We start from the raw sequence: 57,671 nt of genomic DNA on the forward strand, positions 1-57,671 counted from the left end.
CATCCCGTTGATCCGCGCCCGGCCACTTGGTCTATGCTCATAGGATGAGCACCGAGTCTGCAATGCACGTCAGCGCCAAACCAGATGGACCGGGAGGACTCCATGACCAGCGACCACCGTATGGCCCCCATTGCCCTGCCTGACACGCGCGCCTGCCGAGTGCTCGACACCCTGCTGGACGGCTCGGGTGTCGCCCTCAACGGCAACCATCCCTGGGATCCGCAGATCTATCACCCCGACTTCTGCGCGCGCGTGTTGCGTCAAGGCACCCTCGGTCTCGGCGAGGCCTACATGGATGGCTGGTGGCAATGCGAGCGCATCGACGAAATGGCCTGTCGCCTGCTTAACCATGGGCTAGGCGAGCGCGCCAAAACACCCGCGGACCGGCTGATGTATCGACTTCAAGCCGGCTTTATCAACCTGCAGAGCAAGGCCCGCGCCTACATCGTCGGCGAGCGACACTACGATCTGGGCAACGACCTCTTCGAGCGCATGCTCGATCCCACCATGTGCTATTCCTGCGGCTACTGGAAAGCCGCCGACACCCTTCACCAGGCACAGCTCGCCAAGCTCGAATTGGCATGCCGCAAGCTCGAGCTGGCCCCCGGCATGCGCGTGCTCGACATCGGCTGTGGCTGGGGCAGCTTCGCCGAGCATGCAGCCCGCTATCACGGCGTCGAGGTGACCGGCATTACCATCTCGCGCGAACAGGCCCGTCTGGCCCGAGAGCGCTGCGAAGGGCTGCCCGTCGACATTCGTCTCCAGGACTATCGCGACCTGGCCGGCCATTTCGACCGTATCGTCTCCATCGGCATGTTCGAACACGTCGGCCACCGCAACTACCCCACCTACTTCGACACGGTGGCGCATCTCCTCGCCCACGACGGCCTTTTCCTGTTGCACTCCATCGGCTCGAACCGCTCCGACGTGGGAGCCGACCCGTGGGTCGACCGCTACATCTTTCCCAACGGCCAGCTTCCCTCGATACGCCAGATCGCCGAAGCCAGCGAAGGACATCTGATCATGGAGGATTGGCAGAACTTCGGCGCCGACTACGACACCACACTCATGGCCTGGCTGACCAACTTCGATGCGCACTGGCACGAGATTGCCGATCGCTACAGCGAACGCACCCAGCGCATGTTCCGCTACTACCTATCGGTATGCGCCGGCGCTTTTCGCGCCCGCGAGCTGCAGCTGTGGCAAGTGCTCTTTTCTCGGGGCCGCCCCGGCCGTTACGACGCACCCCGCTGACGATGCTTGATGCAGATCATGCTCGACACCCTTGTACTCCATGTCTTACAAGCCCCATGGGGTGCACGATGCTCCGCGCAGGAGTATATTAGCGTCTTCACCTAGCGCCCCTATGCGGCGCTGGAATGCGCCAATAACAACTCAGCACGCGGTCTGGCATGCCTGCCTGCCGCAAGGGATCCCGCATGGAACAGCACGACGTCATGCCGGATGGGGGGCTGGACGCACCGGAGCAGCTGCGCGACTTCGCGGCACGCTTGCCAGGCGTCATCTTTCAGTTCTATCGCGGCCGAGATGGCCACATGCGCTTCCCCTACCTGGCCGGCAGCGGCACGGAGTTACCCGGCATCGAGCCCGCCAAACTCGCCCAGGATGCGCGCCACATGCTCGATCGCCTCGACGAAGAGGACTACCCGCGCCTGATGACCGCCATCGAGCGCTCGTCGCGCTGGCAGATACCCATCGCCACCAAGTTCCGCCTGCGCCTGGTCAAGGGACGCTCGCGCTGGATCGCCCTGCGTGCGCAGCCCCAACCGGCCGAACACGGCATACTCTGGCATGGGATGATGATCGACATCACCGAACAGATGATCGAGGAGGCCCGCCTGCGCCGGCTCTCCGACACCGACGCTCTGACTGGACTGGCCAATCGACGCAAGCTGATTGCCCGCCTCGACGAAGAGACGTCGCTGTGCAGCCGGCATGGCACGCCACTGTCGCTGATGCTCATCGATCTCGACCATTTCAAGCGCGTCAACGATACCTGGGGACATCTCCAGGGCGACCAGGTGCTCATCGAACTGGCCAAGCTCTGTCGCCAGCTGCTGCGCCAGGAAGACACCATGGGGCGTCTCGGCGGTGAAGAATTCGCCGTGGTGTTGCCGCTCACGCCCATGGTGCGAGGCTACCCACTGGCCGAGCGGCTGCGCCAGCAGATCGCCGAACACGACTTCGGCATTCCCCTGGGCGCCGTCACCGTCAGCATCGGCCTGGCCGAATACCGCCTCGGCGAGCCCCGTGACAGTCTGATCGAGCGCGCCGACGCCAGCCTCTACGCCGCCAAGCGAGAGGGTCGCAACCGCGTCATCGCATGATTGGATTCATGCCACCCGCACCATGCCGCTGCCATCTACCCCAGCCGCTCCCACCGTTGCCACAGGCACATCAGACCATGCATCGGCAGGTAGACGGCCAGCGGCCAGACCAGCATCAAACCCGCCAGGTAGAGCAGCGGATCCAGCGACTCCTGGTGGGTGCCGAAGGGTCCGTGGACCCAATTGATGTTGCGCTCGGCGTCGGTGAACAGATAACTGAGGGGAATCACCAACCAAGTCAGCCCCGTCTGCCATCGCAGCGCCCGACGATCATAGCCGAGACGCAGCACCGCGAAGCCCGCCACCGGCGGCAATAGCAGGTGATACAGCGACAGTAGCCGGGTCGTCAGGGGGTGCTCGGGGTCGAACATGTACTCCGTGCCCCCGATCGGGTGCACCCCGGTCAGCCAGGCCGTGCCCACGTCCACGGCCCATAGGGTCCCGACGAGCGCCACCGCGAGCCATTGCATGGAGAGCAGGCGACGGCTTTCGGTCCACAGCCCAGCAAGGATGAGGAAGTTGGCGAAGTTGCATAGCCAGAAGTAGTTCTGCGGCCCGATCAGCAGCGCATAGGTCGGCGCCCAACCCAGGATCCAAGCCGTGAAGGCCAGCTTCAGCCACAGTGGCAGCCGCCCTCGCATCGTGTCCTCCATCGTTCCCTCCGCCGTCGGCCTGCCGTCACTGTAGCAAGTCTCCCGGTGGCAGTTCGCCCGCCGCGATGGCATCATGGTCGGGGACTGTCACACCTTTGCCGCGAGAATCGACGAGGTAGCGAATTACATGTTCGAGCACATTGAGCGGGTACCCGGGGATGCCATCCTCGGTCTGATCGAGGCCTTCAAGAAGGACACCAATCCCCAGAAGGTCGATCTCGGCGTCGGGGTCTACAAGGATGCCCAGGGCAACACCCCGGTGATGCGCGCCGTCAAGGAGGCCGAGGCCCTGCTGCTCAAGAACGAGACCACCAAGACCTACATCGGCTCCCACGGCGCGCCGGAGTACGGCAGCGTGATCCTGCCCATGGTACTGGGCGAAAGCTCTCCGGTGCTGGAAGCGGGTCGTGCCAGCGCCACCCAGTCTCCGGGCGGAACCGGCGCCCTGCGTCTGGCGGCCGACTTCATTGCCAAGAAGCTCCCCGGCAAGGGTATCTGGGTCAGCGACCCGACCTGGCCGAACCACCTGGGGATCTTCACCGCCGCTGGCATCGAGTTGCACAAGTACCCCTACGTGGACGCCGACAATCGCCTCGACTTCGACGGCATGCTGGGTGCCCTCGAGCAGATCCCCGAAGGCGATGTGGTGGTGCTCCATGCCTGCTGCCACAACCCCACCGGCTTTGACCTCTCGCGCGAGCAGTGGCAGACCGTACTCGAGGTGGTGCGCGAGCGCCACCTGCTGCCACTGATCGACTTCGCCTACCAAGGCTTCGGCGAGGGGCTGGACGAGGACGCCTACGGGGTACGCCTGCTGGCTGAGAACCTCGATGAAGCGATCATCACCAGCTCCTGTTCCAAGAATTTCGGTATCTACTGCGAGCGTACCGGGTGTTTGATCATGGTGGCGAAGAACCGCGAGCAGATGGAGAACGTGCGCTCGCAGATCGCCATCGTGGCCCGCGAGAACTACTCCAACCCGCCGGCACACGGCAGCGCCATCGTCAGCGAGATCCTCCACTCCGCCGAGCTCGCCGCCGTGTGGCGCGAAGAGCTCACCGAGATGCGCGACCGCATCAATACCCTGCGCCGCGAATTCGTCGAAGCCCTGGCGCCATACGGGTTGGACGGGAAGTACGCCTGCGTGGCCGAGCAGCGCGGCATGTTCTCCTATACCGGCCTGACGCCCGAGCAGGTCGACCGCCTGCGCGACGAGTTCGGCATCTACATGGTGCGTTCCGGCCGCGCCAACGTGGCCGGCTTCTCCCAGGAGAACCTGCCCTACCTGGCCAAGGCGATCGCCGCGGTCAACTGACCGGCGCTCCAAAAGCCGACGACGGCGCCCGGGCCCTGCCCGGGCGCCGTCGTTTTCGAGTAGAATGCCCGTTTTGCCGCCGGGGGCTCGGGGCGCCTTGCGGCGCCCATGGCAGAGCAGGACTTGACCGATCAGTCAGATGCTGGCCAGACTGCAAGCTGCCTTGAATACAACCCCGACAACCAAGAGGCTTCCCATGGCGGCAACTCCCGTGCACTACCCCTGGTACAAGAAGGAAGACACCGACGCCTTCTTCGCCCTGTTCCAGAACAACATCGCCAACTTCGTGGTCATCGCCATCACCATGCTGGGCATGGACTTCCCGGCGTCGATCGTCTTCGGGCAGGTGCTGCCCGGCGCCGCCGTGGCGGTGATGGTCGGCAACTTCTACTACGCCTGGAGCGCGGCACGCCTGGCTCGCCGCGAAAACCGCAGCGACGTCACCGCCCTCTCCTACGGCATTTCCACACCGGTGATGTTCGTCTTCCTGTTCGGCGTCCTATTACCGGCCAAGCAGCTCACCGGCGACCCGCAGCTGGCCTGGAAGGTAGCGGTGGCCGCCTGTTTCATCAGCGGCGCCATCGAAGCAGCGATCAGCGTGATCGGACGCTGGGTGCAATACCACCTGCCGCGCGCAGCCATGCTCGGTGCCGTGGCCGGCGTCGCCCTGACCTTCATCGCCGGCGAAATGCTGTTCAAGACCCTGGAGATCCCGATCATCGGGCTGTTGGTGCTGGCGATCATCATCGTCGGCCTGATCGGCCGGGTGACGATGCCGTTTCGCATTCCCACCTCGCTGTTCGCCATCGTCATCGGCACCGCGCTCGCCTACCTGATCGGTGCCACCGAGGACGGCCAGTTCAGCGGAGCCTTCACCCATCTCGGCTTCTACCCGCTGCTGCCCAACCTCGCCTGGTTCGAGGGGCTCGGCCTGCTGTTCACCGGCATGCTGGCGGTGCTCACCGTGGTGCTACCGATCACCCTCTACAACGCCATCGAGACCATGAACAACGTTGAGGCGATGGAAGCCGCCGGTGACAAATACGACGTACGCGAGTGTCAGGCCGTCGACGGCGCCGGCACCATGCTCGGCGCCCTGTTCGGCGGCGTCTTCCCCACCACCGTGTACATCGCCACCGTAGGCGCCAAGTGGATGGGCGCCGGTCGCGGCTACAGCCTGCTCAATGGTGCCGTCTATGGCCTGGCCACGATGTTCGGCCTCATCGCCGCCCTGTCCGCCATCATCCCCGTGTCGGTAGTGGCGCCGATCCTGGTGTTCGTGGGCATGTCGATGATCGCCACCGCCTTCCAGGGCAACGACAGCCGCTACTATCCGGCCGTGGCGCTGGCCATGCTGCCCTACTTCGCCAACTACGTGATGACGCGCTTCAACCGGGGCGCCGAGGAGGTCGTGGCGGACATCTCGGGCGGTATCGTGGCACTGGGCCAGGGCGCCATGTTCACGGCGATTCTCATTGGCGCCATGGCCGTCTCGGTCATCGACCATCAGTTCCGCCGCGCCGCCACCTTCGCCGGCGTGGCCGCCCTCTTCGCCTTCGTCGGCCTGATGCACGCCCCGGAACTGGCCTTCAACGCCTCACCCGACTTCGCCACCGGCTACCTGGTGATGGGTGGGCTCTTCCTCTACTTCGCCTGGCAGCAGGAGCGCCTGGGCGCTCCCCGCCCGGTACCCGTCGGGAAGCCAGCGAAAGATGCCCCACCGGCCAACGACTGACCCTGAGGCAACCCGCTCCGCCCGGCACCGAGTGCCGGGCTACCACTCACCAGCGCTCGATGCCGGCCGCCGCCGCGGGCTGGCGAGGATGCGTCGCAGCACCAGCCAGGCCGCCACGCCAGCCATGAGATTGCCCAGCGCAGCGCCGGCGGCCAGCCCGGTCAAGCCTCCCAGCCGGCTGCCCAGCCACAGGCACGGCAGGTAGAACGCGAACAGCCGCGCACCGGACATCAGCATGGCGCGCATGGGCCACCCGAGGGCATTGCCGGCCGACACCACCAGCATGCACACCCCCAGCGCCGCATAGCTCGGCAGCAGGAAGCGAATCAGTCGAGCCAGGTCGTCGTGCACTTCGGGGCTGCCGGCCAGCAGTTGGGCAGCCCAGGGAGAGGCCAACGCCATCAGCAGGCCCAGGGCCAGCTGCCATGCCACCACGACCCGCAGCGCCAGGCGCATCAGTCGATGTATCTGAGCCCAGTCGCCGGCCCCGTAGCAGCGCCCCAGCCAGGGTGGCAGCGACATGGTCATGGCCAGCACCACCATCAGCGACAGCGTCTCGAGCCGGCTGGCCAGCCCCCAGGCGGCCACTGCCGACTCCCCCAGGGATGCCACCACCGAGATCGCCAGCATGGCGGCCAGCGGCGGCATCAGTTGGCTGACCATGGCCGGCCCGGCAATGCCCGCAAAGCCGGGAGCGGAGCGACGCAACTCATCGCCCAACCCATGACGGGCCAGCCAGTCACACTGCCGCAGACGCTGTCCCAGCACCGCCAGCCCCACGGTGAAGGCCACTGCCGTGGCCCAGGCGGCTCCCGGCAACCCAAGTCCGGACCAGGGACCGAACCCAAAGATCAACAGAGGGTCGAGCACCAGGTTGACCAAGCTGGTCATCACCATCATTTTGCCCGGCAGCCAAGTGTCGCCATGGGCACGGAACAGGCTGTAGCCGAAATAGAGAAGTGCCCCGAGCCAGGCGGCCAGCAACTGCGGCGCCCAGTATCCCCGGATCAGCTCACGGGTTGCGACATCCGCGCCCAGACGAGAGAAGATCGGCGCCTGGAGCACCCATAGCATCAGAGCCAGGCACGCCATCACGGCCATGCCCACCAACAGCACCAGCGAGCCCAGGCGACGGGCCCGCGACGCCTCTTCGGCGCCCAGAGCACGGGATATCAGCGCCGCAATGGCGATCCCCATGCCGACCTGCACGCCAATGATCAAGAACGATAGCGGAAAGGTGAAAGATTGCGCCGCCAGGGGCGCGGTGCCGAGACGAGCGATGAAGGCACTGTCCACCAACTGAAAACCAAGCAGCGCCAACACACCGATGGCCATGGGCCAGGTCTGGCGCCATAGCGTGCGCCCTAGTGAGATAGGCGAGTCGTCGATAGCGGTCACGGGTACTCTACATTGCGAAGGGAGCAAGCATTCTACGCCATCGTCCGTCGACTCTCAGCCCGACAGGTGGCCATGGCCAGGTACCAGTCCACCCAGCAAGCGCTGGATGTCATCGCTTGCCATGGGGCGGTAGAAGTAGAACCCCTGAATCAGATCGCAGCGCATATCTCGCAGCAACTCCAGCTGTTCGGCATTCTCGACCCCCTCGGCCACCACCTCCAGACCCAGGCGATGTCCGATGAAGATCGCGGCCTCCATGATCGCGCGATCCTCGGGCTGACGTGGGGCATCATGCACGAAACTGCGGTCGATCTTGAGCGCGGTGACAGGAAAGTGCTTGAGATAACTCAGCGAGGAGTAGCCAGTGCCGAAATCGTCGATGGCGATGCGCACTCCGCGATGGTAAAGGCGCCTCAACCCCTCGAGCACCGAATCATCCGCCTCGATGAGCACGTTCTCGGTCAGCTCGATACCGATATCCCGCGGCCCCAGTCCGTGACGTAGCAGGCAATCCTCGAATCGCGCCAAGGCTCCCGTGTGCAGCAGCTGACGGCCGGAGACATTGATATCGATGCGTTGGGTGGAAAACCCCTGGTCGCGCCAGACTCGCTGCTGGCGGCACGCCTCCTCCATCACCCAGTCGCTCAACCGATGTATCAGTCCGGAGCGCTCGGCCAGCGGAATGAATTCCGCCGGAGAAATGGGCGGCCCCTCGGCGGGAATCCAGCGCAACAGGGCCTCGAGATTCTCGATGCGTCCGCTCACCGCCGATACCTGTGGTTGGTAATGCAGGCAGAGATCGTCCCTGTCCAGGGCCTGTTCCAGCTGCGCCACCAGATGATGCTGACGCACCAGCTCATCATGCAGGTGTTGCTCGAAGAAGCGCAACGCTCCCCGCCCCTCCAGTTTGGCGCGGTTCTTAGCCACGTCAGCGTTGCGGATCAGCTCCCTGGCGCTGAGGCCATTGTCGGGATACAGCGCAACGCCGAGACAAGCCGTGACTTGACGACTGCGGCCATCGAGCACGAAGGGATCGCGAAGCGACTTCCGGACGTTCTCTACCAGTCGCCATAGATCAGCCTGGCGATGCAGTTCCGGAAAGGCGAGCACGAACTCGTCACTCGACACCCGAGCGATCAAGTCGCTCATCCGCTGCCGGTCGCGCAGTCGCTGCGTCAGCTCCACGAGCAGACGGTCCCCCTGCTCGTAACCCAGCGCATCGTTGATGTCCACGAAGTGATCGATGTCGAGATAGACCAGCGCCAAAAAGCCACCCTGACGCGAGCAGCTGCCCAAGAGCGCATCCAACTCGCCTTCGAACGTCTGCCGATTGGGCAAGTGCGTCAGGCCGTCGAAGCGAGTCGCGAACTCCAGCGCACGATGCGCCTTTTTCTGATCCGAGAGATCCACATCGACGCAGAACATCAGCGGTGATTCGGTATGCTCGCCCAGCATCACGTGGTGCGAAAACACGGGCACCAGTTCACCGCTCCTGTGACGCAGCTCCAGTTCTTCGGGGGGAATCTCGATACCATCGCGAATCCAGGCACGATGCGCTTCTATCACGTCCTGACGCATGCCTGCGGGAATGATCAGATCCTCGAGCTGGTTGCCCAACGCTTCCTCGGCACTGTATCCATAGAGGCGGGTGCTCGCTTCATTCCAGTAAATGACTCGACGCTCACGGTCATAGCCCTGCACCGCCACCTTGGGCAGACTCTCGAGCAGTGCGCGAAAACGCTGTTCACTCTCCAGGTACTGGCGGCGCACCAGTGCCACTTCAGACTGACCGCCGGCGACGAGCGCCGCTGAAGCACGCTCGGTCGGCGAAGCTTGGTATTTCTCTAGTGCCTGCCCGGTGCGGATATCACGGCCGGTCATGGAGCTCCTCATCAATGGTGAAGATGCCTTCCTCGACGACAGTGCCGGGTGGAAATGGCATTCACATTGATCCTACAGGTCATTGTCAGCTTTCACCTACATATCAGATGTCAACGATCTGATAGCCATCAGCCAATGTAATCATGAGTCATCCCCTACAGCATAGGCGCTTTCGTCATACATTTCTTTGACATTTGATTGCATATCTTTTCATTTTTCTTCTGTTGCTCGTTCATTCCTCGAGCGGCAACCGGGCAATACCGCCCACGCAACAGGAGAATCCCATCATGAAACTCGATACCCTCAAGCACGGTTTCGACGTCACCGGCATGCCCCCGGCCCCAGATGCCACCTACTGGACGCCTGACGTCATGGCCGGACTTCACCGTCAAGGGTGGAGCCAGACGGATATACGCCGGCACATCGACCTCCCCGCCTGGCAGAGCTTCACCACCGGCCTGCCACGGGACCCCTATGTCAACCGGCGCTGGAAGCGGATGTCTTGGCTGGCCCTGAACGAGACCGGCAGCATGGAGGTCATGGGCCACTGCCCCATGGCCCAGGGCGGCGCCTTCAACGATGCCGACAGCATGGCCGACCGACTGCGCTACTATGAGCCACTGACGCCCGACTTCCTCGAGCGTACCGACGTCAAGGCCTTCGTTCAGGCCTGGTGTCGACTGTGGGGCATCGGCCCCCGTGAGCCGGTCCTCATGCAGATTACCGGTATCAGGGGCGAGGGGCAGGTAGATCCCCTGCAGGGGCAAGGCATCCATGCGGACGGCTGCCGAGCGCTGAGCATCCTGGTACTGACGCGGGACAACGTCTCAGGCGCGGAGAACCACCTGTTCGCCGACAAAGCGGGAACCGAACCCCTCGTGGATACCACGCTCGCCCCCGGCGACATCCTCCACTTGCGTGACGACAAGGTCTTCCACAGCGTGGATGGCATCGCGCAACGAGACGCCGCGGCGCCCTTCGAGCGCTTCATCATCATCATCAACAGCCGCTTCGTGGATGATTTCCAGAACCGCATCCTGCGGCGTCACTTTCCCGACGCCGTGCTCGACGCATCGGCCTGACCCCACCGGGCGCTGAAGCCGGCGCCCTTCACGACAAGAGCCCCCGGCCCAAGGGCCGGGGGCTCGCGTTCTGACCAAGGCCGTCGCTCGGCTTACTGGCGCACGCCCTCGAAGGTCACGTAGAGCTCCAGCTCGTGCATCATCTCTGGGAAATCGCTCATGTCGATACCGAAGTCGCCCAACGTCAGGGTCGTGGAACCTTCGAAGCCGGCACGGTAGCCACCCCAAGGATCCTCGCCTTCACCGACCAGAGTCACCGGCATCTCGATTTCGCGAGTCTCGCCATGCAGACTGAGCTCGCCGCTCACGATGCCTTCCCCCTCGCCCGTCGTTTCGAAACCGGTGGAGGTGAAGGTCGCCGTGGGGTACTCGCCAGCATCCAGAAAGTCGTCGCTCAGAATGTGCTTGTCACGTTCGGCGTGATTGGAATTCAAGCTATTGAGCTGCACTTCCATCTCGACGCTGGACGCCTCGAGATCTTCCGGATCGTAGTGGAACTCGCCACTGAACTCCTCGAAGCTACCCAGGATGTAGGAGTAGCCCAGGTGGTTGATCTTGAACTGGACGAAGGCGTGCTGACCTTCGGTGTCGACGACATAGTCAGCGGCCTGGGCCTGGCTGACCCCCACCAGGGCCGCCGTACTCAGGGCCGTGGCGATAGCGGTCTTCTTGAACATCGTGCTCTCTCCTTGTGCTTGGTCGGGAGTGTGGGGATCGTCTCAGCGATGGCTCAGACGTGGATCGATCATTCGCCTGAGAACCTCGTTGCGATCAATCCAGTGGTGCTTGAAGGCGGCGAGGCCATGGCCTGCAGCCAGGAGAACCAGCGCCCAGGCGCTATACCAATGCACCGCTCCGGCAATCGTTGCCTGGTTGGGCAGATCGCTGATGAGCGCCGGCACCTCGAAGCTGTCGAACACGTTGATGCCGCGGCCATCGGCAGTGGAAATGAGATAGCCACTGACGAGCACTGTCAGCATCAAGGCGTAAAGACCGAGGTGTCCCAGATGCGCGGCAAGGCGCTCAACGCGGTGGCCCAGAGCGCGCGGCGTGGGATTGAGAAGACGCCACACCAGCCGAAGCAGGGTGGCGAACAGCACCAGCATGCCAATGGAGCGATGCCACCAGGGAGCCAGGTTATACCAGTCGTGATAATACCCCAGTCCCGTCATCCACCAGCCCAGTACGAAAAGGCCGACGATGGCGACGGCCAGAACCCAGTGCAACACGATGCTCACCAAGCCCCATCCGCTCCGCGTATTGCGCCACATGTCATGACCTCGAGTGCGTGATCGATGGCGCCCAGCCTACCTCAGTCCATCAACCAGCGCCGCTGAAAAAACCCGAATGCATCATTCGGAAAAACCGTCAGCTCGAGCTTGTCCCAAAACAAGTTCAGCCCTCAGCGGAGCTCACTGCAAGCGACAAAAGGTCACGTCACCGGATGCCCAACCGCCCCACCGCCGCGGGGGCATTCAGTCGAGGCAAAGAGGCCTGGAAGAATCACGCCAGGGTATCCAGCCCTCTGGCGAGATCGGCACGAATGTCGGCGATGGCTTCCAGGCCGACGGCGATGCGGATCAGTCCCTCGCTGATGCCCGCCGCGATCTTCTGGTCAGCGGAGAGACGTCCATGGGTCGTGGTGGCCGGATGAGTGATGGTGCTCTTGACGTCCCCCAGGTTGCCGGTGATGGAGAGCAGTCGAGTGGCGTCGATCACCGACCAGGCACCCTGGCGTTCTCCCTTCACCTCGAAGCCCAGCACGGCGCCGAAGCCGCCTTGCTGACGCTTGGCCAGGGCATGCTGCGGGTGGTCCGGCAGCCCCGAATAGTGCACTCGCGTCACCGCCGGATGGTCGGTCAGCCACTCTGCCAACGCCTGGGCGTTCTCGCAGTGGGCGCGCATGCGCAGGCCGAGCGTCTCCAGCCCCTTGGTGAATATCCAGGCGTTGAACGGGCTCAGGCACGGGCCACAGGTACGCACCACGCCGAACACCTCCTCGAGCAGCGCATTCGGACCCACCACAGCGCCTCCCACCGCGCGTCCTTGACCGTCCAGGTACTTGGTGGCGGAGTGGATCACCAGGTCGGCTCCTAGCTCGAGGGGGCGTTGCAGGGCCGGCGTGAGAAAGCAGTTGTCGATGGCCAGCCATGCACCGTGGCGATGGCCGATCTCGGCAAGCGCCTCGATATCGACCACTTCGGAGAGCGGGTTGGATGGCGTCTCGGCGAACAGCAGCTTGGTGGAAGGAGTGATGGCCGCTTCCCAGGCCGCCAGGTCGGCAAGCTCGACATAGCGGGTAACGATACCCAGTTTGGCCAGGTACTTGTCGAACAGACTCACGGTGGAGCCGAACAGCGAACGCGAGGCGACGATCTCATCGCCGGCCTGAAGCAGGGCCAGAGCCGTGGCGAGGATGGCGGCCATGCCCGAGCTCGTCGCCACGCAACGCTCGCCACGCTCCATCACTGCCAGACGCCGCTCGAACGTCTGCACCGTGGGGTTGGTGAAACGGGAATAGACGTTACCCGGTTCATCGCCGTTGAACTTGCGCGCCGCCTCGGCAGCGCTGCCATAGACGAAGCTCGACGTGGGAAAGATCGGCTCGCCGTGTTCCTGCTCGCCGGTGCGATGGTGTCCGGCACGAATGGCCAGGGTTTCGAGAGCCCACTCGTCGATGTCTCGCTGCGGATCCATTCCAATGCCCCTCAGTCGTCGATGTCATCATCCAGATTGTGGGTACCCACCAGGGCATGATCGCCGGCGCTCTGCTGCTTGGCCTCATCGTTGCGCGACGCTTCCAAAGCGGAGAGATAGGCCTCGTCGATGTCGCCGGTCACGTAGCGGCCATCGAACACCGAGCAGTCGAAGGCGTCGAGCGTGGGATTGACGTCACGGCACGCTGCCTTGAGATCGTCCAGGTTCTGATAGAAGATCCGGTCGGCACCGATCAGCTCCCCGACCTCGGCCTCGCTGCGTCCGTGAGCGATGAGTTCACTGGCCGCCGGCATGTCGATACCGTAAACGTTGGGATAACGCACCGGCGGCGCGGCGGAGGCGAAATAGACCTTGTTGGCGCCGGCCTCGCGCGCCATCTGAATGATCTGCTTGCAGGTGGTGCCGCGTACGATGGAGTCATCCACCAACAGCACGTTCTTGCCTTGAAACTCGATGCCGATGGCATTGAGCTTCTGACGTACCGACTTCTTGCGCTGGGTCTGCCCGGGCATGATGAAGGTGCGCCCGATGTAGCGGTTCTTCATGAATCCTTCGCGATACGTCACGCCCAGATGCTGGGCGAGCTCGAGGGCCGAGGTTCGTGAGGTGTCGGGAATGGGGATCACCACGTCGATGTCGTGCTCCGGCCACTCGCTACGGATGCGGTCGCCGAGTTTGCGCCCCATCTGCATGCGCGTCCCATAGACGTAGGCGCCGTCGAGGATGGAGTCGGGGCGAGCCAGATAGACGTGTTCGAAGATGCAGGGCACCAGACGCGGAGCATCGGCACACTGCTGGGTGTGAATGTGTCCTTCCATGTCGACGAAGATCGCCTCGCCCGGCGCCAGGTCGCGATGCAGCTCGAAACCACCGACATCCAGCGCCACCGACTCGGAGGCGATCATCACGTCCTGCCCGCTGCCCTCATCGCGGGTGCCGAACACCACCGGGCGAATGCCGTGGGGGTCGCGGAAGGCCACCAGGCCCACGCCATTGATCATGGCCACTGCCGCATAGCCGCCCTGGCAGCGGCGATGCACTCGGCGCACTGCATCGAAGACGTCGCCGGGAGCCAGATGCGGGCCCTGCTTGCCCAGCTCGTGAGCGAAGACGTTGAGCAGCACCTCGGAATCGGAACTGGTGTTGATATGGCGCAAATCGGAGGAGAAGAGCTCTTGCTTGAGCTGCTCGGAGTTGGTCAGGTTACCGTTGTGCGCCAGGCAGATCCCATAGGGCGAATTGACGTAGAAGGGTTGCGACTCCGCCTCGCTGGAAGATCCTGCCGTGGGATAGCGGACGTGACCGATTCCCAGGTTGCCCTTGAGGCGCGCCATGTGACGCGTATGGAAAACGTCACGCACCAGGCCGTTGCTCTTGCGCAGCAGGAAACGTCCTTCGCTCCAGGTCATCATGCCGGCGGCATCCTGGCCGCGGTGCTGGAGCACCGTCAGGGCGTCGTAGATCGCCTGATTCACGGTCTGCTTGGCCAGAAGGCCGACGATACCGCACATTCCACCTTACCTCGCTTGCCTGGAGCTTGCTTTAAAGAGACGAGCCGGCCCGCCTGTGGCCCGCCCGGGTTCATCGATCGTCAGTGGTCATCGTGTCGCTGCTGCCGCCGCTGCCCGGCAGGGAGAGTTCGCGGAGCCTGGAAGGCTCGGGTAGGCGCCCCTCCCACGTTTCCAGGTGACTCACCGCCCAGTCGCGCAGTTGCTCGAAGGAGGGGCGCAGTTCGGCGTCCTGCCAGGCTTGCAACTGGACCAGCGGCGTCAGGCTGATCAGGATGGTGGCCAGCACCAGGATCGCCGCACCGCGTGCCACGCCGAATGCCGCCCCGGCGAGTCGATTGAACAGCCCCATGCCCACCCACTCCACGGCGGCATGTACCATGCGAATGATCACTCCGCACAGCAGCACTACGCCCAGGATCACCACCACGAAGGCGAGCACCAGGCGACCATCGGGACTATCGATGATGCCGCTCAGCAGATCGGCCACCGGCTCGGCAAGCAGCCGTGCCGCCAGCAGAGCCGTGACCCAAGCTGCCAGACCCAGCGCCTCGCGGATGAGGCCACGCATGACGCCGGCCAGCGTCGACACCGCCAGCACGGCCAGGAACAGCCAGTCGATCCAGGTCAGCGCCATGCTCACTCCTTCACCCGCACCAGCAACCCTTGCAGGTTGGCATCCTGCTTGAGTTCCCCCATCACTCGCTCCCCCTCCTCCGACGAGGCGAAGGGGCCCACGTAGACCGTCGTCAGGTCATTATCGCGCTGACGGCGATAGACGGAGTAGCCCTGCTCGCCGAGCTGGTTCTCGAGACGCTCGGCATTGGCCGGCTCGCCGAAACTGCCCACCTGCACCGCCCATTCTTCCGCGCCTCCCCCTGCCGCGTCATTGGTCGCGGCAGACTCCTCGAGACGCGCCGTCAGCTCGGCGATGGGGTCGTCGACGGGCGTTTCCTGGGGCGCGGCATCATCGGCAGCATCGACGCTTTGGGTGGCAGATGCCTCATCGTCGATAGCCGACGCATCGGCATCCAACGCATCATCGGCACTCTCCTCCGACACCGCTTCGGCACCGCCCACGGCGACCCTCTCGTCCGCGCTCCCCGGCTCGTCGTCGGCAGTCTCGTCGATCTCGCTGCCGGACTCGACCGCAGCGAGACTTTCCGGTGGCTGCGGGTCGGGTACGTCATGACGCTCGACCGGCACCGGCTGCTCGATGGTGAGCACCGGTTCGGGGCGCTCCTCTCGCGGTGCCGGCTCGTCGAACAGCATGGGGACGAAGATCACCGCGAGAGCCAAGAGGATCACCGCTCCGCTGATTCGTTCACGCATTCCGTACTTCATCTTGCCCTCCTGCACGCGGCGGTGAGGCCTGTCACGCTGGCGCCGCACCAGCCTGCTTCCATGCCAGTATGGCCGCCACGGTGAGGAAGGAGCCACACACCAGCACACGATCCTCGGAGTCCAGGCGCTCGGCAAGCCAGCCCCCCCCCGCTACTGGCGTGGCCGCCTGGTGGGCCACCTGCCCTCCTCGGTCGACGATGCGGCCGGCAAGATCGGCCGCCGAGCGCGCCCGATCTCCTTCGAGCGACACGGTCACCCAAGCATCGGCCACCGAAGCCAAGGCGGCAATCACGCCATCGGCGTCCTTGTCGGCCAACATGCCCAGCAGAACCCAGGTACGCCCGGCTCGACGAGGGCGAGAGGCCAGCCGCTCGGCCACATAGCTTGCCGCATGCGGGTTGTGGCCCACATCGAGGCACCACTGGCCCAACCACTGCAGACGCCCGGGCAGCCTCACCTCGCCGAATGCTCGTCGGCAGGCCATCGCATCGAGTTCGACCTCCCCCAGGAGCAGTGCCTGCAGCGCCGTGGCCGCATTGTCCAGCGGCAAGCCCGGATCGGGCAAGTCAGCCACTTCCCGGGTCTCACCCCGGACGGTAGCCCCCTTCCAGCACCAACTCTCGGCGTTCGATTCGCTGCGGCGAAACTGACCACCCAGCACGAAAGGCACGGCGCCTTTCTGCCGGACCACCTCGTGCACGCTCTCCGGCAGCCGGGTGCTGCCCAGCACCGCCGGCCGCCCGGAGCGCAGGATACCGGCCTTCTCGCGGCCGATGCCGTTCAGATCGTCGCCCAGGTAGGCGGCATGATCGCGAGCCACGGTGGTGATCACCGCCACGTCGGCATCCACGACGTTCACCGCATCCAGGCGCCCGCCCAAGCCCACCTCGAGGATGGCGATATCCGGCGGGCACTGCATCAGCGCCCACAAGGCCGCGAGCGTCCCCACCTCGAAATAGGTCAAGCTGATGGATTCGCCTACTCGGCGCGCCGCCTCGACCGCTTCGAAACCGGCGATCAGAGTGGCATCGTCGGCTTCGCGGCCGTTCAGCCGCAGGCGTTCGTTGTAGCGCAGCAGATGGGGAGAGGTGTAGGCGGCAGCGGTCAGGCCATGGGCCAGAGCCAGGGCCTCGAGCAGGGCCACGGTAGACCCCTTGCCATTGGTGCCAGCCACGGTGATCACCCGCGTCGCGATGGGACGCGTCAGGAGCTCCATGCGACGAGCGACCTCGGCGACACGCTCGAGGCCGAGGTCGATACCCACCGGATGGGCGGCTTCCAGACGCGCCAGCCAATCATCGAGCGTAGCAGCGTGTGGCAGGAGGTTCCCCACGGACGTCAGCGCGCGTCGTCCGGCCGCTGGGGCCCGTCATCGCGGGATGAGTCCCCTTCGCCCAGATCGGGCGTCGCAGCGCTTTCCGGCGACGGCTCTTCCCACGTCTCTTCCGCCTGCTCGGCAGCATCGACGAGATCCGGTTCAGCCGATGCCAGCGGCTCCTCCAGACCCACGGGCGGCTGGTGCATCAGCTTGCGCAGCACGCCACCCAGGCGATCGCGCATTTCGCCGCGCGGCACGATCATATCCACGGTGCCGTGCTCGAGCAGGAACTCGCTGCGTTGGAAACCTTCCGGTAGCTGCTCGCGCACCGTCTGCTCGATGACTCGCGGTCCGGCAAAACCGATCAACGCATTGGGTTCGGCGACGTTGAGATCGCCAAGCATGGCCAGCGACGCCGAGACGCCACCGAACACCGGATCGGTGAGCACCGAAACGTAGGGTACGCCGGCCTCGCGCAACCGCTCCAGGGCGGCGGACGTCTTGGCCATCTGCATCAGCGAGAACAGCGCCTCCTGCATGCGCGCCCCACCGGAAGCGGAAAAGCAGATCAACGGGACCCGTTCTTCGAGGGCCAAGGTGGCGGCGCGCACGAACTTCTCACCCACCACGGCGCCCATCGAGCCGCCCATGAAGGTGAACTCGAAGGCCACCACGACCACCGGCAGACCGTCGAGATGGCCGCGCATGGCCACCAGCGCATCCTTCTCACCGGTCTCCTTCTGGGCGGCACTCAAGCGATCCTTGTACTTCTTGGAATCGCGAAACTTGAGGCGGTCGACCGGCTCGAGGTCGGCAGCGATCTCCTCGCGACCGTCGGCATCGAGAAACCAGTCGAGTCGCTTGCGCGCCGTCAGCCGCAGGTGATGGTCGCACTTGGGACAGACGTTATGGTGCTTCTCCAACTCGGGCAGGTAGAGCACCGCTTCGCACTTGGGGCACTTGCGCCACAGCCCGTCGGGCACGCTGGCCCGGCGTTCCTTGCGCTGGATGCGCCCGACTGAAGGTACGATCTTGTCAAGCCAGCTCATGTCAGATAAGGCTTCCGTAGACTGTTGCGCCCGGCACGGCCGGGCGGATATGGATTCGCTCGGCGACAGCCATCAACGGCGCGGCAAGGCGTCGAGAGCAGTGCGTATCTCGCCCAACACCGCCTGCAGCGCCGGGGAGATCGCTTCCGGACGCTCGACGTTCTCGGCGATACGGTTGACCAACGCCGACCCGACGATCACCCCATCGGCCACCTTGCCGACTTCCGCTGCCGAGGCCCCGTCGCGGATACCGAACCCCACGCACAGCGGAAGCGACGTAAGCTCGCGCAACGGCGCCAGATGCTCGGCCACGTCCGCGGCGTTGAGGGTGGCGGCACCGGTGACACCTTTGAGCGCCACATAGTAGAGGTAGCCCTCGCCGTGAGCGCATATTGTAGCGGCCCGCTCGCGGGAAGTGGTAGGGGCGACGAGAAAGATCGAGGCGAGCCCGTGGGCCTGAAGCACCGGGCCGAACTCCTCGGCCTCTTCTGGGGGCATGTCCACGGTGAGCACCCCATCGACACCGGCGGCGGCGGCCCGCTCGGCGAAAGCCTCCAGACCGATGCGTTCGACGGGGTTGAGATAGCCCATCAGCACCACCGGCGTTTCACTATCCTGCTGACGGAACTCGCTCACCATCTCGAAGAGGTGAGTCAGGCGCACGCCGTGCTTGAGTGCACGTTCGCAGGCCTTCTGGATCACCGGCCCATCGGCCATGGGATCGGAGAACGGCACACCCAGCTCGATCACGTCGGCCCCCGCTGCCACCAGAGCGTGCATGAAGCCGACGGTGTGTTCGGGAGCCGGATCGCCGGCGGTGAGATAGGGAATCAGCGCCCGGCGGCCTTGGGCCTTGAGATCGGCGAAGCGTTGGTCGATACGGTTCATCGGCATCCTCAGAACTCTATTCCATCGATCTTGGCGACCGTCATGATGTCCTTGTCACCGCGGCCCGAAAGGTTGACTACGATGTGCTGGTCGGACCGCATCGTCGGTGCCAGTACCTTGGCATGAGCCAGGGCGTGGGCGGACTCCAGCGCCGGCATGATGCCCTCGACATGGGTCAGCTCGCGGAACGCCTCGAGCACCGCATCGTCGTTGGCAGCCACGTACTCGACGCGCCCCACGTCCTTCCACAGGGCATGCTCGGGGCCGACCCCGGGATAGTCGAGGCCGGCGGAAATCGAGTGAGTGTCGGAGACCTGCCCCCCCTCGTCGGACATCAGGTAGGTTCGGTTGCCATGCAGCACCCCGCGGGGCGCACCCGAGGCGAGCGGCGCGGCATGACGACCGGTCTCGACGCCGTTGCCGCCGGCCTCGACGCCGAACATGGCCACCTCGTCATCCTCGACGAAGGGATAGAACAGCCCCATGGCATTGGAGCCGCCACCCACGCAGGCGATCAAGGCATCGGGCAGCCTGCCGAACTCCTCGAACGACTGGCGACGCGCCTCGCGCCCCACCACGGCATTGAAGTCGCGCACCAGCATCGGATAGGGGTGCGGGCCGGCCACGGTACCGATGATATAGAAAGTGTCGTCGACATTGGTGACCCAATCGCGCAACGCCTCGTTCATGGCGTCCTTGAGCGTACGGGTACCCGACTCCACGGGAATGACGTTGGCACCCAGCAGGCGCATGCGGTAGACGTTGAGTTTCTGACGCTCGACGTCCTCGGCGCCCATGTAAACCTCGCAGGCAAGCCCCAGACGCGCCGCCACCGTGGCCGTGGCCACGCCGTGTTGACCGGCGCCGGTCTCGGCGATCACCCGCGGCTTGCCGCTCTTCTTGGCCAGCAGAGCCTGGCCGATGGTGTTGTTCACCTTGTGGGCACCGGTATGGTTGAGATCCTCGCGCTTGAGCCAGACCTGCGCCCCGCCGAGCCGTTTCGACCATCGCTCGGCATGATAGAGCGGTGACGGGCGGCCCACGTAGTGAGCCAGGTCATAGTCGAATTCCGCCTGGAAGTCCGGGTCGTCGCGAAGACGCAGGTAGGTCTTGGCCAGATCGTCCAGGGCGAAGCTCAGGGTCTCCGAGACGAACCGTCCACCATAGGGACCGAAGTGGCCACGGGCATCCGGCAGTCGGGTCAGGTCACTGAACTTGCTCACGAAAAGCACCTCACGGGGTCGTCAGTAGGGACAGGGTTGGAAGCACGGCAAATCGCATGGTGAGGAGCATCATCGGGCATCGCGATCGGCATTCTGCACTGCCGAGAGGAATGCCGCGATACGTCGCGGATCCTTGCGTCCCGGCTCGATCTCCACACCGCCGGAGACATCGACGGCGAAGGGATGCGCGACGGCAATGGCCTCAGCCACATTATCCGGAGTCAGCCCACCCGCGAGAATAACAGGTTTCGTCGGGTTTGCGGGGATTCGCGACCAGTCGAACGTTTCACCGGTTCCCCCGGGAACCCCGGGCCGATAGGCATCCAGCAGCAACGCCCGGGCATTGGCGTATGTCGCCGCAGCGGCGTGCACGTCGAGCCCGTCACGCATGCGCAGCGCCTTGATCCAGGGACGTCCGGCAATGGCACAAGCGGCGGGCGACTCATTGCCATGAAACTGCAGCAAGTCGAGGTGAGCCGCACAGCGCGCGACCCAGTCCGCATCGGCGTCGACGAAGAGTCCCACCCGCGTCACGAAGGCGGGCACGCGCGCCGCGAGCCGTGCCAACTGCGTCTCGTCAACGGCACGCCGGCTACCCGCCCAGAGCACGAAACCCAGCGCGTCGGCACCCGCCGCCACGGCGGCTTCGACGTCCGCCTCGCGGGCCAGGCCGCAAATCTTGACGCGGGTGCGCGCCAGGGGCTCACTCATGGCCTTCCTCCGGCACGGCATCCTCAGCGTTCACCGGCTCGGCCGCCGGCCGACCGCGCCGGAACTCGACCCTATGACAGTCGGGCAGCGGCCGCTCACCGGTCCACTCACCGAGGAAGGCGAGCAGGTTGGGCCCGAGCGGTTCATGGGGTAGCCCCCAACGGTCGTCATACCGCGAATCGACGAAGTGAAGCCCGCAAGCCGGGGCGGTCACATCGGCCAGGGTACGATCTTTCAACGTCATCAGTTCGGCCAGGTAGTCGTCACCGCGCTCACCGCGCCCCACCGTCACCAGGGCACCGACGATATTGCGAATCATGTGATGCAGGAAGGCATTGCCCTGAACGTCGACGACCACCAGCGGCCCATGGCGATGAACCTCGATGAAGTGCAGATGGCGCCAGGGTGTCTTCGACTGGCAGCCGGCAGCACGGAAACTGGAGAAATCATGCTCGCCCACCAAGGCCTGGGCAGCGCCATGCATGGCCTCCGCGTCGAGAGGGTCGCGACACCAGGTGACATTGGCCCGCTCCAGCACCGGGCGGCTCGGCTGGTTGAGCAGCACATAACGGTAGCGGCGCGCCAGTGCCGTGAAACGGGCATGAAATTCGTCCGGCACCTCACGCACCCAGCGTACTGCCACATCGCGCGGCAGGTTGGCGTTGACGCCGAACACCCACGCCTTCTGGGAACGTGGCACCGGCGCATCGAAGTGCACGATTTGCCGGGTGGCATGCACGCCGGAGTCGGTGCGCCCGCTGGCATGCACCTTCACCGGCTGGCTGGCCACCTTGGACAGCGCCGTTTCCAGCGTCGCCTGCACCGAGGCGGCGTGCTTGAGGCGCTGCCAGCCACAGTAGGCGGAGCCGTCGTACTCTACGCCGAGAGCCAGGCGGCCGGTCAGCGGACGGCGATCATCGAGCGATTGGAACAGGGTCATTCGGCCATCGGCGTCGTGTTGGTCAGCAGGAATATCTCACAAGCGGTGATGTTCGATCAGACTCCGAGCGGCGTCACGCAGCTCATCCGTGTCGCTTTCGACGAGCAGTCGCTGCAGCAAGGCCCGGGCCCGTTCGGACTCACCGGCCTCGATCAGGCGCCGCGCCTCATCGAGGCTATCGTCGGCGAGCGCAGCGCTGAACGGCCGCCCATTATCGTCATCCAGCGGCGGAAAGGCCACCTCTTCGACCTCCCAGTCCTCGCCCGAGGCCGACGTCACGGCCAGGGACGGCGGCGCGTCGCCCAGTGAGAAGGGCTGCGCATCCTCGACGGAAACGCCGGATTCGTCGGCACTTTCCCGAGGGGTGAAATCCACGCTGGGCTGCATGGGGGTTTCTTCCCGCGCTGCCGGTTCCGAATCCAGTGCCGGGGGCTGGTAGTCGATGACGTGGCTCGAAAGCTCGGGCAGGTCAGGAAGATCCGCGCCGGACGCCGTTGGTGATCCAAGCTCAGGCTCGGCTCCCGGGTCCGCCGCTGTCTCCGACCACGATCCGGACTGGGGCTCCGCCTCGCCCTCGGAACCCTCCGCGGTTTCGCGCTCGGTCACCGGCTGAAGATCCGGGTCTGTCTCGTGCCGAGCCGCCGGGGCCTCTCCCGAGGACTCGGCATCGCTGGAGACGGGCTCCAATGTGGACGACGGATCGTACCTCGGCGTATCGCCCATCTCTTCCTGGGAAGACGCTGGTGCCTCATGCCCGGCATCATCGGTTGGATCGAACGGAGCTGCAGGCTCATCGGCCGGCGCCGGGTCAGCGACCGAGTGGGGACGCGCCATCAAACGCTCGACCTCTGCAATCAGCGAAGGCTCGGCATTGTCGCGCAACCACTCGGCCTCACGCTGCGCGCTCGCCCAGTCCCCTTGCTCGACGCACGCCGTCAGCAGCTTGAAGCGCAGGTCCTGGCGCCCGGAGTCTCGGTCGATACCGGCTTCGAGCAGTTCGCGCGCCTGGTCGTAGCGGCCATAGGCCATGAAGATGTCGGCTTCATTGATGGCCTCGGCCTGAGGCATGGCCGGTCGCACCGAAGGTTCATCGGAGGTGGCCGCTCCGACGGCCTCCGCTGCCAGGCCGGGCATGGCAGCCGCTTCGGAGCTGGTCCCCGCTGGAGACACCGTCGGCATCGTCACGAAACCGCCACCCGAGGCGGCATGGTCGTCGCGACGACGCCAGCGCATCAGCAGCCACAGTCCGAGCAGGGCCACGATGCCGGCCACGCCGATCCACAGCTGGCGATTCGCCTCCTGCGGGTAGACGGCCCCCCACCAGTGCGTATCGTCAACGCCCTCATCGGTGGGGAGCGATGCGCCCCCCTGGCCCGGCTCCGCGACTTCGGCCGCTCGCTCGGCCATTACCGCCGCCAGTTGACCGCGCAAGACGTCGAGCTCTTCCCGCATGGCATCGAGCTCGGCCTGGAGCGCATCACGCTGGGATTCCAGCACCTGTCGACTCTCCTGCCAGCGGGCAGCCTGCCTCTCGGTTTCCCCCATCAACGCCAGGTTCGGCGTCGCCAGATCCGCCACCACCGCAGGATCGAGTGCGGCGCGGTCGGCGGATGGCGCCCCGTCCGCCTCTTCACCGGCCTCGGTGCGGACTTGCGCTTCGGCGGCCAGTTCCTCATCGCTGAGCAGCGTCAGGCGTGGCGCCGGCACGGACTCGGCCGCTGCTACGGCGGCATCGGACAGCGCCGACGCCTCGGGCTCGGTGGCCGCTGCCCCCGCCGGCTCGACGACGTCTTCCGAGTTGCCGGCCAAGTCCTGAGAAGAGGGCCTCAGCGCCACACGCTGCGGGTCACCGCCGCCACGTCTGGCCCAGGCCTGGTTCATCGCCGCCACGACGCGGTCGGCCTGTTCTGCCGTCCGCGACAGGATGGCATCTCGCGGCGGAACCGACAGTGAGTGGCCAGCACGCATGGAGTTGATGTTGCCGGAAGGGAAGACCTCGGGGTTGGCCTCGATCAAGGCCACCATCATCTGATCCATGCTGATCGCGTCGTCGGGGCGCAGTCGGCCGGCTACCGACCATAGGGTATCGCCGCTACCTACCCAAGTATCGTCACGCTCGGGCAAAGCTTCCGACGCCGTGGACGATGCCGCCGAGCGGGATGTTGCAGACTCCCCCGCCTCGGCGCCCCCCGTGGAGGATCGGCTCGACGAGCCAGCCAGCACCGGCAGTTCCGCGTAGTTCGGTGGATCGAGAAGCAGGGTGACTTCCCGCAGCTGACGCCCTTCCGGCCAATCGAAGCGCAGCAACAGATCCAGCCAGGGCTCGCGCACCGGCCCGTCGCTTTCGAGCTCGACGACCCACTGCCCATCACGTTGACGTACCGCCATGGCCACGCTGGACACCAGCGGCGTGCGCTCGAGTCCGGCGCGTTCGAAGGCGCTCGGTTCCGCCAGCGAGACCTTGAGCTGTCGTGGGTCCAGATCGGCCACGTCGGTCAGCGGCACGCTGGCCCGCAACGGGGCGTTGAGGGACGAATGCACGTCCACGCCGCCGACCCCTAACGCCCAGGCCGATGGACTCACGAAGGACAATGACAGCAGAGAGGCGAATGTCAGCTTGCGACTCATGGAGTTCCCTTGCGTCTCCCGGCGGCGCCGAACGAGAAGCGCCTACCCAAAAGAATGGTGATACCACCCGATCTCTATGTACCACACTCTGGTTCCACTGACCCCGAGTGGCGGCCGGTTTTTCTCGCTCTGTTCAACCTATGTCAACGTCAAGCGGCAGCAAATGCCTCTCGCCAACGCAAAAGGACGGGGCGCCTCCCGAAGGAGGCGCCCCGTGCCACTTGCGCATCCGACGCCGTCACTGCGCAGCGCAGCGGCTCACCGTTCGCGCAGGATCGTCAGCATCCGCTTGAGGGGCTCGGCAGCCCCCCACAGCAGCTGGTCGCCAACGCTGAAGGCAGAGAGGTACTCGCCACCCATGGCCAGCTTGCGCAGCCGTCCCACCGGCACGCTCATCGTACCGGTGACCGCAGCCGGCGTGAGCTCGGCGATGGTGGCTTCCTTGTCGTTGGGGATCACCTTGACCCAGTCGTTGTGCTTGGCGAGACGATCTTCGATCTCGTCGAGCGGCACGTCCCGCTTGAGCTTGATGGTGAAGGCCTGGCTGTGCGAACGCATGGCGCCGATGCGCACGCACAGGCCGTCGATGGGGATCGGGTTGTCCTGGAGACCCAAGATCTTGTTGGTCTCGACCGTGCCTTTCCACTCCTCCTTGCTCTGTCCGTTGTCGAGCTTGGTGTCGATCCACGGCAGCAGGCTGCCGGCCAGCGGCGCACCGAAATTGTCGGTGGGAAAGTCGCCGCTGCGCATCGCCGCGGTGACCTTGCGGTCGATGTCCAAGATGGCGCTGGAGGGGTCGGCGAGTTCACCGCCGACGCTGTCGTGCAGCGACCCCATCTGACCGAGCAGTTCGCGCATGTGCTTGGCACCGGAGCCGGAGGCGGCCTGGTAGGTCATGGAGGTCATCCACTCGACCATGCCAGCCTCGAACAGCCCACCAAGCCCCATCAGCATCAGGCTGACGGTGCAATTGCCGCCCACGAAAGTCTTGGCACCGCGTGCCAGTTGGTCGTCGATGACGCGACGATTGACCGGGTCGAGCACGATGGTCGCCTCGTCGGCCATGCGCAGGGTGCTGGCCGCATCGATCCAGTATCCCTTCCAGCCACCGGCACGCAGGTCGCCGTACACCTCTTTGGTGTAATCGCCGCCCTGACAGGTGACGATCGCGTCCAGCGCCTTGAGCGCATCCAGGTCGAAAGCGTCCTTGAGCGGAGGCACGTCCACGCCGACGTCGGGACCGGCCTGGCCGACCTGCGAGGTGGTGAAGAAGACCGGCTCGATGCCGTTGAAATCACCGTCCTCCACCATGCGCTGCATGAGCACGGAGCCCACCATGCCGCGCCATCCCACGAAACCGACTTTCAACATGTGAAGTCCTCCAGGAAAGAATGAACCCGTCATTATACAGGAATCGCCCGCAGCACGCAGGCGATGGCCCGGTTACTGACGCTCGAAGGCCGCCACCACGGCATCGCCCATCGCGGTGGTAGAGACCGTGCGAGTGCCCTGCGAAGCAATATCGGCGGTTCTCAGGCCGTCGTCCAGCACCTTGCCCACGGCCTTCTCGATACGGCTGGCCAACGCCGGCTCGTTCAGCGAATAGCGCAGCATCATGGCCACTGAGAGGATGGTCGCCAGCGGGTTGGCGACGTTCTGGCCGGCGATGTCCGGCGCGCTGCCGTGGCAAGGCTCGTACATGCCCTGTCCGGACTCGTTGAGCGAGGCAGAAGGCAGCATGCCGATGGAGCCGGTGAGCATGGCGGCCGCGTCGGAAAGGATGTCGCCGAACATGTTGCCAGTGACCACGACGTCGAACTGCTTGGGCGCCCGCACCAGTTGCATGGCGGCATTGTCGACGTACATATGAGAGAGCTCGACGTCCGGGTACTCCGACGCCAAGCGCTCCATCACCTCGCGCCACAGGATGGTGACCTCGAGTACGTTGGCCTTGTCCACCGAGCAGAGCTTCTTGTCCCGTTTCTGCGCCATTTCGAAAGCTACGCGACCGATGCGCTCGATCTCGCTCTCGGAATAGACGTAGGTGTTGAAGCCGACCCGCTCGCCGTCACGCTCTTCGATACCCCTGGGCTGTCCGAAGTAGATGCCGCCGGTGAGCTCGCGCACGATCATGATGTCGAGCCCGGCGACCAGCTCGGGCTTGAGGCTGGAGGCCTGAGCCAACTGCGGGTAGGTGATGGCCGGCCGCAGGTTGCCGAACAGCCCCAGCTGCTTGCGCACGCCGAGCAAGCCCTTTTCGGGGCGTTTGGCGAGGTCTTCGATCGTGTCCCACTTGGGTCCGCCCACGGCACCGAGCAGGATGCCTCGGGCCGCCTTGGCCTTCTCCAGGGTCTCGGCGGGGAGCGGTTCGCCGTGCACGTCATAGGCGGCACCGCCGAGCAGGCCGTCGTCTATCTCCACGTCCAGGCCGCGGGCCTGGCAGGCAACCAGGATACGGCTGGCCTGGGCAGTGATCTCGGGGCCGATGCCGTCACCCGGGAGTACCAGAATCTTCTGAGTCATTGCTTCATCCTTGTGCCGTCACAGTCAGCAGGGTAAGCCGAGGGGCGCCGGGGGGCAGGCCGAAGAGGAGGTCGTTCGCCATGGATGGCGAATGTAGCGCCCAGGGAAGGGTTCACAGCGCCTCCTCGCAGGCCTGCCGCCGGATCAGCCCCCTCACCACGTCGATGCAACAAGTAGGTGTCAAGCCTGAGCCGTATCGCGGAAGAGCCAGGGGCGCACCTGCCGATGCTTCGCTTCGAAGGCGCGAATGGCGTCCTCGTCCTTCAGCGTGATGCCGATGTCGTCGAGGCCCTCGAGCAGGCACTGCTTGCGGAAGGGGTCGACCTCGAACTCGAGGATCTCGCCACTCGGCGTGATCACCCGCTGGTTCTCCAGGTCCACGTCGAGGCGATAGCCCTCGTTGGCCTCGACCTCGCGGAACAGCCGGTCGACCGTCGCTTCCGGCAGGGTGATCAGCAGCAGACCGTTCTTGAAGGCATTGTTGTAGAAGATGTCGGCGAAAGTCGGGGCGATCACCACGCGGAAGCCGAAATCCTCCAGCGCCCAGGGGGCGTGCTCGCGGGAGCTGCCGCAGCCGAAGTTGCGCCGCGCCAGCAACACGCTGGCACCCTGATAGCGCGGCTGATTGAGCACGAAATCGGGGTTCAGCGGTCGCTGCGAGCAGTCCTGGCCGGGCTGCCCCTCGTCGAGGTAGCGCAGCTCGTCGAACAGGTTGACGCCGAAGCCGGTGCGCTTGATCGACTTCAAGAACTGCTTGGGGATGATCAGGTCGGTGTCGACGTTGGCGCGGTCGAGCGGCGCGACGAGGCCCTGGATGCGTTCGAACTGTTTCATGGGTCAGGTCTCCTACGCGGCGGGTTGAGCGTCGAATTCGCGGACGTCGACGAAATGCCCGGCAATAGCGGCGGCAGCGGCCATGGCGGGGCTGACCAGGTGGGTGCGCCCGCCATAGCCCTGACGACCCTCGAAGTTGCGGTTCGAGGTGGAGGCGCAGTGCTCGCCGGCACCGAGCTTGTCGGCGTTCATGGCCAGGCACATGGAGCAGCCCGGTTCGCGCCATTCGAAGCCCGCCTCGATGAAGATCTTGTCGAGACCCTCGGCCTCGGCCTGACGCTTCACCAGGCCGGAGCCGGGCACCACCATGGCCAGCTTGATGGAGTCGGCCACCTTCTTGCCGCGGGCGACCTTGGCAGCCTCACGGAGATCCTCGATGCGCGAGTTGGTACACGAGCCGATGAACACCTTGTCGAGGCGAATGTCGATGATCTTCTGCCGGGGTGCCAGCCCCATGTACTCCAGCGCCCGGGCATAGCTGCGCTGCACGGTCTCGTCGGGCGCCGCGGCGGGATCGGGAACCTCACCGGAAACACCGGTGACCATCTCTGGGCTGGTTCCCCAGCTAACCTGCGGCTCGATCTCGCCGGCATCCAGCGTCACGACCTTGTCGAACTCGGCATCCGGGTCGGACACCAGGTTGCGCCAGTCAGCCACGGCGGACTCCCACTGCTCGCCCGTGGGTGCATAGTGACGGTCGCGCAGATAGTCGATGGTGGCGTCGTCCACGGCGATCAGGCCGACCCGGGCGCCCGCCTCGATGGCCATGTTGCACACCGTCATGCGTCCCTCCATGGAGAGACTTTGGATGGCATTGCCGGCGAATTCGATGGCATAGCCCGTACCACCGGCGGTGCCGATGCGGCCGATGATGGCCAGCACGATATCCTTGGCGGTGACGCCCACGCCAAGCTCGCCCTCCACACGCACCTGCATGTTCTTCATCTTCTGGGCGAGCAGGCACTGGGTGGCCAGCACGTGTTCCACCTCGGAGGTGCCGATACCGTGAGCCAGCGCGGCGAAGGCGCCATGCGTGGCGGTATGGGAGTCGCCGCACACCACGGTCATGCCGGGCAGGGTGGCGCCCTGCTCGGGGCCCACCACGTGGACGATGCCCTGGCGCGGGTCGTTGATCTTGAACTCCTCGATGCCGAACTCGACGCAGTTGTCGTCCAGCGTCTGCACCTGAATCAGCGACACCGGGTCCGCGATGCCGGCGTTGCCCTCGGCGCGCTCCTTGAGTGTGGTCGGCACGTTGTGGTCAGGCGTCGCCAGGTTGGCGTCGAGCCGCCACGGCTTGCGTCCCGCGAGGCGCAGGCCCTCGAAGGCCTGGGGCGAGGTCACCTCGTGCAGCAGTTGGCGGTCGATGTAGATCAAGGCGGTGCCGTCGTCGCGCGCCTTCACCAGGTGCTGCGACCACAGCTTGTCGTAAAGCGTCTGGCCTGCCATGTCCTTCTCCCGGGCCTTGGGCCCTGTTCTCATCGGTCGGTCTCGGAAAGCCCCGCGTCAGCACCGCGGCTCTTCCGGCGACAGGCCTTCGAGGAGGCGCTGTGAACCCATCCCTGGGCGCTACCGACGCCATCCATGGCGTCGGACCTCCTCTACGGCCTGTCCCCGGCGCCGCTCACCTCGGCAGGACTGCCATTCTTGGCGCTGTGCCTGCAGTGTCCTGCGCCTCGCCCATAAAAGCAATTCATGTTATTTATGGAATGGATTCCATATTGGAATCACAGCATTGCCGGAGGCGAACCATGGACACCCAGAGCCTGCAGGCCTTCCTGGCCGTGGCCGACAGCGGCAGCTTCTCGCGGGCCGCCGAGCAGCTGCACCTCACCCAGCCAGCGGTGAGCAAGCGCATCGCCGTTCTCGAGAGCCAGATCGACGCGCGACTGTTCGATCGTATCGGCCGTCGCGTCTCGCTCACCGAGGCGGGGCGAGTGCTGCTGCCGCGGGCCCGCCAGATCCTGGTGATGGTCGACGACAGTCGCCGGGCCCTGAGCAACCTGGAAAGCCAGGTGAGCGGTAGCCTGACGCTCGCCACCAGCCACCACGTCGGCCTGCACCGCTTGCCGCCGTTGCTCAGAACCTATACCCGGGAGCACCCCGAAGTACGCCTCGATCTGCACTTTCTCGACTCTGAACAGGCCTACCAGGGCGTGCTCGACGGTGAACTGGAGATCGCCGTGGTGACGTTGGCGCCCCACCCCGACCCGCAGTTGGAAGTCGTGCCGGTGTGGATCGACCGTCTGTGCTTCGTGTGCGCCCACGACCACCCGCTGGCCGGTCGCGGCGCACTATCGCTGCACGAGCTGTGCGACTTCGACGCCGTGCTGCCCGGCCCGCTGACCTTCACCCGCACGCTGATCGAATCGCGCTTCGCCGCAGCCGGCTTGACCCTGCCCGTGTCGCTGTCGACCAACTACCTGGAGACACTGAAGATGATGACGGCCATCGGTCTGGGTTGGAGCCTCTTGCCGGAGCGACTGGTGGCCGGGGAGCTGCACGAGCTGGCGGTAGCGCATCCGCCCATCCATCGCCCGCTGGGTTATCTGGTACACCGCAATCGCACCCGCTCCAACGCCGCGGCGGCCATGCTCGCGCTGCTCGAGCAGGCCCGAGAGCCCGCTGCCCGGGCATCCGAGGAGGAGATTGGTTAGACTGCTCAACATTTGCGCCAGGAGCCTGCCGTGTCCGACGCTGCCTTGTCACCCGTGTCTTACCGCCATTCAGTGGCCGGCGCACTCATCCTGGTCGGGCTGCTGCTGCAGATCCTGAGCTTTGCCGACCTATCGCCACTGCCGCACCTGGTCGGCTATGCGCTATGGCTGGCGACTGCCCTGCTATGGCGCGACATCCCGCAACGCACCCGTTGGCAAGCCGGTGCGCTCGCCGTCATCGGCATGACCCTGCTGGTCACAGCCAGGCTTCGCTACGATGCCACTATCGCCTGGCCAGCGGTGCTCGACGGCAACACCTACGTAGTCGCCATGCTGGTCGGCGTGAGCTTCATCGGCCTGATCGGCAACCGCCGCGACGGTCGCCCGCTGGGCAGGGCCGTCACTGGCACGCGAGGCATTGCCGGCACTTGGCTCGGCGTACACCTGCTGGGCATCATCCTCAACCTCTCGACGGTGTTCATGATCGGTGACCGCCTGGCCCGGCGCGGGCCGTTGACGCTGCCGCAGCTGCTGGCACTCAATCGCGGGCTCTCCAGCGCTGCGCTATGGTCGCCCTTCTTCGCCTCCATGGGCGTGGTACTGACCCTGGCACCGGCCATGGACTACACCCACGTACTCGCTGCCGGCCTACCGCTGGCACTCGTTGCCGGCACCCTCACCACTCTGGAACTCTCGCGCCGCTTCGACCTCGACGAGGTGGCCGGCTTTTCGCTCTCGCCGCGCAGCCTGCTCATGCCGGTGATCATGGCCATGTTGGTGCTACTCTTCCACTACGCGCTGACGCCTGCGCTGGGTATCGTCAGCATCATCACCTTCCTGCTGCCTGCAGCGGCCCTGGCGACCAACCTACTCCAGGGGCCGCGCTGGACGCTGCGCCGGGTGCGCCGACACACCCTGACACGGTTACCCGCCATGCGCGGCGAGATTGCGCTGTTCCTTGCAGCGGGGCTGCTGACACTGGGGATTTCCACGCTGATCGGTGCGGCCACGGGTAGCGAGTGGACGCTCTTCGCGCGCTTCGGCGCTCGCGAAGGCATAGTGAGTTTTCTGGCCATCGTGGCCAGCGCCATAGCCGGACTGCACCCGATCATCGGCGTATCGGTGCTCGCCTCGATGCTCGACCTCGAGCCGGCACGCCAGACGCTGTTCGCCTTCGTCGCCCTGGCCTCCTGGGCCATCGGCACTTCGGTAGGGCCGCTCTCCGGCATCAATCTCTCGCTGCAAGGCCGCTACGGCATCAGCGGCTATCGGATGATGCGGCACAACCTGAGCTATGCCCTGGCAATGAGCGGCCTAGTGGTCGCCACCCTGCTGATCTTGGACGGGTGGTTATAAGTAGGGCTACTCCGACACGCGGTAGAAGTAGCGGTGCCCGCACTGATGGCAAGGCTCGATACGAGTCACGCCCTCCAGCTCGACCAGCGCATCGCAATGCACGCAGGCCATGCGCCCGGGGGCCGCCATCTCACCCTCGCAGTAGTCGGCACGAGCGGCTTCCAGGTCCTCTTCGAAACGCGCCTTGTCGACCTGGCTGCGGTCGGCAATGGAGAGCAACGATTCCACGACCCGGCGCGACAGCTGGTCGAGGTCGATGCCCAACCAACTGGCCACGCCGCGCCCGCCGGCACTCAGATAGCGACGCATGTCGACGAGGTCGCGCTCCAACCAGGCGCGCAGCAGGGCCAATTCGTCCTTGGTGAACTCTTCGAGTTCCGACTCGAACTCCACCGCTTCGTCCAGCTCCTTCTGAAGGTTTTCCCAGGTCAGGTCGCGACGTCCTTTCTGCAGCCGCGCCAGCAGTCGCTCGTAACCCTCGCGCAGGCGGTGTTCGCGTTTGGGGTCAGACTCTTTACTCATGCTTGACTCTCCTCGAAGCGGCTCGCGGACGGCAACGGGCATGGTCGCCTCCGTCCGTCTAGGGTATCCTTGGCTACCATTTAGACGCTATCTCGCCGCCAGTTCAACGTTTTATCGTGAAAAGGTGGCCATGCATCGACGCTGGACATACGCATCGGCGGCCGATGACACGTTTCGCGCATCGCGCACTATTTCAAGCACTTCCGAAAAGGCTCACCCGAATACCGATGGACGCACAGTACACGCCCCTTGCTATCGAACGCGACGCCCAGCAATTCTGGGAAACCCACGAATGCTTCAAGGCGGAGGAAGATGCCAACCGCGAGAAGTTCTATTGTCTGTCGATGTTCCCCTATCCCAGCGGCAAGCTGCACATGGGGCACGTGCGCAACTACACCATCGGCGACGTAGTGTCGCGTTACCAGCGCATGCGGGGCAAGAACGTCATGCAGCCCATGGGCTGGGATGCCTTCGGCATGCCGGCCGAGAATGCCGCCATCCAGAACCGCGTGCCACCGGCCAAGTGGACCTACGATAACATCGACTACATGCGCCGCCAGCTCAAGGCGCTGGGCTTCGCCTACGACTGGAATCGCGAGTTCGCCACCTGCGACAGCGACTACTACCGCTGGGAACAGTGGTTCTTCGCCAAGCTGGTGGAGAAGGGGTTGGTCTACAAGAAGATGGCCGCAGTGAACTGGGATCCCGTCGACCAGACGGTGCTGGCCAACGAGCAGGTGATCGAGGGACGCGGCTGGCGCTCCGGCGCGCTCGTCGAGCGCAAGGACATCCCGCTGTGGTTTCTCAAGATCACCGACTACGCCGAAGAGTTGCTCGCCGACCTGGATGAGGTCGACTGGCCCGAGCAGGTCAAGACCATGCAGCGCAACTGGATCGGCAAGTCCCGCGGCGTGGAGCTGACCTTCGAGGTCAAGGCGCCGGACGGCAGCCCGGACACCCCGGTGAGCGTCTACACCACTCGCCCGGACACCTTGATGGGCGTCACCTACATGGCAGTGGCCGCCAGTCACCCGCTGGCCAAGGAGGTCGCCGAGCACGACGCCGACATGGCGGCCTTCTGTGACGAGTGCGCCCGCGGAGGCACCTCCGAGGCAGAACTGGCCACCATGGAGAAGAAAGGCATGCCCACCGGGCATGTCGCAGTGCATCCGCTGACCGGCGACGAAGTCCCCGTCTACGTGGCCAATTTCGTACTCATGGAGTACGGCACCGGAGCGGTGATGGCGGTGCCTGGCCACGATCAGCGCGACTGGGAATTCGCTACCCAGTACGGCATCCCCATCAAGGCGGTCATCGCCGATGAGAATGGCCAGGCGCCCGACCTCTCCGAGGGGGCCCATGTCGAGACCGGCCCACTGATCGACTCCGGCGAGTTCGATGGACTGGACTTCACGGCGGCCTTCGAGGCCATTGCCGCCAAGCTCGAGTCGCTCGGCCGCGGCGAGGTCAAGACCCACTACCGTTTGCGCGACTGGGGCGTAGCCCGCCAGCGCTACTGGGGGGCACCGATCCCGATCAAGTACGGCCCCGAAGGGCAGACCGTGCCGCTCACCGACGACGAACTGCCGGTGGAGCTGCCCATGGAGGTGACCGTCGACGCCACCGGTTCGCCGCTCAAGAAGATGCCCGCCTTCTATGACCTGGGCGACGGCTGGACGCGCGAAACCGATACCTTCGACACCTTCATGGAGTCCTCCTGGTACTACGCGCGCTTCGCCTGCGCCGACAACCGCCAGGCGATGCTCGACGAACGCGCCGACTACTGGCTGCCGGTCGACCTGTACATCGGCGGCATCGAGCACGCCATCCTGCACCTTCTCTATGCCCGTTTCTTCCACAAGCTGATGCGCGACTTCGGCCTGGTCAATTCCGACGAGCCCTTCCAGCGCCTGCTCACCCAAGGCATGGTGATCGCCGAAACCTTCTTCCGCGATACCGAAAACGGCGGCAAGGAGTGGTTCAACCCTGCCGACGTGGAGGTCAAGCGGGATGACAAGGGTCGCCCGGTCAGCGCCACTCTCGTCAGCGACGGCCGGCCCGTCGAGATGGGCGGCATCGAGAAGATGTCCAAGTCGAAGAACAACGGCGTCGACCCCCAGTCGATGATCGACCGCTTCGGCGCCGACACCGTGCGTCTCTTCATGATGTTCGCCGCCCCGCCCGAACAGTCTCTGGAGTGGTCCGACTCCGGCGTGGAAGGTGCCCACCGCTTCCTCAAGCGTCTGTGGCGCCTGGTGGCCGAGCACCTCGACGCCGGAGAACCGGGCCGCCTCGACGTCGACGCGCTCGACGATTCACTCACTGCGGCCCAGCGCGAGCTGCGCCGCAAGACCCACGAGACGATCAAGAAGGCCAGCGACGACATCGGCCGCCGTACCACGTTCAACACCGCCATCGCCGCTGTCATGGAGCTGACCAACGCTCTCGGCCGCTTCCCGAACGAGAGCGAAGACACTTCGCCCCAGAGCCTGGCCGTGGCCCGTGAAGCGATAGAAGCCTGCGTGCTGCTGCTCGCGCCCATCACCCCGCACGCCTGCCATGCCTTGTGGCAGGCGCTGGGGCATGAAGAACCGGTGATCGACGCGACCTGGCCCAGCGTGGACGAGTCGGCGCTGGCCCGCGACACCATCGAGCTGGTGGTGCAGGTCAACGGCAAGCTGCGCGCGCGCATCGAGGTCGCGGCCGAGGCGGACAAGGCGGCCATCGAGGCACGAGCACTGGCCGCCGAAAACGTGCAGCGCCACACCGAGGGCAAGACGGTCCGCAAGGTGATCGTCGTGCCCGGCAAGCTGGTCAACATCGTGGTCGGGTGACCTCGAGGAGCCGATATGCAGCGTCGTACCTTTCTCAACAGCGTTCTGACCGGCGGCGCCGTCCTGGCGCTGACCGGTTGTGGGTTTCGCCTGCGCGGCCTGGACGAGAGCGGCACGGTCGTCGACGAGCTCGAGCTCGCCGGTCCGCAAAGCGAGCTGTCGCGGGAGCTCGCCGAGCGGCTGCGCCGAGACGGTACGCAACTCCACGCGCAGGCGCCGTGGATACTCACTCTGGGGCGTCCGTCCCTGAGCGAACGCCGCCTGGGCGTACTCGACGCCGGAGCGCGAGAAAGGGAAATGGTGCTGAGCGCGCCCTTCTCGGTGCAGCGCCGCAGTGACGGCGCTTTCGTACTGCCCGAGCAGACCCTGGAGGTGAGCGAGCGGTTCACGGTCAGCGATGACAACTTGCTGGCTCAGGAGGAGATCCGTAGCGAAGCCGAGACGACGCTGCGACGCGAAGCCATCCGCCGGCTGCTCGAACGCTTGCGCGGGCTGGACGGGGCATGAAGGCGGCCACATGAAAGTCTTTGCCGACAAGCTTCCCGCCGCGCTGGCCAAGAAGCTGCCTCCGGTAGTGATCGTGGCCGGTGATGAGCCTCTCCAGCACGTCGAGGCGTGCGATGCCGTGCGTAAGGCCGCCCGCGAAGCGGGCGTCGAAGAGCGCGAGGTCCTTCACGTAGAGGCCAACTTCGCCTGGGGCCAGCTGCATGAGACGGCGAGCAACCTCTCGCTGTTCGGTACCCGCAAGCTGATCGAGCTGCGCCTGGGCAACCACAGCCTCGGCCAGGAGGGAAGCCGAGCGCTCAAGGAGCACGCCGAACGCCTCGCCGGCAGCGATGACGTGCTGCTCATCAGCATGGGCAAGCTCGATTTCCGCCAGCAGAAGAGCGCCTGGTTCAAGGCGCTCGACAAGGTCGGCCTGTTCGTTCCGGTATGGCCCGTCGACCTGTCGCGCCTGGGCTTCTGGCTGCGCGACCGAGCCGAGCGCCATGGGCTCAACCTCGACCTGGATGCCGCGCGACTGCTCGGCGAACGCACCGAAGGCAACCTCCTCGCCGCCGACCAGGAATTGCAGAAACTGGCCCTGCTGGCGACGCCCGGTGGCCGGATCACCGCCCGCCAGGTCGCCGGAGACGTCGAGGACAACGCCCGTTTCGACGTCTTTACCCTGACCGAGGCCTGCCTGCAGGGCACCCCTGCCAGAGTCTCGCGAATCGTCGCCGGGTTGCGCGGCGAAGGCGTCGAGCCACCTATTGTGCTATGGGCGCTGAGCCGCGAGCTACGCACCCTGCTCTCACTGCATCAGCACCTCGACCAGGGCCAGAGCTTCGAACACGCCTGCAAGACTCAGAAGCCCGCCATCTTCGAGAAACGTCGCCCCGCCTACCAGCAGGCCATTGCACGCCTGCCGATCCGCCGTCTGCACAAGTTGCTGCTCTTCGCCCAGCGCCTCGACCTCGCCATCAAGGGGGCCTCGCCGCTGCCGCCCTGGGATGGCCTGCACGACCTGGCACTGACGCTGGCGGGGGGAAGAGGCCTGCTGGCCGAAATGCCCGGCTCCTACCGAGTCGGCTGACTCCAGCGTTGGCTGGCCGTCATTTCCGCGTCTTAGAACTCTGCCACAATCCGCTTAAACCCTGACGAGAGCGTCATCCGAATGCGCCGACTGACAATACCACCGAGCCTTTCACTCCCTTCGCCGCGGCCTCTGACTTCCCGGGCCAGCACGGCGCTGGCTCTCGCGCTGTTCGTGCTGCTGGCCTTCCCTCCCCGCTTCGCACCGGCGGCAACGGTCACCGAGAGCTCTCTGCCGCCCTCGCAGGACGACGCCCCGATACTCTCCGTGCACCATGACGGTCAGCGATACCCGGTCAGCCGTGCGGAGATCGAGTCACTGGGACTGCACGAAGTGAGCCTGCTGCACTTCGAGGGGCTCGAGGGTCGTTTCGCTGGCGTCTGGCTGGATGAGTTCCTTGCCGCGCAGGAACTCGACGATGCCCCTCGGCTGCGCTTCATCGCCCACGATGACTACTCGGTCTTTCTTACCCCGGAAAATCGTGCGGACAAACGCTACCTTCTCGCCACCCGACTCGACGGCGAGCCCCTGACCCGCGAAACCTTCGGCCCCACCCTGTTGATCGTACCCGAGGATGCCGAAGCCGTAGCCGAGGGCAGTGAGACCATGACCCGATGGATCTGGTCGATCCGGGAAATCCACGCTCGATGAAAGACCGGCGTACTTCTGCGCTGGGCTGGGGCATGGCAGTCGGTTTCAGCCTGCTCTCCGGCGTGTGTGCTGTGGCCATCGGCCTCTACGTGGCCAACGCCCGCCAGCACGTGGGCGCCAACTACACGGCATTGGTCGCCGACGTGGTTCGCGCCCAGCAGCATCCCATACTGCTTCGCACCACCCTGGATGCCATGCAGGAGCACCCCGAACATCGGCATGCCGAGCGCCTGGAAAACCTGCTATGGCGCATTCCCCAGCACATTCGGGGCGTCAGCCACGGCCTTTCCCAGAGCCAGCTCGCACCGTGGAAGTATCGGCCGGCACTCGATGCCCTGGCTCGCGTCGAACCCCGTCTGCCAGAACTGGCGGCACTGATCGAGGCAGGCATCGAGACGAACGATGACAGGCAAGCGCTGCAGGCACTCGGCTATGAGATCGAGACGGAGCTGGCCTGGGCCTATGGCGAGCTCAACGACCTCATTCACGTGGCCGCCGGCGAACAGCGCCTGATCATGGAGCGGCTCAGCCTGGCCATCGGTCTGCTGGTTCTCCTGGCCCTGGCCGTGGTGGCCAGCCTGATGCTGGCGCTCTTGCGCCTGAGCCGCCAACGGGAACTCGTCTCGCGACTGAGCCTGGTCGACGACCTGACCGGACTGGGCAACCGCCGCTACCTGCTGGAAACCGCGGAACGCCTTTACCAGCAGAGCCTGCGCAACCAACGACCCTTGAGTCTCGCCCTGCTCGACCTCGACCATTTCAAGCACCTCAACGACACCTGGGGCCACCCGGCCGGAGACAAAGTGCTGGTGGCCTTCGCCCGGGCGCTGCAGGAGGTGACGCGCCAGGCCGACGTCGTGGCACGCATCGGCGGCGAAGAATTCTGCATCCTGATGCCCGACACGCCCTCCGAAGGGGCGCTTGACCTGGCCGAACGCATACGCCAGCGTATCGCCGAGCTGAACGAAGACGTCCTCGGCGTTCCCACATCGATCGCCGTGAGTCTCGGGCTCGCCACCGGCATGGGCAGCGCTGCAGACTTCGATCGTCTCTATTCGCGAGCCGACCGGGCCCACTACCGCGCCAAGGCCAACGGGCGCAACCGTACTGAAGTCAGCGCAGCGTGACATACCGACATGAAATATCTCATCCTTTGCCCTTATAATGGCAAGACATCGCATCCGCTCCATCGCAGCCCATCACACTCAATTGGAAGCTCATTAAAAAGAGAAGGAGCCTTACCATGACCACGCTTCGCCGCTTTCTCAGCCCGCTGCTGATCCTCGCCATGATCCTGGGTAGCCTGCCGGTTGCTGCCGCCCCACAGGGCGCTGGCAACGAATTGATCGGTACTCAGGCTGCACTCCAGGCCGAACGCAGCAGCGACGCCCGGGAGCGCATTCATGAAGTACTGGCACGCGACGACGTCCGCCAGCAGCTCGATGCCCAGGGCGTCGACCCTGCCGACATCGAAGCTCGCGTCGCCGCACTCTCCGATGCCGAGGCACAGCAGATGGCCGACCAACTCGACGAGATGCCGGCCGGCGCCAGCGTCGTGGGCGCGCTCTTCGCGGTCTTCGTCATCCTGCTGGTCACCGACATTCTCGGCCTGACCAACGTCTTCCCCTTCACGCGCTGAATAGCCATCGCGATGCGCAACCAGGCATCCTACCCTCTGCGGAACGCCCGCCCGGCGGGCGTTCTGTTGTTGGTGGCCCTGGCGTTACTGCTCGCCGGCTGTGCCTCAGCGCCACGCTTGAGCGATGCCACCGCACAGAAGCTTCCCTCCCGCCTGCTTCACGATGACGTCCCCTTTCACGCTCAGCGCGACTATCAGTGCGGCCCGGCCTCGCTGGCCATGGTGCTCGAACATCAGGGCGTCGATGTCAGCGTCGACGAGCTGATCCCTCGAGTCTTCCTCCCCGGCCGCGAGGGCAGCGTACAACCGGAAATGCTCGCCACCGTGCGGCGTCAGGGCCGCATTCCCTTCGTGATCGACAACCGCTTCGAGAGCCTGCTGACGGAGCTGGCCAAAGGCGATCATCCCGTCGTGGTATTGCAGAACCTCTCATTGCCGGCGTGGCCGCTTTGGCACTATGCCGTCGTCATCGGCTACGATCGGCCGGCTGGCGAGTTGATCTTGCATAGCGGCGAAGAAGCCCGGCGCCGCGAGTCCTTTCGCCGTTTCGATGCCACCTGGGCGCGCAGCGACCGCTGGGGCTTCGTAGCCCTGCCGCCGGGAGAACTGCCGACCGCCATCGATGCGGAAACCGCCATCGAGGCCACCGCCGATTTCGAGCGCGTCCAGGGAGCCGAAGCCGCCCTGCCCGGATGGGAGGCCCTCACCACACGCTTTCCCAATGCGGCCATGGCACACTTCGCCCTGGGCAACGCCCGTCATGCCAGCGGCGATGCCCAGGGTGCCATCACCGCCTTTCAACGGGCAGTGGCCCGACAAGACGACCTGACCGTAGGCTGGCTCAACCTCGGTCTGACATTGCGTGAGCAAGGTGACACCGCGGCGGCCCGCCAGGCCCTCGAGCGAGCCAGCGCCCTCCCCGGCCCCTGGCAAGAACACGCCCGGGAGGCGCTGTCTGCGCTGGAAGCCAGCACGACGAGCGACTAGCTGACCGCCCCAGTGATGGCCACCAACGTGGAGGTTTGCATGAGCTACGAGATCGTTCTCAAACGTGTCTACGCTCCCGCCACCGAGGACGACGGTGCCCGTATACTCGTCGACCGGCTCTGGCCACGCGGGAAGCGCCGGGAAAGCCTTGCCCTCACCGACTGGTACCGCGACGCCTCGCCCTCACCAGCCCTGCGCCGTCAGTACCATCAAGGCACGATCAGCCACGCCGTCTTCGCCGCCCGCTATCGCGGCGAGCTGCGCGATGCACCGGAGTGCCTGGTACCCCTGATGCGCCATGCTCGCCGAGGCCGGCTCACGCTGCTCACCGCCACGCGACACATCGACGATTCGCACCTACCCATTCTGCGAGAGGCACTGCTGGCGGCACTCAGCGATGAAGATGCCGCCGACACAGAGCCGGCGTCGTCCCCCTGTTATCGGCACGAGTTTCGTGACGGCTGACATCGCTCGATTCTAGAACACCCGATTGAGCCCGTTCTGAGCGGCCACACGATAAGCCTCGGCCATGGTCGGGTAGTTGAAGGTGGTGCTGACGAAGTACTTGAGAGAGTTCGCCTCGCCCTTCTGCTGCATGATCGCCTGGCCGATATGGACGATCTCGGAGGCCTGGTCGCCAAAGCAGTGAATACCCAGAATCTCCAGGCTCTCCTGATGGAAGAGGATCTTGAGCATGCCCACGGTGTCACCGGTGATCTGGGCGCGAGCGGTATCCTTGAAGAATGCCTGGGCCACTTCGTAAGGCACCTTGGCCTCGGTGAGCTCCCGCTCGTTGCGACCGAAAGAGCTGATCTCGGGTATCGTGTAGATCCCGGTGGGCACCTCGGTGACGAAACGGTAGTCGCGGTCGAGCAGTTCGTCGCAGGCGTTGAGCCCTTGATCGTAGGCCGCGCTGGCCAGGCTCGGCCAGCCGATCACGTCGCCCGCCGCATAGACATGCCCGATGGCCGTACGATAGTGCTCGTCGACGGCAAGCTGACCGCGGCCATTGGCTTCGAGCCCGATGTTTTCCAGTCCGAGTTGATCGGTATTGCCGGTACGTCCGTTGGCCCACAAGAAGGCGTCGGCGCGCAGCTTCTTTCCCGACTTGAGGTGCACGATCACCCCCGAGTCATCGCCCTCGACCCGATCGTACTCCTCATTGTGGCGAATCAGTACGCCGTGCTTGCGAAGGTGGTAGGAGAGCGCATCGCTGATCTCGTCGTCCAGGAACGAAAGCAGGCTGCCGCGGTTGTTGATCAGATCGACCTTCACGCCCAGTCCGGAAAAGATCGATGCGTATTCGCAGCCGATCACGCCAGCGCCGAAGATGATCAGGGTGCGCGGCGTATGATTGAGACTGAGGATGGTATCCGAGCAGTAGATGCGCGGGTGCCGGAAATCGATATCCGCCGGGCGGTAGGGCCGCGACCCGGTGGCGATGACGATCTTCTCGGCCACCAGCTCATCGGTCGCGTCCTGGCTGTCACGCACCAGCAGGGTATGCTCGTCCTGGAAGCGGGCCACGCCGTTGAACAGATCGATCCGGTTGCGTGCATAGAAGTTGGTGCGCATCGCCACCTGCTGCTCGATGGTGATCCGCGAACGCTCCATCACCTTGGGGAAGGAGAACCAGCGCGGCTCGCCGATGTCGCGAAACATGCGATTGGTGTTGAATGCCATGATCTGCTTGACTTGGTGGCGCAACGCCTTGGACGGGATGGTTCCCCAGTGCGTGCAATTGCCGCCCACCAGCGGCTGCTTCTCCACGACGGCGACCCGCCTGCCGTGCTTGGCGGCATTGATGGCAGCACTCTCGCCTGCCGGGCCGGTGCCGATCACCACCACGTCGTAGTTGTAGACTGCCATGGGTCCGATGGTCTCCTTCTTCGCAATGGGAACGCCAGGGCCCGCACCCGACGTAAGCCGTATGCCGCTACCTTGCTACGCAGCGGGCCGCCAGCGTCGGTTGGTTCATCAGACCCACGGTTTGCGACTGACGACTTCAGGCAAAATCCGATCAGCGACGAGTCGCATCGTAGCCGAGATCGACACCGCGATTCTCATCGCTGCGCCGGCGGGCACCAACCTTGCGATTCTCCTCTTCGCAGACGTCATCGCGGCCACCACAGACTTCGCAGCCGTCCTTTAGGCCGAGCTTGTTGAGACCGCCGCAGGAGCCCGCTATCGGCTTGCGCCCCATGATTACCCCAATGGCCATGGCGGCCATGATCAGTAGCATGAACCCGAGTACCACGAAGAAAGTCGTCATCGAAATGGCTCCTTGCGCCCAGCGACGACCTGTGTCGTTAGTGCGGGGACGCCTGTCATGAAAATTCTCAGCTTCCAGTATTGAGACAACCCAACGGCAGTCATGCTCCCGGACGAGGTGGAGACGATACATACCGAGGGTGGGCCGACTGGCCGGCAAGATCGGCCACGGTGGCCGACGTACTGTCACTCCAGATCACCTTGTATGCCGACCCGTCGGCCTGGGCAGGCGATCGTTCGGACCGGCAGACAGGGTGAAATGACGTCAAGGGGCCGGCCCACCATGGGCCAGCCCCGATATCGCCCGACGGCGTCAAATCATCCGCCGAAATCGTCCAGCATGATGTTCTCGGGTTCGACGCCGAGATCGATCAACATCTTGATGACGGACGCATTCATCATGGGCGGCCCGCACATGTAGTACTCGCAGTCCTCGGGAGCCGGGTGGTCCTTGAGGTACATGTCGTAAAGCACGTTGTGGATGAAGCCCGTCGGCCCGTCCCAGTTGTCTTCGGGCTGAGGATCGGACAGCGCCAGATGCCACTCGAAGTTGGGGAACTCCTCGGCCAGCTGGTCGTACTCTTCGTTGTAGAAGGTCTCGCGCCAGGAGCGGGCACCATACCAGAAGCTGATCTTGCGATCGGTCTCGAGACGCTTGAGCTGATCGAAGATATGGCTGCGCATGGGCGCCATGCCGGCGCCACCGCCGACGAAGACCATCTCGGCATCGGTATCCTTGGCGAAGAACTCGCCGAAGGGCCCCATCACCGCGACTTCGTCACCCGGCTTCAGGTTGAAGACGTAGGTGGACATCAGCCCCGGGGGGTGGTTGGTGCCGGGAGGTGGCGTGGCGATACGGATGTTGAACTTGAGGATGCCCTTCTCTTCAGGATAGTTCGCCATGGAGTAGGCGCGAATGATCTCCTCGTCGTTCTTGTGGCGGATCTTGAAGAGGTCGAATTTCTCCCAGTCGCCGCGATACTCCTCCTCGATGTCGAAATCGGAGAAGGAGATGTCGTAGGGCGGCGCCACCAACTGCACGTAGCCGCCGGCGCGGAAGCCGACATCCTCGCCTTCGGGTAACTTGAGGTTCAGCTCCTTGATGAAGGTGGCGACGTTGGGGTTCGAGATGACCTCGCACTCCCACTTCTTGACGCCGAAGACCTCCTCCGGCACCTCGATCTTCATGTCCTGCTTGACCGGTACCTGGCAGGAGAGACGCCAGCCCTCCTTCTTCTCGCGCAGCGTGAAGTGCGACTCCTCGGTGGGGAGGATGGCGCCACCGCCCTCCTCCACACGGCACTTGCACTGAGCGCAGGAGCCGCCGCCACCGCAGGCGGACGACAGGAAGATGCCGTTGGCCGCCAGGGTATTGAGCAGCTTGCCGCCGGCTTGTGTCTGGAGGGTGTGCTCGGGGTCGCCGTTGACCTCGATGGTCACGTCACCGCTGGTGACGAGACGGCTACGCGCCGCCAGGATCACCATGACCAGACTGACCACGATCACGGTGAACATGACCACACCGAGCAAGATGATAGTTGTACCAACCATGTCGGTTTCCTATTTGCTGTGAGTAACCGGTTTCCCGACGACGCTGGGCGCCATCGGGAACGCACCCTGTCTCAGAGCTGGATGCCGGAGAAGGACATGAAGCCCAACGACATCAGACCCACGGTGATGAAGGTGATGCCCAGACCCTGCAGACCAGCGGGCACGTCGCTGTACTTGAGCTTCTCGCGGATGCCGGCCAGCGCCGTGATGGCCAGTGCCCAGCCCAGGCCGGCACCGAAGCCATACACCACGGATTCACCGAAGTTGTAGTTGCGCTCGGCCATGAACAGCACGCCACCAAGGATCGCGCAGTTGACCGTGATCAGCGGCAGGAACACGCCCAGCGCGTTGTACAGCGCGGGCACGTACTTGTCGAGGAACATCTCGAGGATCTGCACGATGGCAGCGATCACGCCGATGTAACTCAGATAGCCGAGAAAGGTCAGGTCGATGTTCTCGGTACCGCTGATACCGGTCCAGGTCAGCGCGCCTTCGGCCAGCAGGTAGTGCAGAATCAGGTTGTTGACCGGCACCGTGATGGTCAGCACCACGATGACCGCGATGCCCAGGCCGAAGGCCGACGACACCTTCTTGGACACGGCCAGGAAGGTACACATGCCCAGGAAGAACGCCAGGGCCATGTTCTCGACGAAGACCGAGGCGACGAGCAGGCTCAGATAGTGTTCCATGTCAGACGGCCTCCTTCGGCTGGGTATTTTCCTTCATCTTGAACTCGTTCTCTTCGACCTGCTCCGGATGCGTCTCGCGCAGCACCCAGATGATCAGGCCGATGATGAAGAACGCCGAGGGCGGCAGCAGCAGCAGGCCGTTGGGCACGTACCAGCCGCCGTCCTGTACCGGCTGCAGCACGGTGAAGCCGAACACGCTACCGGCACCAAGCAGCTCGCGGAAGAAGCCCACGGTCATCAGGATGAAACCGTAGCCGATGCCGTTGCCGACGCCATCCAAGAAGGACATCCCCGGTGTATTGGTCATCGCGAAGCCCTCGGCACGCCCCATCACGATGCAGTTGGTGATGATCAGGCCGACGAACACCGACAACTGCTTGGAAATCTCGTAGGCGTAGGCCTTGAGAATCTGATCGACCACGATCACCAGCGAGGCGATGATGGTCATCTGCACGATGATGCGAATCGACGAGGGAATGTGATTCCGGATCAGCGATACGAAGAGGTTGGAGAAGGCCGTCACGAAGATCACGGCCAACGTCATGACCAGCGACACACTCATGCTGGTGGTCACCGCCAGCGCCGAGCAGATCCCCAGGATCTGCAGGGCGATGGGGTTGTTCTTGAAGATCGGCGTCGTCAGGACGCCCTTGGGAGTCGCAGCGGACATGGTCAGGCTCCTTCAGATTCGAGTTCGACGTCAGCGTCCTGGGCCTCGTCCGGACTCACTTCACCGCGGAAGCGGGCCAGGTACTCGCCGAAGCCCTCAGGGCTCAGCCAGAACTTCAGCATGTTCGTCACACCGCGGCTGGTCAGGGTCGCTCCCGACAGCGCATCGACCTCGGTCGATTCGCTGGCACCGCCTTTGACCAGGCTGATGGCCGGGGCCACAGCCTGGTCGTCGGCGAAGACTTCCTTGCCTTCCCACTGGGCCTGCCAGCGCGGGTTGTTGACCTCGGCACCCAGCCCGGGCGTCTCGCTATGCTCGTAGTAGGTGATGCCAACGAAGGTGTTGCCGTCGCCTTCCAGCGAAATGTAGCCGCGCATCAGGCCCCACAACCCCTGGCCACGGATCGGCAGAATGATCTGCTCGGGATCGTCCGGATCCTCACCGACCAAGTAGACGGTGGAGAAATTCTCCTGCCGCGACAGGCCCGCGATGTCGCGATCCCCGGACAGCGTCCGAGAAGACGCCGGATCGCGCGCTGCCTCGAAGCTGTTGTAGGTGTCGGGATCGAACTCGTCGGTGTATTCCCCGGTGCGCAGATCCACCACCCGAGCGGTGATCTTCTCGAACTCCGCCTCGACGTCCATGCCCTCTTCGTAGAGATTGGCCACGCTGAGGATGTTGGTCTTGCGATCCAACTCCTGGTTCAGCTGCTGCATGGGACGCAACGCCACCGCGGCGGTGGAGACGATGACCGAACACACGATGCAGAGTGCGAACGCCACCGTCAGGATCTTCTTGATGGAGTTGTTGCTCTGTGCCATCAGGCGGTCTCCTCGGCCGGCACACCGGTGCGCTGCAAGCGGCGCTTGATGTTGGCCTGAACAAAGAAGTGGTCGATGAGCGGGGCGAACAGGTTGGCGAACAGAATCGCCAGCATGATGCCCTCGGGGAACGCGGGGTTGACCACGCGGATCAGCACGGTCATCACGCCGATGAGCGCTCCGAAGATCAGTCGCCCGGGGTTGGTCATGGAGGCGGATACCGGATCGGTGGCCATGAACACCATGCCGAAGGCGAAGCCACCCACCACCAGATGCCAGTACCAGGGCATGGCGAACATCGGGTTGCTCTCCGAGCCGACCATATTGAGCAACGCACTAGTGACCACCATGCCGAGAAACACACCCAGCATGATCCGCCACGAGGCGATCTTGGTCCACAGCAGCACCGCGGCGCCGATGAAAATGGCCAGGGTGGACGTCTCGCCGACCGAGCCCGGCATGAAGCCGAGGAAGGCATCCCACCAGCTCCACTGGCTGGACAGCGCCGCCATGCCATCCTGATAGGCGACGGAGAGCGCAGTCGCTCCGGTGAAACCGTCGGCCGCGACCCACACCGCATCACCGGAAATCTGTGCCGGATAAGCGAAGTAGAGAAAAGCACGGCCCGTCAATGCCGGGTTGAGGAAGTTCTTGCCGGTGCCGCCGAAGATCTCCTTGCCGATAACCACGCCGAAGGTGATGCCCAGCGCTACCTGCCATAGCGGGATCGTGGCCGGCAGGATCAGGGCATACAGGATGGAGGTGACGAAGAACCCTTCATTGACCTCGTGGCCGCGCTTGATGGCGAACAGCACTTCCCAGAACCCCCCGACCACGAAGGTGACCAGATAGATGGGCAGGAAGTAGGTCGCCCCCAACACGAAGTTGGCCCACAGGCTATCGGCTTCGTGACCGCTGGCCAGCACCATCATGATGGCTTCGCGCCAGCCGTCCATGGAAGCGAAGCCGTCGGCGATGGCCATGTTGGCCTGCCAGCCGGCATTCCACATGCCGAAGAACATGGCCGGGAAGGTGCACAGCCACACGGTGATCATGATGCGCTTGAGGTCGATGCCGTCGCGCACATGAGCCGTGGTCTTAGCCACGTCGGGAGGCGAGTAGAAGATGGTGTCCACCGCCTCATAGAGCGGATAGAACTTCTCGTACTTGCCACCCTTGTGGAAGTGCGGTTCGAGATTGTCGAGTGTCTGTCGGATACCCATCATCAGGCCTCTTTCTCGATAAGGGTGAGGTTATCACGCAGGATGGGACCGTACTCGTACTTGCCAGGGCACACGTAGGTGCACAGGGCGAGGTCCTCTTCATCCAGTTCCAGGCACCCGAGCTGCATGGCGACCTCGATGTCGCCGACGATCAGCGTGCGCAGCAGCTGGGTCGGCAGGATGTCCAACGGCATGACTTCCTCATAGACACCCACCGGCACCATGGCGCGTTCGGAGCCGTTGGTCGAGGTGGTCGGCGCGTAGTCGCGCAGGCCCTTGAGCTTCGACAGGTAGATACCCATGACCGAGTGACGGTTGCTGCCCGGCGACAGCCAGCCCAGGAAGACCCGCTTGTTGCCCTCTTCGAGCAGACTCACCTGATGGTGGAAGCGGCCCAGGTAGCGCAGCGCGCCCTCGCAGGTGAAGCCGGAGAACACCGAGCCGGAGATCACGCGTGTTTCATCGGGTTCGACGACCTCACCGGCCAGCAGTTCCTCGGTGCTGGCACCCACCCGAGTGCGCAGCAGGCGCGGGTTCTCGGCCCGCGGGCCGCCCACGGCAATCACCCGGCTGACATCGAGCTGGCCTTCGCTGAACAGCTTGCCGACGGCAATGACGTCCTGGTAGCCGATGTACCACACGCGACGCTGCAGCGAGACCGGTGACAAGAAATGGATGTGGGTTCCGACCAAGCCGGCGGGATGCGGCCCCGCGAAGGTCTCGGTCTGCACGCCCGCGACCTCACCGCCGGGAACGCGTGCGTCCGGGGCGGTGCATAGATACACCCTGCCCTCGGTCAGGCGCTTGAGCACCTTCAGACCATCCTCGAAGGCTTCGGCCTGCTCGTTGATGATCAGCGCCGGATCCGCCGCCAGAGGATGGGTATCCATGGCGGTAACGAAGATATCGACCGGTTCGCTGTCGATGGCCGGGCTACGGGAGTAAGGGCGCGTTCGCAGCGCGGTCCACAGACCCGATTCGACGAGCTGGTCGACCACCGTCTGGCGCTCCAGGCTTTCGAGCTTGTCACGGCCATGCGCCGTGAAGCTCTCGGCCTCCTCGCTCTCGTCGACCTCGATCACCACCGAGAGCAGTTTGCGTTTCTCGCCGCGGTTGATGGCGACCACTTCGCCAGCGGCCGGTGCCGTGAAGCGTACGCCGTCGTTCTTCTTGTCGGTGAAGAGCAGCTGGCCCAGTTTCACCTTGTCCCCCTCCCGGACCTCCATGGTCGGCTTCATGCCGACGTAGTCGGTGCCCAGGACGGCCACATGACGCACGGGTCGCGCATCCTCGATGCGCGGCTCGGGCGCCCCCGTGATGGGGAGATCCAGGCCTTTCTTGACTTCGATCATAGTCTCGCCCAGTTGATGGATCGGATATACGAAGGAAAGGGGTGCGAATGGATGCGAATTCTTGTCGTGTCAGTACGTTACCAGTCAGGCCCGAGGAGAGCTCGGACCACCCCGAAAATCCCGAGCATTATAAAGACAAGCGCGACCAATGACCACACGACCGATGGTGTAAAAAGGTCTACGCGCCCCACCATGGCGGGCCGTCGGCAAGGTCGAAGAGGCGTTGAAAAGCGCCGATGGCGCGCCGCAGCGTAGTGCTGAACGCGACTGGGGCGGTCGCTCCGGCGACCGCCCCAATGGCACAGAGATGATCTGGATCATGACATTCCCGACTGCTGATGTCGGGAATGACGACTGCCGTCGGACGAGGACCTCAGACCTGGGTACGAGGCAGCTTGAGGAAGTGCACGTTGGAGATGTGCTGCAGGATGCGCACTACCTGGCAACTGTAGCCGAACTCATTGTCGTACCAGACGTAGAGCACCGCATGCTTGCCATTGGCGATGGTCGCCTTGGCATCGACGATTCCGGCATGGCGGTTACCCACGAAGTCCGTCGAGACCACCTCGGGGGAGTCGACGAAGTCGATCTGCTTCTGGTAGGGGGAATCGAGGGACATGCGCCGCAGAAAGTCGTTGAGTGCCTCGGCGTCGGTCTCGCGCTGCAGAGTCAGGTTGAGGATGGCCATGGAGACGTTGGGGGTGGGCACGCGAATGGCATTGCCGGTCAGCTTGCCGTCGAGCTCGGGCAGCGCCTTGGCCACCGCCTTGGCGGCCCCCGTCTCGGTGAGCACCATGTTGAGTGGTGCGCTGCGGCCACGGCGATCGCCCTTGTGATAGTTGTCGATCAGGTTCTGGTCGTTGGTGTAGGCGTGCACCGTTTCCACGTGGCCGCACTCGATGCCGTACTCGTCGTTGAGCACCTTGAGTACCGGCACGATGGCATTGGTGGTACAGGAGGCCGCCGACAGAATGCTGTCGCTAACGGCGATGTCCTGGTGGTTGATGCCGTAGACGATGTTCTTGATGTCGCCCTTGCCTGGTGCGGTGAGCAGCGCCTTGGAGGCGCCCTTGCACTCCAGGTGTTGGCCGAGGCCCGTCTCGTCACGCCAGATGCCGGTGTTGTCGACCACCACGGCGTTGTCGATGCCATGGGCCGTGTAGTCCACCTCGGCGGGCGAATCGGCGTAGATGACTTGAATGACGTTGCCGTTGGCGATCAGGGTACGTGCCTCGCTATCGACGCTGATGGTTCCATCGAAGGGGCCATGGACCGAATCGCGACGCAACAGGCTCGCGCGCTTTTCGAGATCCTTGGCGATGTCGCCGCGACCACGCACGACGATGGCACGCAGGCGCAGCAGATTGCCGCCGCCCGCCTTGTCGATGAGGATACGCGCCAGCAGACGCCCGATACGCCCGAAACCGTAGAGGACGACGTCCTTGGACTGGCCATTGCTGCCATTCGGGTCGTGGGTATCGACGATCTCGGCCAGCTCTTCGCGCAAGAACGCTTCGACGTCACCCCCGCCACGCTTCTTGAAGGCCACTGCCAGCTTGCCCACATCGACGTGGGCCGGCCCCAGATTCAGACCGACCAGCGCCTCGACCAGCGGGAAGGTATCGCTGACGGAAAGCTCGGTGCCCTCGACCTTCCGTACGAAACGGTGATCCTTCAGGATGCGAATGACGCTACGGTTGAACAGCGAGCGGCCATACAGGGTGGTGACCACATTGTGATGGCGGTAGAGCTTGCCGATCAGCGGAATCATCTGCTCGGCGAGCGCCTGGTTGTCATGCCATTCCTGAAAGACGATATCGAGGGGTTGCTGACTCACGTGAAGCCTCTCTGGTAAGGATCGGGATACGCGCGCATTATCCCGGCATGCCCCACCCGGGGCAATCGCAGGATGGTCGCAGGTGGTGTAGGGGGATTACAGGAATGCCGGCTTGACTACACGCTCGGCTCTAGGCTGATATGATGCCCTTCGATACCGCACCCGGCCTCCGCGCCCAGCCTTCCAGCTTGCCGATACGTCTCGACACCATGCCCGATTTCAGCCCGCTCGACCCACCGCGCCCCACCGGCCTGCGCGACACCCTCTACTGGCGCACGCCGCCCGGCAGCGCCACTGCCCTGGCCCTAGCCAACCTGGCCAGCGACGCCCCTCTCTTGGTGGTCGTGCCCGACACCGCCACGGCACAGCGCCTGGAGAATGATCTGGGCTTCTACGCCACGGCCCCCGTACTGCCCTTTCCCGATTGGGAAACGCTACCTTACGACAGCTTCTCGCCGCATCAGGACATCGTCTCCGCCCGCCTGCGCACCCTGCGACGGCTTCAGGATGGCGAGCACGGTATCGTGCTGGTGGCGGCCAACACGTTGATGCAGCGTCTGCCGCCGGTGGATTATATCGCCGGTCGGGTGCTGACCCTGGAGGTTGGCCAGAGCCTCGACCGCGAGAGCTTCCGCAACGCCCTCGCCCGCGCCGGCTATCGCGCCGTGGAAACCGTCTATGAGCCTGGCGAATACGCGCTGCGCGGTGCACTGATCGATCTCTTTCCCATGGGTAGCGAATCGCCGCTGCGCATCGACCTGTTCGACGACGAGATCGACACCCTGCGCCACTTCGATCCCGACACGCAGCGCAGCCGCGAGAAGGTCGAGCGCATCGAACTGCTGCCGGCTCACGAATACTCGCTGTCGCGCGGTGCCATTGCCTGCTTTCGCGAGGGCTTCGAAACCCTGTTCGACGTGGATCCGCGCCAGTGCCCGCTCTACGTGGATGCGCTCAAGGGCATTCCCGCTCCCGGGCTCGAGCAGTACCTGCCGCTGTTCTTCGAAGAGACGGCCCTGCTGTTCGACCACCTGGCACCCAGTACACGAGTGGCCATGCTCCCCGGCGTCTTCGCGGCCGCCGAACACCATTGGGCATCCATCGAGAGTCGCTATGACAATCTCGGTGTCGACCCCACCCGTCCCCTGCTCCCGCCGCACCGCGCCTTCGTGCCGGTGGCGGAGCTGTTCGCCGCCGTCAAGCGCCATCCGCGCGTCGAGCTGACCGACGACGACCGGCATCGCCACGCCCAGTCCCCCGCCGCCAAGGCACCGCCCAACGTGACGGTGAACGCCCGCGCCAGGCAGCCGCTGACGGCGCTGTCGCGCTTCCTCGAAGAGCAACCCTCGACCCGGGTGCTGTTCGTCGCCGAGTCACGGGGCCGGCGCGAGGCGCTGGAAGAGACGCTCGCCCCGCTCAAGCTCGACATACCCCATGAGGCCAGCTTCGCCGACTTCCTCTCTGGCGACGCTCGCCTGGGCGTCACCGAGGGCGAACTCGATGCCGGCCTGTGGCTGACCGAACCGGACCTGGCAGTCATCAGCGAAACCGAGCTCTTCGGCGAAGTAGTGCGCCAGAGCCGACGCCGCGAAAAGGCCACCGACGATGGCGAACTGGCCATTCGCCACCTCGCCGAGCTCAAGCCCGGGGCCCCGGTCGTGCACCAGACCCATGGCGTGGGACGCTATACCGGCCTCGAGACCCTCGAGGCCGGCGGCCAGGCCGCGGAATTCATGGCCCTCGAGTATGCCGGCGGCGCCAAGCTCTACGTGCCCGTGGAGAGCCTGCACCTCATCTCGCGCTATGCCGGCGCCGATGACGAGCTCGCTCCGTTGCACAAGCTGGGCTCGGACCAGTGGGACAAAGCACGCCGCAAGGCCGCCGAGAAGATACGCGACACCGCCGCCGAACTGCTCGACGTCTACGCGCGACGAGAAGCCAAGCAGGGGTTCGCCTGTACGCCGCCCGACGACGAATACGCCCGCTTCGCCGCCAGCTTCCCCTTCGAGGAGACTCCCGACCAGCGCGAGGCGATCGGTCGAGTGATCGAGGACATGACCTCGCCCCGTCCCATGGACCGGGTCGTCTGCGGCGATGTCGGCTTCGGCAAGACCGAAGTCGCCATGCGTGCCGCCTTTCTGGCCGTGCAGGCCGGCCGCCAGGTGGTGGTTCTGGTGCCCACCACCCTGCTGGCCCGTCAGCACTACGAGAACTTTCGCGACCGCTTCGCCGACACGGCCGTGCAGATCGAGCTCGTGTCGCGTTTCACCGGAGGCAAGGACCAGGCATCCGCCAAGCAACGCATCGAAGGGGGGCAGGCGGATATCGTCATCGGCACCCACAAACTGCTCGGCAAGTCGATGCACTTCCCGCACATGGGGCTGCTGATCATCGACGAGGAACACCGTTTCGGAGTGTCCCAGAAAGAGCGCCTCAAGAGCCTGCGCGCCGAGGTGGACATTCTCACGCTCACCGCCACCCCCATTCCGCGCACCCTCAACATGGCCATGAGCGGCATTCGCGATCTGTCGATCATTGCCACTCCGCCGGCACGCAGACTCTCGGTGAAGACCTTCGTCCAGCAGCGCGACGAAGCAGTGATCAAGGAAGCGGTCCTGCGCGAGATCCTGCGCGGCGGCCAGGTCTACTTCCTCCACAACGAGGTACGCACCATCGAGGCCGCCGCCGACAGGCTGCGCGAATTGGTGCCCGAGGCTCGCATCGCCGTGGCGCACGGCCAGCTTCCCGAGCGCGCCCTGGAACGGGTGATGTCGGACTTCTACCACAAGCGCTTCAACGTACTGGTGTGCTCCACCATCATCGAGACCGGCATCGACGTGCCCAGTGCCAATACCATCGTCATCGAGCGCGCCGACAAGTTCGGCCTGGCCCAGTTGCACCAGCTGCGCGGCCGCGTGGGGCGCAGCCACCATCAGGCCTACGCCTACCTGCTCGCCCCGCCGCCGCGCGCCATGACCAAGGATGCCGTCAAGCGGCTGGAGGCGATCGGCGCCTCCCAGGATCTGGGCGCCGGTTTCACGCTGGCCAGCCACGACATGGAGATCCGCGGAGCCGGTGAACTGCTCGGCGATGAACAGAGCGGCCAGATGGAAGCCATTGGTTACGGTCTCTACATGCAGATGCTCGACCGCGCCGTTGCCGCCATTCGCGCCGGCAAGACGCCCAACATCGAAGCGCCGCTGGACGAAGGAGTGGAAGTGAGCCTCAACCTGCCAGCGCTGATTCCCGACGACTACCTGCACGACGTCCAGCAACGCCTGGTGATGTACAAGCGCATCGCCAATGCCGCCGACGAGGCCGAACTCAAGGAGCTTCAGGTGGAGATGGTAGACCGCTTCGGCCTGCTGCCCGCCCCGGTCAAGACCCTGCTGCGCCAGACCCGCCTGCGCCAGCGCGCCGAGGCGCTCGGCATCGTGCGCGTCGAGGCCGGTGCCGAACGCGGCCGCGTGATCTTCGGCGGCCATACTCGGGTCGCCCCCTTGACGCTGGTGGACATGATTCAGCGTTCGCCGGAGATCTACCGTCTCGACGGCGCGGAAACCCTGCGCTTCGAAGCGGAAATGGCGCGCGACGAGGAACGTTTCCAGGTCGTCGAGCGCCTCCTCGATACGCTCAACCGCAAGATCGCAGCGGCCTGATGCACCCGAACGCCGCCCAAGGCACGCTATACTGACGAAAAGCCAAACGTTTCATCGCCACCCCAACACCGATGCCCGTCACAAGGACCCGGCGGACATCGCTACCCGGCGGCCCAGCCGCCCCCAACGGCTCACGAGACCATGACGCTGAAACCCCACTCCACACCATTTCGCCAGGCGGTGATAACCCTGGCTGCCGCTCTTGCCGTGTTGCTCGCCAACCCGCTCGTCGCCGCGGAGGACGAATTGCCACGCGGTCGCTTCCCGCTTCCCGAGGACAGCAAGGTGATCGGCGAGGACTATACCGTCATCGTCGAAGACGGCGACACCCTGGTCGACATCGCCCGCCGACACAACGTGGGCTACGAAGCGATGCGCATGGCCAATCTCGACGTCAGTCTCTGGGCTCCCTACGCGGGGACCGAGGTGACGATTCCCAACCGCCACATCCTTCCCGATGCGCCTCGCGAGGGCATCGTGATCAACCTGTCGGAGCTGCGGCTGTACTACTACAGCGCCGAAGACGTGGTGGAAACCTACCCGATCAGCGTGGGCCGCGAAGGCTACGCCACGCCGGTCGGCGTGACCAAGACCACCGTCAAGGTCAAGGATCCCCACTGGTCGCCGCCACGCTCCATGCGCGAGGAAGCCGCCGCACGTGGCGAGCCGGCTCCTAGCGTGGTTCCTCCGGGGCCCGACAACCCGCTGGGACGCCACGCCATCCTGCTCGGTCTGCCGAGCTACCTGATCCACGGCACCAACAAGCCGGAGGGCGTCGGCATGCGAGTCAGCCGCGGCTGCATACGCATGTACCCGGAAGACATCGAATCGCTCTACGAGCGCGTCCCCAGCGGCACCCAGGTCAACATCGTCGATCAGCCCTTCAAGGCTGCCTGGTCCCAGGATGGCGTTCTTTATGCCCAGTCGTTCCCCCAGCTGGAGGAAAACCGGGGCAGCGTCGAGCCGATCCTCGAGGCCATCGAGGTGGTCAATCAGGCCTTCGGCGACGACCAGCCACCGGTCGATTACGCCCAGCTCCGCCAGGCCGTGGAGCACCCCGACGGCCAGCTGGTCTCGCTGCTGCGCAGTGCCGAGCAGGACCCCACTCCGGCACCGGTGACGCTGTATGACGAGCTGGTGTTGAGCCAACGCTGAGACGAAAAAACCCCGCCGTAGCGGGGTTCTAGGTCCTGCCATGGACCCTTCCCGACCGGGAAGGGCCAGCGTTCCGGCAGAATTACTTCTGCATGGAGCGCTGGAACATGCGATCCATCTCTTCACGGTTCTGCTCGGACATCTGCAGAGCCGATTGAGCATCGCGCTGCGCCTGGTTGGCGGTGTTCTGGGCCTGGACGGCAATGCTGCGTGCTTCGGCAGCGTCGGCCTGTGCGGCTTCAGCGGTCTGACGAACGTCTTCCAGATCACTGGTGGAAGCACAGCCGGCCAGAATCGCCAGAGAGGCGGCAGCGGCAGACAGCTTCAGAGTGGTCTTCAGAGTCATGATGTTCTCCTTGAGTCTTCCTTGGTACTGCACGTCAGTGCAGCGGTGTTGATGAAGCCTGAGGTCAGGCGTCCTGCTCATGCAGGTTCTTGCAGCGACTGCTGCCAAGCACAGGAGTCAAACGCTGTTTTATTATACCCAACGGCGCTTGTCCATAGCTTGAAACGTCCCTTGCGTCATTTGAAGACTAGCGGATCACGACGCGAGTGCCAATGTCGATCAAGCCTTCGAGCCGTTCGATCTGCGCATTGGTCACCGCCACGCAGCCCTGGGTCCAATGATAGCTGGCATGAATGTCGGGGTCTGCCCCCCCCAGCCCATGAATGCCGATGTAGCCGCCCAGCGCCGTCTCCTGCGGGGGATGACCGTAACGCTGATAATAGGAAAAGTAATCGTCGTAGTCCCGCTGTGTATAGACACCGGTTTTCAACGCCATGCGCGCATGAGCCGGGGTCGGGTAATCGATTCCGATGAAGATATGCCACTGGCTCTCGCGATTGAAGCGGTTGACGCGAAACTCACCCATGGGAGTGGCTTTGTCGCCACGCTGTCGCGAGGTGCGAGCGCCGCCCCGTCCCAGTGAGACCGGGTAGAACCGCTCGAGCTGACGATCGCCGCGGTAGACGGTCAAGCTGGCATCGCGATCGTCGATCAGCACCCATAGCTCATCGTCGTGTCGCGGTACGTTGGCACTGGCCAACAGCGTCTCTATGAGGTCAGTTTCCGTCGCCTGCGCGGCAAACGGCAACAGCGGCGACAGCATGGCCAATGTGGTGAAACAGCGGCGGGACAGCGACGGCATGGATCCTTTCTCGTTCGGAACGTCCGAAAACGGCTCGATGGCCGCCACTGGGCCATCTCGCCGTTTCCGTCAGGCATGAAGTCCGGCCATCGTACCGGAAGGCACCTGGCCGACGCCAGCGACTTTCCACCCTACCTCGATGCCTTCGCCTCAGGGCTGGGGATAGACCGTGAAGATGCTCTGCAGCTTGTCCTTCTTGCCATAGATGTGGACGGTGGTCTCGTCGAAGGGAAAGCGTTCCAGATACTCGCTGTGGCCGTTGAAGCGCGGCTTGTGGGCGTTGATCAATGCCGCGCACAGGCGCTCCCGGTTGGCCTGGCCGCATAACCCCATGGAAAACCAGAGTTCGTCGCCGGAATCGAGCCGGGAGCGCCACTCGCCGTACGACGCATTGTGCTCCAGGCCATAGCGTGCGCTGCGATGCTCGCCCACGTAGAGCAGCTCCTGCACGCGCATCTCTTCGGTCTCCGGGTCACGGGCGGCGCGAAACACGCAATAGACCCCCGACTCATCGGGCACGTCGTGGAGGTTGCCCTCCGTCCAGTACCCCAACATCTTGGGCGACAGCAGCCCACTCGACGTGGTGCTCATCATGAATCGTTCCGACATGGCGACCTCCTTGATGATATGGGCGGTAAGGTCAGGAGCCGCTGGCTCAATAGGCTTCGAGTCGCTGCATATCGCGCGCGAGCCGCCGCACCTCGGCTTCGTGCCCCTGCGCCAGGGATTCGAAGAACAGCTTCTCATCCTGACCGCTAGCACGCTCAATGCGATGCTCGTAGAGATCCTGCAGCGTGCGGTGGGCAGTCAAGGCAGTGGCCAGCACACTCTGCACGCTGTCGCAGTCGATGCTCGACGGCAGCCGCTCCAGCACGGGCGCGTGGGGAAAATCATGGGGATCGTCGAACCAGGTATCAAGGACATTGCGATGATCGATGCCCTCCGTGAGATAACCTTCCAGATCGGCCTGCAGCTTG

The 57,671-nt window shown here is 64.6% G+C and carries 51 protein-coding genes (1 of these 51 cut by a window edge); 17 read left to right on the plus strand and 34 right to left on the minus strand.

Annotated elements, in window-relative coordinates; all coding sequences use genetic code 11:
* Nucleotides 1-102 precede the first annotated feature (102 nt).
* Nucleotides 103-1,254 (plus strand): cyclopropane fatty acyl phospholipid synthase, encoded by a 1,152-nt coding sequence (gene cfa, locus GFD32_RS07755; RefSeq protein ID WP_163575967.1) that lies wholly within the window; start codon nt 103-105, stop codon nt 1,252-1,254.
* Between the two features lie 185 nt (nt 1,255-1,439).
* Nucleotides 1,440-2,348 carry a GGDEF domain-containing protein gene (locus GFD32_RS07760; protein WP_240455572.1) on the plus strand — a complete coding sequence of 303 codons (909 nt, stop codon included), beginning with the start codon at nt 1,440-1,442 and terminating at the stop codon, nt 2,346-2,348.
* A gap of 35 nt (nt 2,349-2,383) precedes the next feature.
* Here GFD32_RS07760 and GFD32_RS07765 read toward each other — a convergent pair whose 3' ends face one another.
* Nucleotides 2,384-3,001, minus strand: a complete 618-nt coding sequence (locus tag GFD32_RS07765) for a hypothetical protein (RefSeq protein WP_163575968.1) — start codon at nt 2,999-3,001, stop codon at nt 2,384-2,386.
* A 127-nt stretch (nt 3,002-3,128) separates the two neighbouring features.
* Here GFD32_RS07765 and GFD32_RS07770 point away from each other — a divergent pair, with 127 nt between their 5' ends.
* Nucleotides 3,129-4,316, plus strand: a complete 1,188-nt coding sequence (locus tag GFD32_RS07770; RefSeq protein WP_163575969.1) for an amino acid aminotransferase — start codon at nt 3,129-3,131, stop codon at nt 4,314-4,316.
* A 196-nt stretch (nt 4,317-4,512) separates the two neighbouring features.
* Nucleotides 4,513-6,051, plus strand: coding sequence for a SulP family inorganic anion transporter (locus GFD32_RS07775; RefSeq protein ID WP_240455573.1), 1,539 nt, complete (start codon nt 4,513-4,515; stop codon nt 6,049-6,051).
* 39 nt (nt 6,052-6,090) lie between these two features.
* Here the strand turns inward: GFD32_RS07775 and GFD32_RS07780 are convergent, their stop codons facing one another.
* Nucleotides 6,091-7,386, minus strand: coding sequence for an MATE family efflux transporter (locus GFD32_RS07780; protein ID WP_163576080.1), 1,296 nt, complete (start codon nt 7,384-7,386; stop codon nt 6,091-6,093).
* Between the two features lie 117 nt (nt 7,387-7,503).
* Nucleotides 7,504-9,330: a putative bifunctional diguanylate cyclase/phosphodiesterase gene (locus GFD32_RS07785; RefSeq protein ID WP_163575970.1), complete on the minus strand. Its 1,827-nt coding sequence runs from the start codon at nt 9,328-9,330 to the stop codon at nt 7,504-7,506.
* A gap of 287 nt (nt 9,331-9,617) precedes the next feature.
* On the opposite strand from GFD32_RS07785, the gene GFD32_RS07790 reads away from it, so the two are divergent.
* Nucleotides 9,618-10,412 (plus strand): 2OG-Fe dioxygenase family protein, encoded by a 795-nt coding sequence (locus GFD32_RS07790; RefSeq protein ID WP_163575971.1) that lies wholly within the window; start codon nt 9,618-9,620, stop codon nt 10,410-10,412.
* Between the two features lie 92 nt (nt 10,413-10,504).
* Here GFD32_RS07790 and GFD32_RS07795 read toward each other — a convergent pair whose 3' ends face one another.
* From GFD32_RS07795 to leuC, 17 genes are all read right to left on the minus strand, one after another.
* Nucleotides 10,505-11,089, minus strand: coding sequence for a YceI family protein (locus GFD32_RS07795; protein WP_163575972.1), 585 nt, complete (start codon nt 11,087-11,089; stop codon nt 10,505-10,507).
* 42 nt (nt 11,090-11,131) lie between these two features.
* On the minus strand, nt 11,132-11,683 hold the full coding sequence (locus GFD32_RS07800; protein ID WP_163575973.1) for a cytochrome b: 552 nt from the start codon (nt 11,681-11,683) through the stop codon (nt 11,132-11,134).
* 232 nt (nt 11,684-11,915) lie between these two features.
* Nucleotides 11,916-13,109, minus strand: coding sequence for an O-succinylhomoserine sulfhydrylase (locus tag GFD32_RS07805; RefSeq protein ID WP_163575974.1), 1,194 nt, complete (start codon nt 13,107-13,109; stop codon nt 11,916-11,918).
* Between the two features lie 11 nt (nt 13,110-13,120).
* On the minus strand, nt 13,121-14,641 hold the full coding sequence (gene purF / locus GFD32_RS07810) for an amidophosphoribosyltransferase (protein ID WP_163575975.1): 1,521 nt from the start codon (nt 14,639-14,641) through the stop codon (nt 13,121-13,123).
* Nucleotides 14,642-14,711: 70 nt separating this feature from the next.
* The gene (locus GFD32_RS07815) at nt 14,712-15,275 is read right to left on the minus strand and encodes a CvpA family protein (protein ID WP_163575976.1); all 564 of its coding nucleotides are present in this window, start codon (nt 15,273-15,275) and stop codon (nt 14,712-14,714) included.
* Nucleotides 15,276-15,277: 2 nt separating this feature from the next.
* Nucleotides 15,278-15,982: an SPOR domain-containing protein gene (locus tag GFD32_RS07820; protein ID WP_163575977.1), complete on the minus strand. Its 705-nt coding sequence runs from the start codon at nt 15,980-15,982 to the stop codon at nt 15,278-15,280.
* Between the two features lie 31 nt (nt 15,983-16,013).
* A complete protein-coding gene (folC, locus tag GFD32_RS07825) occupies nt 16,014-17,315 on the minus strand; it encodes a bifunctional tetrahydrofolate synthase/dihydrofolate synthase (protein WP_240455574.1) in 1,302 nt (433 codons plus the stop codon).
* 5 nt (nt 17,316-17,320) lie between these two features.
* Complete coding sequence (accD, locus tag GFD32_RS07830; RefSeq protein WP_163575978.1) at nt 17,321-18,349, minus strand: acetyl-CoA carboxylase, carboxyltransferase subunit beta; 1,029 nt, start codon at nt 18,347-18,349, stop codon at nt 17,321-17,323.
* Nucleotides 18,350-18,421: 72 nt separating this feature from the next.
* A complete protein-coding gene (gene trpA, locus GFD32_RS07835) occupies nt 18,422-19,237 on the minus strand; it encodes a tryptophan synthase subunit alpha (protein WP_163575979.1) in 816 nt (271 codons plus the stop codon).
* Nucleotides 19,238-19,245: 8 nt separating this feature from the next.
* The gene (trpB, locus tag GFD32_RS07840; protein ID WP_163575980.1) at nt 19,246-20,460 is read right to left on the minus strand and encodes a tryptophan synthase subunit beta; all 1,215 of its coding nucleotides are present in this window, start codon (nt 20,458-20,460) and stop codon (nt 19,246-19,248) included.
* Between the two features lie 69 nt (nt 20,461-20,529).
* The gene (locus GFD32_RS07845; protein ID WP_163575981.1) at nt 20,530-21,171 is read right to left on the minus strand and encodes a phosphoribosylanthranilate isomerase; all 642 of its coding nucleotides are present in this window, start codon (nt 21,169-21,171) and stop codon (nt 20,530-20,532) included.
* On the minus strand, nt 21,164-22,111 hold the full coding sequence (gene truA / locus GFD32_RS07850) for a tRNA pseudouridine(38-40) synthase TruA (RefSeq protein ID WP_163575982.1): 948 nt from the start codon (nt 22,109-22,111) through the stop codon (nt 21,164-21,166). Before truA ends, GFD32_RS07845 begins: the two co-directional genes overlap by 8 nt.
* Before the next feature lie 36 nt (nt 22,112-22,147).
* Complete coding sequence (locus GFD32_RS07855; RefSeq protein ID WP_163575983.1) at nt 22,148-24,739, minus strand: FimV/HubP family polar landmark protein; 2,592 nt, start codon at nt 24,737-24,739, stop codon at nt 22,148-22,150.
* 258 nt (nt 24,740-24,997) lie between these two features.
* Nucleotides 24,998-26,110, minus strand: a complete 1,113-nt coding sequence (asd, locus tag GFD32_RS07860) for an aspartate-semialdehyde dehydrogenase (RefSeq protein WP_163575984.1) — start codon at nt 26,108-26,110, stop codon at nt 24,998-25,000.
* Between the two features lie 72 nt (nt 26,111-26,182).
* Nucleotides 26,183-27,262, minus strand: a complete 1,080-nt coding sequence (gene leuB / locus GFD32_RS07865) for a 3-isopropylmalate dehydrogenase (RefSeq protein ID WP_163575985.1) — start codon at nt 27,260-27,262, stop codon at nt 26,183-26,185.
* A gap of 180 nt (nt 27,263-27,442) precedes the next feature.
* Complete coding sequence (leuD, locus tag GFD32_RS07870) at nt 27,443-28,096, minus strand: 3-isopropylmalate dehydratase small subunit (protein ID WP_163575986.1); 654 nt, start codon at nt 28,094-28,096, stop codon at nt 27,443-27,445.
* 12 nt (nt 28,097-28,108) lie between these two features.
* Nucleotides 28,109-29,545, minus strand: coding sequence for a 3-isopropylmalate dehydratase large subunit (gene leuC, locus GFD32_RS07875; protein WP_163575987.1), 1,437 nt, complete (start codon nt 29,543-29,545; stop codon nt 28,109-28,111).
* Between the two features lie 302 nt (nt 29,546-29,847).
* Here leuC and GFD32_RS07880 point away from each other — a divergent pair, with 302 nt between their 5' ends.
* The gene (locus tag GFD32_RS07880; protein WP_163575988.1) at nt 29,848-30,753 is read left to right on the plus strand and encodes a LysR family transcriptional regulator; all 906 of its coding nucleotides are present in this window, start codon (nt 29,848-29,850) and stop codon (nt 30,751-30,753) included.
* Between the two features lie 30 nt (nt 30,754-30,783).
* The gene (locus tag GFD32_RS07885) at nt 30,784-32,109 is read left to right on the plus strand and encodes a hypothetical protein (RefSeq protein WP_240455575.1); all 1,326 of its coding nucleotides are present in this window, start codon (nt 30,784-30,786) and stop codon (nt 32,107-32,109) included.
* A 6-nt stretch (nt 32,110-32,115) separates the two neighbouring features.
* Here the strand turns inward: GFD32_RS07885 and GFD32_RS07890 are convergent, their stop codons facing one another.
* The gene (locus GFD32_RS07890) at nt 32,116-32,631 is read right to left on the minus strand and encodes a zinc ribbon-containing protein (RefSeq protein WP_163575989.1); all 516 of its coding nucleotides are present in this window, start codon (nt 32,629-32,631) and stop codon (nt 32,116-32,118) included.
* A gap of 227 nt (nt 32,632-32,858) precedes the next feature.
* Here GFD32_RS07890 and leuS point away from each other — a divergent pair, with 227 nt between their 5' ends.
* The 8 genes from leuS (at nt 32,859) to GFD32_RS07930 (ending at nt 40,783) form a co-directional block, all read left to right on the plus strand.
* Nucleotides 32,859-35,465, plus strand: a complete 2,607-nt coding sequence (leuS, locus tag GFD32_RS07895) for a leucine--tRNA ligase (protein ID WP_163575990.1) — start codon at nt 32,859-32,861, stop codon at nt 35,463-35,465.
* Nucleotides 35,466-35,480: 15 nt separating this feature from the next.
* Entirely contained in the window at nt 35,481-35,972 is a 492-nt protein-coding gene (locus GFD32_RS07900) for an LPS-assembly lipoprotein LptE (RefSeq protein WP_163575991.1), read from the plus strand.
* 10 nt (nt 35,973-35,982) lie between these two features.
* On the plus strand, nt 35,983-37,041 hold the full coding sequence (holA, locus tag GFD32_RS07905) for a DNA polymerase III subunit delta (RefSeq protein ID WP_163575992.1): 1,059 nt from the start codon (nt 35,983-35,985) through the stop codon (nt 37,039-37,041).
* A gap of 81 nt (nt 37,042-37,122) precedes the next feature.
* On the plus strand, nt 37,123-37,692 hold the full coding sequence (locus tag GFD32_RS07910) for a molybdopterin-binding protein (RefSeq protein WP_163575993.1): 570 nt from the start codon (nt 37,123-37,125) through the stop codon (nt 37,690-37,692).
* Nucleotides 37,689-38,819 (plus strand): GGDEF domain-containing protein, encoded by a 1,131-nt coding sequence (locus GFD32_RS07915; protein WP_163575994.1) that lies wholly within the window; start codon nt 37,689-37,691, stop codon nt 38,817-38,819. Before GFD32_RS07910 ends, GFD32_RS07915 begins: the two co-directional genes overlap by 4 nt.
* A gap of 116 nt (nt 38,820-38,935) precedes the next feature.
* Entirely contained in the window at nt 38,936-39,331 is a 396-nt protein-coding gene (locus tag GFD32_RS07920) for a PA2779 family protein (protein WP_163575995.1), read from the plus strand.
* A 12-nt stretch (nt 39,332-39,343) separates the two neighbouring features.
* Nucleotides 39,344-40,318: a PA2778 family cysteine peptidase gene (locus tag GFD32_RS07925; RefSeq protein WP_163575996.1), complete on the plus strand. Its 975-nt coding sequence runs from the start codon at nt 39,344-39,346 to the stop codon at nt 40,316-40,318.
* A gap of 39 nt (nt 40,319-40,357) precedes the next feature.
* Nucleotides 40,358-40,783: a DUF488 domain-containing protein gene (locus GFD32_RS07930; RefSeq protein ID WP_163575997.1), complete on the plus strand. Its 426-nt coding sequence runs from the start codon at nt 40,358-40,360 to the stop codon at nt 40,781-40,783.
* Nucleotides 40,784-40,795: 12 nt separating this feature from the next.
* Here the strand turns inward: GFD32_RS07930 and sthA are convergent, their stop codons facing one another.
* The 9 genes from sthA to GFD32_RS07975 all read right to left on the minus strand — a co-directional run bounded on the left by sthA (nt 40,796) and on the right by GFD32_RS07975 (nt 50,732).
* Nucleotides 40,796-42,187, minus strand: a complete 1,392-nt coding sequence (gene sthA / locus GFD32_RS07935) for a Si-specific NAD(P)(+) transhydrogenase (protein WP_163575998.1) — start codon at nt 42,185-42,187, stop codon at nt 40,796-40,798.
* 151 nt (nt 42,188-42,338) lie between these two features.
* Nucleotides 42,339-42,590: a (Na+)-NQR maturation NqrM gene (nqrM, locus tag GFD32_RS07940; protein ID WP_163575999.1), complete on the minus strand. Its 252-nt coding sequence runs from the start codon at nt 42,588-42,590 to the stop codon at nt 42,339-42,341.
* 317 nt (nt 42,591-42,907) lie between these two features.
* Nucleotides 42,908-44,140, minus strand: coding sequence for an NADH:ubiquinone reductase (Na(+)-transporting) subunit F (gene nqrF, locus GFD32_RS07945; RefSeq protein ID WP_163576000.1), 1,233 nt, complete (start codon nt 44,138-44,140; stop codon nt 42,908-42,910).
* A gap of 71 nt (nt 44,141-44,211) precedes the next feature.
* On the minus strand, nt 44,212-44,829 hold the full coding sequence (nqrE, locus tag GFD32_RS07950) for an NADH:ubiquinone reductase (Na(+)-transporting) subunit E (protein ID WP_163576001.1): 618 nt from the start codon (nt 44,827-44,829) through the stop codon (nt 44,212-44,214).
* Nucleotide 44,830: 1 nt separating this feature from the next.
* Complete coding sequence (locus GFD32_RS07955) at nt 44,831-45,499, minus strand: NADH:ubiquinone reductase (Na(+)-transporting) subunit D (RefSeq protein ID WP_163576002.1); 669 nt, start codon at nt 45,497-45,499, stop codon at nt 44,831-44,833.
* 2 nt (nt 45,500-45,501) lie between these two features.
* Nucleotides 45,502-46,320 carry a Na(+)-translocating NADH-quinone reductase subunit C gene (locus tag GFD32_RS07960; protein WP_163576003.1) on the minus strand — a complete coding sequence of 273 codons (819 nt, stop codon included), beginning with the start codon at nt 46,318-46,320 and terminating at the stop codon, nt 45,502-45,504.
* Complete coding sequence (locus tag GFD32_RS07965) at nt 46,320-47,546, minus strand: NADH:ubiquinone reductase (Na(+)-transporting) subunit B (RefSeq protein ID WP_163576004.1); 1,227 nt, start codon at nt 47,544-47,546, stop codon at nt 46,320-46,322. Before GFD32_RS07965 ends, GFD32_RS07960 begins: the two co-directional genes overlap by 1 nt.
* Nucleotides 47,546-48,895, minus strand: a complete 1,350-nt coding sequence (locus tag GFD32_RS07970; RefSeq protein ID WP_163576005.1) for a Na(+)-translocating NADH-quinone reductase subunit A — start codon at nt 48,893-48,895, stop codon at nt 47,546-47,548. Before GFD32_RS07970 ends, GFD32_RS07965 begins: the two co-directional genes overlap by 1 nt.
* A 373-nt stretch (nt 48,896-49,268) precedes the next feature.
* Nucleotides 49,269-50,732 carry a glyceraldehyde-3-phosphate dehydrogenase gene (locus tag GFD32_RS07975; RefSeq protein ID WP_163576006.1) on the minus strand — a complete coding sequence of 488 codons (1,464 nt, stop codon included), beginning with the start codon at nt 50,730-50,732 and terminating at the stop codon, nt 49,269-49,271.
* Nucleotides 50,733-50,941: 209 nt separating this feature from the next.
* Here GFD32_RS07975 and mfd point away from each other — a divergent pair, with 209 nt between their 5' ends.
* The gene (gene mfd, locus GFD32_RS07980) at nt 50,942-54,391 is read left to right on the plus strand and encodes a transcription-repair coupling factor (RefSeq protein ID WP_163576083.1); all 3,450 of its coding nucleotides are present in this window, start codon (nt 50,942-50,944) and stop codon (nt 54,389-54,391) included.
* A gap of 141 nt (nt 54,392-54,532) precedes the next feature.
* A complete protein-coding gene (locus tag GFD32_RS07985) occupies nt 54,533-55,546 on the plus strand; it encodes a L,D-transpeptidase family protein (protein ID WP_163576007.1) in 1,014 nt (337 codons plus the stop codon).
* 82 nt (nt 55,547-55,628) lie between these two features.
* Here the strand turns inward: GFD32_RS07985 and GFD32_RS07990 are convergent, their stop codons facing one another.
* From GFD32_RS07990 to GFD32_RS08005, 4 genes are all read right to left on the minus strand, one after another.
* Nucleotides 55,629-55,892, minus strand: coding sequence for an Lpp/OprI family alanine-zipper lipoprotein (locus GFD32_RS07990; RefSeq protein WP_163576008.1), 264 nt, complete (start codon nt 55,890-55,892; stop codon nt 55,629-55,631).
* 187 nt (nt 55,893-56,079) lie between these two features.
* Nucleotides 56,080-56,694, minus strand: coding sequence for a L,D-transpeptidase family protein (locus tag GFD32_RS07995; protein ID WP_163576009.1), 615 nt, complete (start codon nt 56,692-56,694; stop codon nt 56,080-56,082).
* 150 nt (nt 56,695-56,844) lie between these two features.
* Nucleotides 56,845-57,303, minus strand: coding sequence for a hypothetical protein (locus GFD32_RS08000; protein WP_163576010.1), 459 nt, complete (start codon nt 57,301-57,303; stop codon nt 56,845-56,847).
* A gap of 46 nt (nt 57,304-57,349) precedes the next feature.
* A protein-coding gene (locus tag GFD32_RS08005; RefSeq protein ID WP_163576011.1) for a 2-hydroxyacyl-CoA dehydratase crosses the window boundary here: on the minus strand, nt 57,350-57,671 show its 3' portion. Its footprint extends 143 nt past the window's final position; 322 of the gene's 465 nt are visible here — the last part of the coding sequence; its start codon lies beyond the right edge, outside the window; the stop codon is at nt 57,350-57,352.

Origin of the sequence: Halomonas faecis, from assembly GCF_010993975.1 — a bacterium.
Taxonomy (GTDB): Bacteria; Pseudomonadota; Gammaproteobacteria; order Pseudomonadales; family Halomonadaceae; genus Halomonas; species Halomonas faecis.

Bases quoted from the DNA above. Each gene is read 5' to 3' on its own strand.
- cfa (WP_163575967.1), top strand. From the start codon at position 103: ATGACCAGCGACCACCGTATGGCCCCCATTGCCCTGCCTGACACGCGC.
- GFD32_RS07760 (WP_240455572.1), top strand. From the start codon at position 1,440: ATGGAACAGCACGACGTCATGCCGGATGGGGGGCTGGACGCACCGGAG.
- GFD32_RS07765 (WP_163575968.1), bottom strand. From the start codon at position 3,001: ATGGAGGACACGATGCGAGGGCGGCTGCCACTGTGGCTGAAGCTGGCC.
- GFD32_RS07770 (WP_163575969.1), top strand. From the start codon at position 3,129: ATGTTCGAGCACATTGAGCGGGTACCCGGGGATGCCATCCTCGGTCTG.
- GFD32_RS07775 (WP_240455573.1), top strand. From the start codon at position 4,513: ATGGCGGCAACTCCCGTGCACTACCCCTGGTACAAGAAGGAAGACACC.
- GFD32_RS07780 (WP_163576080.1), bottom strand. From the start codon at position 7,386: ATGGCCATCGGTGTGTTGGCGCTGCTTGGTTTTCAGTTGGTGGACAGT.
- GFD32_RS07785 (WP_163575970.1), bottom strand. From the start codon at position 9,330: ATGACCGGCCGTGATATCCGCACCGGGCAGGCACTAGAGAAATACCAA.
- GFD32_RS07790 (WP_163575971.1), top strand. From the start codon at position 9,618: ATGAAACTCGATACCCTCAAGCACGGTTTCGACGTCACCGGCATGCCC.
- GFD32_RS07795 (WP_163575972.1), bottom strand. From the start codon at position 11,089: ATGTTCAAGAAGACCGCTATCGCCACGGCCCTGAGTACGGCGGCCCTG.
- GFD32_RS07800 (WP_163575973.1), bottom strand. From the start codon at position 11,683: ATGTGGCGCAATACGCGGAGCGGATGGGGCTTGGTGAGCATCGTGTTG.
- GFD32_RS07805 (WP_163575974.1), bottom strand. From the start codon at position 13,109: ATGGATCCGCAGCGAGACATCGACGAGTGGGCTCTCGAAACCCTGGCC.
- purF (WP_163575975.1), bottom strand. From the start codon at position 14,641: ATGTGCGGTATCGTCGGCCTTCTGGCCAAGCAGACCGTGAATCAGGCG.
- GFD32_RS07815 (WP_163575976.1), bottom strand. From the start codon at position 15,275: ATGGCGCTGACCTGGATCGACTGGCTGTTCCTGGCCGTGCTGGCGGTG.
- GFD32_RS07820 (WP_163575977.1), bottom strand. From the start codon at position 15,982: ATGAAGTACGGAATGCGTGAACGAATCAGCGGAGCGGTGATCCTCTTG.
- accD (WP_163575978.1), bottom strand. From the start codon at position 18,349: ATGAGCTGGCTTGACAAGATCGTACCTTCAGTCGGGCGCATCCAGCGC.
- trpA (WP_163575979.1), bottom strand. From the start codon at position 19,237: ATGAACCGTATCGACCAACGCTTCGCCGATCTCAAGGCCCAAGGCCGC.
- GFD32_RS07845 (WP_163575981.1), bottom strand. From the start codon at position 21,171: ATGAGTGAGCCCCTGGCGCGCACCCGCGTCAAGATTTGCGGCCTGGCC.
- truA (WP_163575982.1), bottom strand. From the start codon at position 22,111: ATGACCCTGTTCCAATCGCTCGATGATCGCCGTCCGCTGACCGGCCGC.
- GFD32_RS07855 (WP_163575983.1), bottom strand. From the start codon at position 24,739: ATGAGTCGCAAGCTGACATTCGCCTCTCTGCTGTCATTGTCCTTCGTG.
- asd (WP_163575984.1), bottom strand. From the start codon at position 26,110: ATGTTGAAAGTCGGTTTCGTGGGATGGCGCGGCATGGTGGGCTCCGTG.
- leuB (WP_163575985.1), bottom strand. From the start codon at position 27,262: ATGACTCAGAAGATTCTGGTACTCCCGGGTGACGGCATCGGCCCCGAG.
- leuD (WP_163575986.1), bottom strand. From the start codon at position 28,096: ATGAAACAGTTCGAACGCATCCAGGGCCTCGTCGCGCCGCTCGACCGC.
- leuC (WP_163575987.1), bottom strand. From the start codon at position 29,545: ATGGCAGGCCAGACGCTTTACGACAAGCTGTGGTCGCAGCACCTGGTG.
- GFD32_RS07880 (WP_163575988.1), top strand. From the start codon at position 29,848: ATGGACACCCAGAGCCTGCAGGCCTTCCTGGCCGTGGCCGACAGCGGC.
- GFD32_RS07890 (WP_163575989.1), bottom strand. From the start codon at position 32,631: ATGAGTAAAGAGTCTGACCCCAAACGCGAACACCGCCTGCGCGAGGGT.
- leuS (WP_163575990.1), top strand. From the start codon at position 32,859: ATGGACGCACAGTACACGCCCCTTGCTATCGAACGCGACGCCCAGCAA.
- GFD32_RS07900 (WP_163575991.1), top strand. From the start codon at position 35,481: ATGCAGCGTCGTACCTTTCTCAACAGCGTTCTGACCGGCGGCGCCGTC.
- holA (WP_163575992.1), top strand. From the start codon at position 35,983: ATGAAAGTCTTTGCCGACAAGCTTCCCGCCGCGCTGGCCAAGAAGCTG.
- GFD32_RS07910 (WP_163575993.1), top strand. From the start codon at position 37,123: ATGCGCCGACTGACAATACCACCGAGCCTTTCACTCCCTTCGCCGCGG.
- GFD32_RS07915 (WP_163575994.1), top strand. From the start codon at position 37,689: ATGAAAGACCGGCGTACTTCTGCGCTGGGCTGGGGCATGGCAGTCGGT.
- GFD32_RS07920 (WP_163575995.1), top strand. From the start codon at position 38,936: ATGACCACGCTTCGCCGCTTTCTCAGCCCGCTGCTGATCCTCGCCATG.
- GFD32_RS07925 (WP_163575996.1), top strand. From the start codon at position 39,344: ATGCGCAACCAGGCATCCTACCCTCTGCGGAACGCCCGCCCGGCGGGC.
- GFD32_RS07930 (WP_163575997.1), top strand. From the start codon at position 40,358: ATGAGCTACGAGATCGTTCTCAAACGTGTCTACGCTCCCGCCACCGAG.
- sthA (WP_163575998.1), bottom strand. From the start codon at position 42,187: ATGGCAGTCTACAACTACGACGTGGTGGTGATCGGCACCGGCCCGGCA.
- nqrM (WP_163575999.1), bottom strand. From the start codon at position 42,590: ATGACGACTTTCTTCGTGGTACTCGGGTTCATGCTACTGATCATGGCC.
- nqrF (WP_163576000.1), bottom strand. From the start codon at position 44,140: ATGGTTGGTACAACTATCATCTTGCTCGGTGTGGTCATGTTCACCGTG.
- nqrE (WP_163576001.1), bottom strand. From the start codon at position 44,829: ATGGAACACTATCTGAGCCTGCTCGTCGCCTCGGTCTTCGTCGAGAAC.
- GFD32_RS07955 (WP_163576002.1), bottom strand. From the start codon at position 45,499: ATGTCCGCTGCGACTCCCAAGGGCGTCCTGACGACGCCGATCTTCAAG.
- GFD32_RS07960 (WP_163576003.1), bottom strand. From the start codon at position 46,320: ATGGCACAGAGCAACAACTCCATCAAGAAGATCCTGACGGTGGCGTTC.
- GFD32_RS07965 (WP_163576004.1), bottom strand. From the start codon at position 47,546: ATGATGGGTATCCGACAGACACTCGACAATCTCGAACCGCACTTCCAC.
- GFD32_RS07970 (WP_163576005.1), bottom strand. From the start codon at position 48,895: ATGATCGAAGTCAAGAAAGGCCTGGATCTCCCCATCACGGGGGCGCCC.
- mfd (WP_163576083.1), top strand. From the start codon at position 50,942: ATGCCCGATTTCAGCCCGCTCGACCCACCGCGCCCCACCGGCCTGCGC.
- GFD32_RS07985 (WP_163576007.1), top strand. From the start codon at position 54,533: ATGACGCTGAAACCCCACTCCACACCATTTCGCCAGGCGGTGATAACC.
- GFD32_RS07990 (WP_163576008.1), bottom strand. From the start codon at position 55,892: ATGACTCTGAAGACCACTCTGAAGCTGTCTGCCGCTGCCGCCTCTCTG.
- GFD32_RS07995 (WP_163576009.1), bottom strand. From the start codon at position 56,694: ATGCCGTCGCTGTCCCGCCGCTGTTTCACCACATTGGCCATGCTGTCG.
- GFD32_RS08000 (WP_163576010.1), bottom strand. From the start codon at position 57,303: ATGTCGGAACGATTCATGATGAGCACCACGTCGAGTGGGCTGCTGTCG.